This window comes from Paenibacillus agaridevorans (assembly GCF_018604145.1).
Taxonomy (GTDB): Bacteria; Bacillota; Bacilli; order Paenibacillales; family Paenibacillaceae; genus Pristimantibacillus; species Pristimantibacillus agaridevorans.
The window spans coordinates 7,047,844-7,105,514 of sequence record NZ_CP075889.1; the positions used below are offsets into that span (position 1 = coordinate 7,047,844).

The 57,671-nt window shown below is 47.7% G+C and carries 49 protein-coding genes, 1 pseudogene and 2 riboswitches (2 of these 52 only partly in view); all 50 genes and pseudogenes read left to right on the forward strand.

The window, feature by feature from the left end:
• Positions 1 to 155 carry the final stretch of a cysteine synthase A gene (cysK, locus tag KJW29_RS28325; protein ID WP_187103148.1) on the forward strand. It extends 784 nt beyond the left edge of the window, so the window shows 155 of its 939 coding nt (coding positions 785–939); its start codon lies off the left edge, out of view; the stop codon is at positions 153 to 155.
• 214 nt (positions 156 to 369) lie between these two features.
• On the forward strand, positions 370 to 1,941 hold the full coding sequence (locus tag KJW29_RS28330; protein ID WP_214627170.1) for an anthranilate synthase component I family protein: 1,572 nt from the start codon (positions 370 to 372) through the stop codon (positions 1,939 to 1,941).
• Between the two features lie 59 nt (positions 1,942 to 2,000).
• Positions 2,001 to 2,585, forward strand: coding sequence for an aminodeoxychorismate/anthranilate synthase component II (gene pabA / locus KJW29_RS28335; RefSeq protein WP_214631354.1), 585 nt, complete (start codon positions 2,001 to 2,003; stop codon positions 2,583 to 2,585).
• On the forward strand, positions 2,582 to 3,628 hold the full coding sequence (locus KJW29_RS36315) for an aminotransferase class IV (protein WP_246608419.1): 1,047 nt from the start codon (positions 2,582 to 2,584) through the stop codon (positions 3,626 to 3,628). Before pabA ends, KJW29_RS36315 begins: the two co-directional genes overlap by 4 nt.
• Before the next feature lie 170 nt (positions 3,629 to 3,798).
• On the forward strand, positions 3,799 to 4,746 hold the full coding sequence (gene folP, locus KJW29_RS28345) for a dihydropteroate synthase (RefSeq protein WP_214627171.1): 948 nt from the start codon (positions 3,799 to 3,801) through the stop codon (positions 4,744 to 4,746).
• A 917-nt stretch (positions 4,747 to 5,663) separates the two neighbouring features.
• On the forward strand, positions 5,664 to 6,041 hold the full coding sequence (gene folB, locus KJW29_RS28350; protein ID WP_397374649.1) for a dihydroneopterin aldolase: 378 nt from the start codon (positions 5,664 to 5,666) through the stop codon (positions 6,039 to 6,041).
• Entirely contained in the window at positions 6,019 to 6,831 is an 813-nt protein-coding gene (gene folK, locus KJW29_RS36320; protein ID WP_214627172.1) for a 2-amino-4-hydroxy-6-hydroxymethyldihydropteridine diphosphokinase, read from the forward strand. The genes folB and folK overlap by 23 nt, the downstream gene beginning before the upstream one ends.
• Positions 6,783 to 6,995: a helix-turn-helix domain-containing protein gene (locus KJW29_RS28360; RefSeq protein WP_214627173.1), complete on the forward strand. Its 213-nt coding sequence runs from the start codon at positions 6,783 to 6,785 to the stop codon at positions 6,993 to 6,995. Before folK ends, KJW29_RS28360 begins: the two co-directional genes overlap by 49 nt.
• Before the next feature lie 8 nt (positions 6,996 to 7,003).
• Entirely contained in the window at positions 7,004 to 8,044 is a 1,041-nt protein-coding gene (gene dusB / locus KJW29_RS28365) for a tRNA dihydrouridine synthase DusB (protein ID WP_214627174.1), read from the forward strand.
• A gap of 294 nt (positions 8,045 to 8,338) precedes the next feature.
• A complete protein-coding gene (gene greA / locus KJW29_RS28370; protein ID WP_087571617.1) occupies positions 8,339 to 8,815 on the forward strand; it encodes a transcription elongation factor GreA in 477 nt (158 codons plus the stop codon).
• Between the two features lie 75 nt (positions 8,816 to 8,890).
• Positions 8,891 to 10,414: a lysine--tRNA ligase gene (lysS, locus tag KJW29_RS28375; protein WP_214627175.1), complete on the forward strand. Its 1,524-nt coding sequence runs from the start codon at positions 8,891 to 8,893 to the stop codon at positions 10,412 to 10,414.
• Positions 10,415 to 10,826: 412 nt separating this feature from the next.
• Positions 10,827 to 11,615, forward strand: coding sequence for a tyrosine-protein phosphatase (locus KJW29_RS28380; protein ID WP_214627176.1), 789 nt, complete (start codon positions 10,827 to 10,829; stop codon positions 11,613 to 11,615).
• A gap of 91 nt (positions 11,616 to 11,706) precedes the next feature.
• A complete protein-coding gene (locus KJW29_RS28385) occupies positions 11,707 to 13,788 on the forward strand; it encodes an S-layer homology domain-containing protein (protein WP_214627177.1) in 2,082 nt (693 codons plus the stop codon).
• 211 nt (positions 13,789 to 13,999) lie between these two features.
• Positions 14,000 to 14,770 (forward strand): YveK family protein, encoded by a 771-nt coding sequence (locus KJW29_RS28390; protein ID WP_214627178.1) that lies wholly within the window; start codon positions 14,000 to 14,002, stop codon positions 14,768 to 14,770.
• Complete coding sequence (locus KJW29_RS28395) at positions 14,751 to 15,440, forward strand: CpsD/CapB family tyrosine-protein kinase (protein ID WP_087571621.1); 690 nt, start codon at positions 14,751 to 14,753, stop codon at positions 15,438 to 15,440. Before KJW29_RS28390 ends, KJW29_RS28395 begins: the two co-directional genes overlap by 20 nt.
• A gap of 34 nt (positions 15,441 to 15,474) precedes the next feature.
• Positions 15,475 to 17,346 (forward strand): polysaccharide biosynthesis protein, encoded by a 1,872-nt coding sequence (locus tag KJW29_RS28400; protein WP_087571622.1) that lies wholly within the window; start codon positions 15,475 to 15,477, stop codon positions 17,344 to 17,346.
• Positions 17,347 to 17,973 (forward strand): hypothetical protein, encoded by a 627-nt coding sequence (locus KJW29_RS28405; protein WP_214627179.1) that lies wholly within the window; start codon positions 17,347 to 17,349, stop codon positions 17,971 to 17,973.
• Positions 17,974 to 17,993: 20 nt separating this feature from the next.
• Positions 17,994 to 18,881 carry a UTP--glucose-1-phosphate uridylyltransferase GalU gene (gene galU / locus KJW29_RS28410; protein ID WP_087571624.1) on the forward strand — a complete coding sequence of 296 codons (888 nt, stop codon included), beginning with the start codon at positions 17,994 to 17,996 and terminating at the stop codon, positions 18,879 to 18,881.
• A 108-nt stretch (positions 18,882 to 18,989) separates the two neighbouring features.
• Positions 18,990 to 20,219 (forward strand): DegT/DnrJ/EryC1/StrS family aminotransferase, encoded by a 1,230-nt coding sequence (locus KJW29_RS28415; protein ID WP_214627180.1) that lies wholly within the window; start codon positions 18,990 to 18,992, stop codon positions 20,217 to 20,219.
• Between the two features lie 25 nt (positions 20,220 to 20,244).
• Positions 20,245 to 20,856, forward strand: a complete 612-nt coding sequence (locus KJW29_RS28420; protein ID WP_214627181.1) for a sugar transferase — start codon at positions 20,245 to 20,247, stop codon at positions 20,854 to 20,856.
• Between the two features lie 32 nt (positions 20,857 to 20,888).
• Positions 20,889 to 21,404 carry a GNAT family N-acetyltransferase gene (locus KJW29_RS28425; RefSeq protein WP_214627182.1) on the forward strand — a complete coding sequence of 172 codons (516 nt, stop codon included), beginning with the start codon at positions 20,889 to 20,891 and terminating at the stop codon, positions 21,402 to 21,404.
• A 22-nt stretch (positions 21,405 to 21,426) separates the two neighbouring features.
• Entirely contained in the window at positions 21,427 to 22,629 is a 1,203-nt protein-coding gene (locus tag KJW29_RS28430; protein WP_214627183.1) for an ATP-grasp domain-containing protein, read from the forward strand.
• 14 nt (positions 22,630 to 22,643) lie between these two features.
• On the forward strand, positions 22,644 to 23,801 hold the full coding sequence (locus KJW29_RS28435) for a glycosyltransferase family 4 protein (RefSeq protein ID WP_214627184.1): 1,158 nt from the start codon (positions 22,644 to 22,646) through the stop codon (positions 23,799 to 23,801).
• A 108-nt stretch (positions 23,802 to 23,909) separates the two neighbouring features.
• Positions 23,910 to 24,488 carry a DapH/DapD/GlmU-related protein gene (locus tag KJW29_RS28440; RefSeq protein ID WP_214627185.1) on the forward strand — a complete coding sequence of 193 codons (579 nt, stop codon included), beginning with the start codon at positions 23,910 to 23,912 and terminating at the stop codon, positions 24,486 to 24,488.
• 1 nt (position 24,489) lies between these two features.
• Positions 24,490 to 24,945 (forward strand): serine O-acetyltransferase, encoded by a 456-nt coding sequence (locus tag KJW29_RS28445; protein ID WP_087571630.1) that lies wholly within the window; start codon positions 24,490 to 24,492, stop codon positions 24,943 to 24,945.
• A gap of 247 nt (positions 24,946 to 25,192) precedes the next feature.
• Positions 25,193 to 26,383 (forward strand): O-antigen ligase family protein, encoded by a 1,191-nt coding sequence (locus KJW29_RS28450; protein WP_214627186.1) that lies wholly within the window; start codon positions 25,193 to 25,195, stop codon positions 26,381 to 26,383.
• Positions 26,355 to 27,395 carry a glycosyltransferase gene (locus tag KJW29_RS28455; protein WP_214627187.1) on the forward strand — a complete coding sequence of 347 codons (1,041 nt, stop codon included), beginning with the start codon at positions 26,355 to 26,357 and terminating at the stop codon, positions 27,393 to 27,395. The genes KJW29_RS28450 and KJW29_RS28455 overlap by 29 nt, the downstream gene beginning before the upstream one ends.
• On the forward strand, positions 27,392 to 28,600 hold the full coding sequence (locus tag KJW29_RS28460; protein WP_087571633.1) for a glycosyltransferase: 1,209 nt from the start codon (positions 27,392 to 27,394) through the stop codon (positions 28,598 to 28,600). The genes KJW29_RS28455 and KJW29_RS28460 overlap by 4 nt, the downstream gene beginning before the upstream one ends.
• A 6-nt stretch (positions 28,601 to 28,606) precedes the next feature.
• Entirely contained in the window at positions 28,607 to 30,145 is a 1,539-nt protein-coding gene (gene murJ / locus KJW29_RS28465; RefSeq protein ID WP_214627188.1) for a murein biosynthesis integral membrane protein MurJ, read from the forward strand.
• Between the two features lie 30 nt (positions 30,146 to 30,175).
• Positions 30,176 to 31,483 carry a nucleotide sugar dehydrogenase gene (locus tag KJW29_RS28470; RefSeq protein WP_214627189.1) on the forward strand — a complete coding sequence of 436 codons (1,308 nt, stop codon included), beginning with the start codon at positions 30,176 to 30,178 and terminating at the stop codon, positions 31,481 to 31,483.
• 15 nt (positions 31,484 to 31,498) lie between these two features.
• Positions 31,499 to 32,578, forward strand: a complete 1,080-nt coding sequence (locus tag KJW29_RS28475) for a Gfo/Idh/MocA family protein (protein WP_087571636.1) — start codon at positions 31,499 to 31,501, stop codon at positions 32,576 to 32,578.
• The gene (locus KJW29_RS28480; protein WP_087571637.1) at positions 32,578 to 33,144 is read left to right on the forward strand and encodes an acyltransferase; all 567 of its coding nucleotides are present in this window, start codon (positions 32,578 to 32,580) and stop codon (positions 33,142 to 33,144) included. The genes KJW29_RS28475 and KJW29_RS28480 overlap by 1 nt, the downstream gene beginning before the upstream one ends.
• Positions 33,145 to 33,169: 25 nt before the next feature.
• Positions 33,170 to 34,324, forward strand: a complete 1,155-nt coding sequence (locus KJW29_RS28485) for a DegT/DnrJ/EryC1/StrS family aminotransferase (protein ID WP_214627190.1) — start codon at positions 33,170 to 33,172, stop codon at positions 34,322 to 34,324.
• 320 nt (positions 34,325 to 34,644) lie between these two features.
• Positions 34,645 to 35,012 (forward strand): annotated as a pseudogene (locus tag KJW29_RS28490) (UDP-glucose 6-dehydrogenase); the annotation flags it as partial.
• A gap of 88 nt (positions 35,013 to 35,100) precedes the next feature.
• Positions 35,101 to 36,132 carry an SDR family NAD(P)-dependent oxidoreductase gene (locus KJW29_RS28495; RefSeq protein ID WP_246608420.1) on the forward strand — a complete coding sequence of 344 codons (1,032 nt, stop codon included), beginning with the start codon at positions 35,101 to 35,103 and terminating at the stop codon, positions 36,130 to 36,132.
• Positions 36,133 to 36,324: 192 nt separating this feature from the next.
• Positions 36,325 to 36,669: a PH domain-containing protein gene (locus KJW29_RS28500; RefSeq protein ID WP_181376932.1), complete on the forward strand. Its 345-nt coding sequence runs from the start codon at positions 36,325 to 36,327 to the stop codon at positions 36,667 to 36,669.
• A 127-nt stretch (positions 36,670 to 36,796) separates the two neighbouring features.
• Entirely contained in the window at positions 36,797 to 37,255 is a 459-nt protein-coding gene (locus tag KJW29_RS28505) for a VanZ family protein (RefSeq protein WP_214627191.1), read from the forward strand.
• A gap of 48 nt (positions 37,256 to 37,303) precedes the next feature.
• Positions 37,304 to 38,119 (forward strand): hypothetical protein, encoded by an 816-nt coding sequence (locus KJW29_RS28510; protein WP_214627192.1) that lies wholly within the window; start codon positions 37,304 to 37,306, stop codon positions 38,117 to 38,119.
• Positions 38,120 to 38,303: 184 nt separating this feature from the next.
• Positions 38,304 to 39,398 (forward strand): stalk domain-containing protein, encoded by a 1,095-nt coding sequence (locus KJW29_RS28515; protein WP_214627193.1) that lies wholly within the window; start codon positions 38,304 to 38,306, stop codon positions 39,396 to 39,398.
• A 527-nt stretch (positions 39,399 to 39,925) separates the two neighbouring features.
• Positions 39,926 to 40,012: riboswitch (cyclic di-GMP riboswitch) on the forward strand.
• A 145-nt stretch (positions 40,013 to 40,157) separates the two neighbouring features.
• Positions 40,158 to 40,238, forward strand: a riboswitch (cyclic di-GMP riboswitch).
• 14 nt (positions 40,239 to 40,252) lie between these two features.
• A complete protein-coding gene (locus KJW29_RS28520; protein WP_214627194.1) occupies positions 40,253 to 41,056 on the forward strand; it encodes a transglutaminase-like domain-containing protein in 804 nt (267 codons plus the stop codon).
• Between the two features lie 319 nt (positions 41,057 to 41,375).
• On the forward strand, positions 41,376 to 44,063 hold the full coding sequence (locus KJW29_RS28525) for a BNR repeat-containing protein (RefSeq protein ID WP_214627195.1): 2,688 nt from the start codon (positions 41,376 to 41,378) through the stop codon (positions 44,061 to 44,063).
• A 113-nt stretch (positions 44,064 to 44,176) separates the two neighbouring features.
• Positions 44,177 to 45,823 (forward strand): extracellular solute-binding protein, encoded by a 1,647-nt coding sequence (locus KJW29_RS28530; protein WP_214627196.1) that lies wholly within the window; start codon positions 44,177 to 44,179, stop codon positions 45,821 to 45,823.
• Between the two features lie 239 nt (positions 45,824 to 46,062).
• The gene (locus KJW29_RS28535; RefSeq protein WP_425517583.1) at positions 46,063 to 46,920 is read left to right on the forward strand and encodes an ABC transporter permease; all 858 of its coding nucleotides are present in this window, start codon (positions 46,063 to 46,065) and stop codon (positions 46,918 to 46,920) included.
• A 16-nt stretch (positions 46,921 to 46,936) separates the two neighbouring features.
• Complete coding sequence (locus tag KJW29_RS28540) at positions 46,937 to 47,818, forward strand: carbohydrate ABC transporter permease (protein WP_214627198.1); 882 nt, start codon at positions 46,937 to 46,939, stop codon at positions 47,816 to 47,818.
• Positions 47,819 to 47,891: 73 nt separating this feature from the next.
• Positions 47,892 to 50,264, forward strand: coding sequence for a helix-turn-helix domain-containing protein (locus KJW29_RS28545; RefSeq protein WP_214627199.1), 2,373 nt, complete (start codon positions 47,892 to 47,894; stop codon positions 50,262 to 50,264).
• A 211-nt stretch (positions 50,265 to 50,475) separates the two neighbouring features.
• Positions 50,476 to 51,438, forward strand: a complete 963-nt coding sequence (locus tag KJW29_RS28550) for an ABC transporter permease (protein WP_246608421.1) — start codon at positions 50,476 to 50,478, stop codon at positions 51,436 to 51,438.
• Between the two features lie 25 nt (positions 51,439 to 51,463).
• Complete coding sequence (locus KJW29_RS28555) at positions 51,464 to 52,336, forward strand: carbohydrate ABC transporter permease (RefSeq protein WP_187103183.1); 873 nt, start codon at positions 51,464 to 51,466, stop codon at positions 52,334 to 52,336.
• Between the two features lie 85 nt (positions 52,337 to 52,421).
• Positions 52,422 to 54,044: an extracellular solute-binding protein gene (locus KJW29_RS28560; protein ID WP_214627200.1), complete on the forward strand. Its 1,623-nt coding sequence runs from the start codon at positions 52,422 to 52,424 to the stop codon at positions 54,042 to 54,044.
• A gap of 45 nt (positions 54,045 to 54,089) precedes the next feature.
• Positions 54,090 to 56,411, forward strand: a complete 2,322-nt coding sequence (locus tag KJW29_RS28565; RefSeq protein ID WP_214627201.1) for a helix-turn-helix domain-containing protein — start codon at positions 54,090 to 54,092, stop codon at positions 56,409 to 56,411.
• A gap of 259 nt (positions 56,412 to 56,670) precedes the next feature.
• A protein-coding gene (locus tag KJW29_RS28570; RefSeq protein WP_214627202.1) for a TolB family protein crosses the window boundary here: on the forward strand, positions 56,671 to 57,671 show its 5' portion. Its footprint extends 55 nt past the window's final position; the window shows 1,001 of its 1,056 coding nt (coding positions 1–1,001); its start codon is at positions 56,671 to 56,673; the stop codon falls past the right edge of the window.

A 57,671-nucleotide genomic window follows, 5' to 3' on the forward strand; every position in this document is an offset into this window, starting at 1 on the left:
AAGAAGGCATCCTTTGCGGCATCTCCTCCGGAGCGGCTATCAGCGCAGCGCTGAAAGTGGCAAAAGAGCTGGGTAAAGGCAAGCGCGTTGTCGCTATCGTTCCAAGCAACGGCGAACGTTACCTCAGCACGCCGCTGTTCAACTTCGAGAACTAAGACTACGCGATTCATGCAGCACGCATCCCATCATGAGGCATCCTGGCGGTATAGGGAGAAGGACCGATGACGGCGAGTGGCGAATTTGCATGACACAGCGCAACGAAATATACCGAAGTGCCTTTCATTCTGCGGAGTGGAAGGCGCTTTTCTTTTGCGGGCCGATTCGGTATACTAGGCGCTAACAAGAAAGAAGGACGGGGGGGCGAAGGTGATGGTCACCGCTTGGGAAGAATGGCTTAGGTGGCGTGCCGAAGGGAAGTATACGACGTTGCCCTGCGTACTGGAGCTGCCTTATCAACCGCATGGCGGAGATATAATCGCTTCCTGGGAGGAAGTGTGGCAGGACGCATCGCCGTATGCGTTCGTACTGGAGAGCGGCAAGGTCGGCAGCTTCACTTATTTGGGAGCGCATCCCGATGGCGTTATTAGAGGCAAAGGGCTGGAAGCCGAGTCGATGACCTTTCTGTCGCTCGATGAGCAGGCCGCCCAGCGCAAGCGCTGGAAGGGCAAGCCGCTGGACATCGTTCGTCAGTGGATGGGCGACAGCCGGGGGCCGCGTCTGGATCGGGGGCCGAAGTGGTTGGGCGGCTGCGCGGGCTTCTGGAGTTACGACATCGTTCGCACCATCGAGAAGCTGCCTGAGGTCGCTGCAGACGACACGAATATTCCGGACTACTTGTTCATGCGGATGAATGAGCTCTGGGTTGTCGACCATGAGCGCTCCGTTGTTTATTGCGTCGTCCATAGTCCGGTGGAGATCGATACCTCGGAGGAGGCGCTTCGCGAGGTGTATGATCGGTCCGTGTCCCGGACGGAAGGGATGGCCGATTATTGGCTGACTTGGTTCGAGGAAGAGAAGGCGACAGTTCGCGCGCAGGCTTTGCGTGAACGCCGGAAGGCGCTGCTGGAAAATGATTCGCTCCACATTAATATCGAAGAGCTGCAAGGGCTGAGCTCCCCTTTTACGAAGGATGCTTTTCAGGATGCCGTTCGCCGGATACAGGATTACATCGGGCAAGGGGATGTGTTCCAGGTAAATCTGTCCCAGCGGCAGAGCCGCAAGGTGGAGGCAGCGCCTGAGGAGCTGTACGAATGGCTGCGATTGTTTAATCCATCGCCGTATATGGGCTTTCTGCGTTGTCCCGATTTTCAGCTGGTATCCGCGTCGCCGGAGCTGCTGGTCGAGCTCGTGGACGGCCGGCTCGGTACGCGTCCCATCGCGGGCACCAGGCGACGTGGGCGTACGGAGGAAGAGGATTTGCGTTTCGAAGAGGAGCTGCGCACGAACGAGAAGGAGATTGCCGAGCACATTATGCTCGTCGATTTGGAGCGCAACGATCTTGGACGCATCTCCAGGTACGGCACGGTAAAGGTAAAGGAGCTTATGGTCATCGAACGTTACTCTCACGTGATGCATCTCGTCTCGCAGGTCGACGGGGAGCTTGCCGAGAGCAAGGATGCTTATGATGTCATTGCCGCGACATTCCCTGGCGGCACGATCACGGGAGCGCCGAAAATTCGAACGATGGAGATCATCGAGGAGCTGGAGCCCGTTCGCCGCGGTCCATACACAGGATCGATGGGATGGATTGACTATAACGGAGATATGGAATTTAATATTATTATTAGAACGATGGCGGTACAGGACGGGATTGTGCACATTCAAGCCGGAGCGGGCATCGTAATCGATTCCGATCCGGAACGCGAATATTACGAGTCTTTGAGCAAGGCCAAGGCGCTGTGGAAGGCAATCGAATACAGCGGCCGTTTCGCGGCGGAGTAGAGCAGAGCAAGCAGTCGCATTCACTGATGAGAAGAGAAGAGGACGAGGGGGAGACGAACATGATTTTGGTCATCGACAACTATGATTCGTTTACGTACAATCTGGTGCAGTATCTGGGAGAGCTGGGCGAGGAGATTGTGGTCAAACGGAATGACGAGATTGATCTGGCGGGCATCGAGGCGCTTCGTCCGGATCATATCCTGATCTCGCCGGGGCCGTGCTCTCCGAACGAGGCGGGCATTAGTCTGGCGCTGATCGAACGCTTTAAGGGGGTTATCCCTATTTTCGGCGTCTGTCTCGGGCATCAGTCCATCGGACAAGCGTTCGGCGGCGATGTGGTGCGGGCGGAGAAGCTGATGCACGGCAAGACGTCCTTGATCCATCATGATGGCCGAACGCTCTTTGAGGGCATGGAGTCTCCATTTACCGCGACGCGGTACCACTCGCTCATCGTGAAGCGGGAGACGTTGCCGGATTGTCTCGAGATTAGCGCAGAGACGGCCGAAGGCGAGATTATGGCGCTTCGTCACAAGGAGTATGCGATCGAGGGCGTGCAGTTCCATCCGGAATCCATCATTACGGATCACGGTCACGCGATGCTTCGCAACTTCCTGCGTCATACGGCCGGAACACTGCAGCGATGAAGATCTGGTTGAACGGTAGCATCGTAGATGGGGGAGAAGCCGTGATCTCGGTATATGATCACGGCTTTTTGTACGGGCTTGGGTTGTTCGAGACGTTCCGCACCTATGGCGGGGTGCCATACTTGCTGGAACGGCACTTGGACAGGCTGCGCGGCGGATGCATGGAGCTGGGTATCCCGTTCGCCATGGAGGCGGATGAACTGCGCAGGGAGATAACGTTGCTGCTCGCTGCGAACGGACTGGCCGACGGCTACATTCGGCTGACCGTCAGTGCCGGAGTTGGCGAGCTCGGCTTGCCTGCAGGCGACTACAATGCCCCAACGGTGCTGATCTTGGCCAAGTCGCTTCCGGTGGTCGGGGCGGACGCGCTGCGCCGAGGCCGGGAGCTGCGACTGCTTCGCACGCGGAGAAACAGCCCCGAAGGTAAGGTGCGCTTCAAGTCGCTGCATTATATGAACAACATCATCGCCAAGCGGGAGATGCTGGGGTTGATGCAGGAGCGGGAGCCGCAGTCATTCCATTTACAGCAACAGGTCGTGCAGCAGCCTGAAGAACCGAGTAACGATCAGAAGCAACATCGTCCGGATCAAGTGCAGGAGTCGGGCAACGAGCGGAGTTTGGTGAGTAGTCGAGACCGGACCGTTCAGGTAGCTTCGTTGCCGTCCCCTGGCGCGGAGGGGCTGATGCTGAGCCGGGACGGCTGGTTGACGGAAGGTATCGTGAGCAATCTGTTCTTCCTTCGTCAGGGCGTGATCTATACGCCTTGCATTGAGACGGGGATTTTGCCTGGCGTGACTCGAGCGCGTGTGATAGAGCTGGCGCGTGATACGGGCTATGAGGTCGAGGAAGGTTTGTACACATGGGAGCAACTGCTTGAGGCGGAGGAAGTGTGGCTGACGAACTCCATTCAGGAGCTGGTGCCGGTAACGAGGCTCAGCGACTGGGACGGTCTGGAGCGCAAGGTCGGCATCGGCGAAGCGGGAGCCCTGACGCTGGAACTGCTGGACATGTATCGATCCGACACGGAAGCGGCAACACTGTAAGAATACGTGGCGGCCGATGCGGCAAGCCGATCGTGCGAGTGCCTTCCCCCAGCGCTAGCACACCGGATCCTGGCGCTCGCCCAATGGCTAATGACATGAATGGATGACGGGTGTATTCGGCCGATAGAAAGCACGGAGAGTAACTGTAGCAGCAGGGAGGACGATAAGTGATGGACAGCAGGAATCAGACTGGTGGAGCGCGAGAGGTGCGGGGGGAAAAAGATATAAAAGATCGACGCGATGTCCAATTGACGGGCGCGAACGAAGTTACTTTTGCTCCGATCTTTCGTAAGCGGAGCTACGACCTGGGAGGCGGCATACAGTTGTCGCTGGGAGATCGGACGTTGATCATGGGCATCTTGAATGCGACGCCGGATTCCTTTTCGGACGGCGGACGTTATATGGATGTGGAGGCAGCCGTGGCCCACGCCCGCAGCATGGTAGAGCAAGGCGCCGACATTCTCGACATCGGCGGCGAATCGACCAGGCCGGGCTTCGACACCGTCAGCGCCGAAGAAGAAATTCGTCGCGTCGTGCCGGTTATTGCCGCAGTGCGCGCTGCGCTGCCGCATATCCCGTTGTCGATCGACACGTATAAGGCATCGACCGCCCGCGCCGCGCTGGAAGCCGGCGCGCATATCATCAACGACATCTGGGGTCTCAAGAGCGACCCCGCCATGGCCGCCGTAGCGGCGGAATATGGCTGCCCCGTCATCGTCAGCCATAACAGACACGCCCGGGACTACACCGACTTCGTCCCGGACGTGCTCGCCGATCTGCGCGGCAGCATCGGCCTCGCCCTGGCGGCTGGCGTCGCCGAGGATGCCATCTGGGTAGACCCAGGCATCGGCTTCGCCAAAACCTACGAGGACAACCTCGCCCTGCTCGGTCACCTGCGGGAACTGACGGCGCTCGGCTGCCCCATATTGCTGGGCACCTCGCGCAAGCGGTTTATCCGGCAGGCGCTGGATCTGCCGGTCGATCAGGTCGCCTGGGGCACGGCGGCGACCGTTGCGCTGGGCATCGCGCATGGCGCTCAGATCATGCGCGTGCACGATGTTCGCGAGATGAAGCTCACGGCGCTGATGGCGGACGCCATCCATTATTTGCGCGACTAAATACTAGGCAGCATGTCTCCCCCGGCTCGTCCAGTCAGGCGACTCAGTTAGCGGAGAAGCCTCGCTCGACAGTCGGGGGATCTTACATATCGGTGGGAACCTTGCTCTTCCGTCGAACGGCTTACTTAGCCTTGGAAACCTCGCTCGTCCGTCGGGCGACTCAGTTAGCAGGGATGCCTCGCTCGACAGTCGGGGGATTACATATCGGTGGGAACCTCGTTCGACCAGTCAGCCGACGCAGTTAGCGGTTTGAAACCTCGCTCGTCAGTCGGGCGATTTACATAACGTGGGAAACCTCGCTCGTCAATCGGGCGACTTATTTAGCCGTGAGATTCCCTTTCCCCTGCCCCGCGTCGTTTGTCGGCTCCGTTAGCGGGAAAACCTCCCACTAATCGCGAACGTATGCGCATTTCAGCACAAACAGAAGGAAAACCTCCCACTAATTGAGGCAATTTGCCCAGCGCTTGGCTGTAGAGGGCATATTAAAGGGCGAATTTCCTGTTAATGTCGATAGATAGGTGGGTATGGAGAATTTAGAGGGACAAATTCCCTTAATTCGTCAAGCGTGCGGTTGAGCGGGGGTGTGAAGTCGACATTCCTCGGTCATCCGTGCGGTTGGACGGGGACTCGAAGCCGACATTCTTCGCCAAGCGAACGGTTGAGCGAGTCGCGACACGCAGCGAAGCGGCAACTGTCCGTAGCGAAGCCAAACTGCACGCAGCGGAGCGCTAGCTGCCACGGCCGCAGCTGCCCGCCCGGCAGGCGCACTAACGTACACGTGTGACGCCCTCAGCTTGTCTATGACGCCAACCGAGGACCTTTAACCCTGGTTACTTTGTCGGAAGCGGCACGTATGGGGAGCGGCTCGCATTAGGGAAAAGCACATGCAGGAGGAAGGAGCAACTATAGTGGATTTGATGAAGGTAACCGGTATGCGCTTCTATGGCTATCATGGCGTATTCCCGGAGGAGAATAAGCTGGGGCAGCAATACTATGTGGATCTCGAGCTGAGCCTGGATCTGGATCAAGCGGCGCGAGAGGATGATTTGGAGGCAACAGTCAATTATGCCGAACTGCACGCATTGACAAAAAGTATCGTGGAGGGGCCGCCCTTCAAGCTGATCGAGGCGTTGGCGGGCTGCATTGCATCGCGTCTGCTGGAGACTTATACTAGGATCAACGAAGTCACGGTGCGTGTGACGAAGCCGCATCCGCCGTTCGACATTCATTTCGACGGCGTGACGATCGAGCTGCGGAGAAAGCGGGACGGCCATGGCGGCATCATCCGAGCATAAGGCGGCCCCACAGGCCCCCGCCAAGGAAGTCGGCAACGCGGGACATACCGACGCATCGCCAGCCGCTGAGGCAGCTGCCCGAGCCACGGCGCCGCAGCCATCCGCATCGCAATCACCTGCGGAATTTGCCGCTGTGCCAGTAACTGTCTCGCCGTTGTCTGCGGCTAATGAAGCAGCCGCCCGGACCACGGCGCCGCAGCCACCCGCATCGCAATCGCCTGCGGAATCTGCCGACAGGCCAGCACTTGTCTCGCCGTTGTCGCCGCCTGTCGCCGCCTACATCGCCCTCGGCTCCAACATGGGCGACCGCGAGGCGCATCTCATGCGAGCGATCGGTGAGCTTAACAACCAGCCCGGTATCGAAGTGACGGCCGTGTCGGGCATCTACGAGACGGATCCTGTCGGCTACACCGACCAGCCGGCCTTCCTGAACATGGCGGTTGCCGTCAAGACCGGGCTGGCGCCGCTTGAGCTGCTGCGGACGCAGCTGCGGCTGGAGAGCGCCCTCGGGCGAATTCGACAAGAACGTTGGGGACCGAGAACCATTGACCTTGATCTTCTCCTGTACGATAATGTCAGAATGGATCAAGAGGAGCTGACGCTGCCGCATCCGCGCATGATGGAACGCGCATTCGTCCTTGTTCCGCTGCATGATGTGATCTCGAGTTCGCATCCGCTGCATGAGCAGGTGTCCACGACGTCCGCTGCGGCGCTTCAGGCAGGAAAGGATGGCATTACGTTATGGAAAACAATCAATTGGCGCAGCGCGTCAGAGCCTTCAGGAAGCTGAAAGGCTACACACAGCAGGAGCTGGCCAAGGAGCTGGGCGTGTCGGTTGCGGTACTTGGATCGCTGGAGCGCGGGACGCGCAGAAACGACCCGAAGCTGCTGCATCATATTGCGGAGACGCTTGGCATCAGCTACGAAGAACTGATGACAATTAGGGGGGAGTAAGGAGCGGCATGCTGAGAATCGGGGACATCCAGATGAAGAACAGAGTGGTACTGGCGCCGATGGCAGGCGTGTGCAACCCTGCTTTTCGCTTAATTGCCAAGGAGTTCGGAACCGGGCTCGTGTGCGCCGAAATGGTGAGCGACAAGGCCATTCTGCACGGCAACAAGCGTACGATGGAGATGCTGTTCGTCGACGAGCGCGAGAAGCCGCTTAGCTTGCAGATCTTCGGAGGGGACCGCGAATCGCTCGTGGAAGCCGCCAAGGTCGTCGACAAGCAGACGAACGCGGATATTATAGATATTAACATGGGCTGTCCGGTGCCGAAGGTAACGAAGTGCGACGCGGGCGCCCGCTGGCTGCTGGATCCGAACAAGATCTACGAGATGGTATCCTCCGTCGTAGATGCAGTCGACAAGCCGGTTACCGTAAAGATGCGCATCGGCTGGGATGACGAGCATGTATATGCGGTCGAGAATGCCCAGGCGGTCGAACGCGCGGGAGGCAAGGCGGTTAGCGTGCACGGACGAACGCGAGAGCAGCAGTATACGGGCAAAGCCAACTGGGACATCATAAGAGATGTCAAAAATAACGTAAACATTCCAGTCATCGGCAACGGCGACGTCTTCTCGCCCGAGGATGCGCAGCGGATGCTGGACACGACGGGCGTCGACGGCGTCATGATCGGGCGCGGCGCGCTGGGCAATCCGTGGATGCTGTATCGCACGATCCAGTATCTGCAAAATGGCGAGCTGCTCGGCGATCCCGCGCCACGCGAGAAGATGGAGGTCGCGATACTCCACTTGGACCGCCTGATCGCGCTCAAGAACGAAGCGGTCGCCGTACGCGAGATGCGCAAGCATCTGGCTTGGTACCTCAAGGGACTGCCGGGAGGCGCTCGCGTCAAGGACGCCATCATGGAAGAGACGGGCCGCGACCGCATGGTCTCCATCCTGGAGACGTACATTTCTTCACTGGAGAATGAAGCCGAAGGAGCTCCAGCGCCTTCCGCAAGCGCAAACCACGCTACCGCAGAGGAGATTGTTCACTAAGGGAAGCGACCTCTCATTAATATGTCGTACAAGCGGTTATTCGACATCAGTCGACAGTAACCGCTTTGTGTCGTCATGGGCTGCGAGACCGGCGGGAGCAGCTTACACCGAATAGTCTGACTTCGATTGACATTCGTGGTACGTTGCAATATAATCGTCCAATATAATCAAAGTTTTCATATAGAATGCGCTTTATCAGAGCGTTGGTCTGTACCACCCAATACGTAATATATTAAGTAACAGTGAATTCATACACGGTATGAAAATTAGTCACGCGACAGGAGAATCGGGAAGATGAACGATAAGCAAATCATTCTGACTCAAGATGGGCTCAAGAAGCTTGAAGAAGAGCTTGAGAATCTGAAGTCGGTTAAGCGTCGTGAAGTTGCCGAACGGATCAAGATTGCCATCGGTTACGGTGACATTAGCGAGAACTCCGAATACGAGGACGCGAAGAATGAGCAAGCCTTTATCGAAGGCCGCATCATTACCCTTGAGAAGATGCTTCGCAACGCGCGGATCATTAATAATGACGACATCGACATCGATACCGTAAGCATCGGTTCGATCGTGACCGTAGAAGACCTGGAGTTCCGTGACACGATGGAATACGCGATCGTCGGTACGGCGGAGTCCGATCCGCTTCAGAACAAGATTTCGAATGAAAGCCCTGTCGGCAAGGCCATCCTTGGGAAGAAGAAGGGGACGGTCGTAGAAGTGAATGTGCCGGCGGGAGTTATTCAATATAAAATCATCGATATCAAGAAATAAGGCGTGAACGCCGATTTCGAAAGCTTCCTCACAGGAAGCTTTTTGAACGTTTATGCATCTTGTGGTCAAAAGGAGATGGAAGCATTGTCGGAACAAGAGTTGAACAACGAGCAGGAGCTGAGCGAGCTTTTGCAGATTCGCAGAGACAAGCTGGATGAATTGAGGGGACTCGGCGTAGATCCGTTCGGACGGAAGTTCGAGCGCACGCATCATGCCAAGGACATTCTGACCGAGTATGAGGGCCTCAGCAAAGAAGAGCTGGAGGAGAAGGCGGTTAAAGTCAGCATCGCCGGCCGCATCATGCAGAAGCGGGGCATGGGCAAAGCGGGCTTCGCCCACATCCAGGACCTCTCCGGACGGATCCAGATCTATGTGCGCAAAGATTCGGTAGCCGAGCACAAGTTCGCGGCGTTCGATCTGCTCGACATCGGCGATATTGTAGGCGTACAGGGCACCGTGTTCAAAACAAACACAGGCGAAGTATCCGTCAAAGCGCTGGACGTCGACGTACTGACCAAGTCGCTGCTGCCGCTGCCTGACAAACATCACGGTCTTAAGGACGTCGAGCTGCGCTATCGCCAACGTTACGTCGATCTGATCGTCAACCCCGACGTGCAGCAATCGTTTATCACGCGTTCCCGCATTATCCAGTCGATGCGCAGATACCTCGACTCGCTCGGCTACCTCGAGGTCGAGACGCCGACGCTGCACAGCATCGCAGGCGGGGCCGCTGCGCGTCCGTTTATCACGCATCACAATGCGCTGGACATGCAGTTGTATATGCGGATCGCCATCGAGCTGCATCTAAAACGCCTGATCGTCGGCGGCCTCGAGAAGGTCTACGAGATCGGCCGCGTCTATCGCAACGAAGGCATCTCCACGCGTCATAATCCGGAGTTTACGATGATCGAATTGTACGAGGCATATGCCGACTACAAGGACATCATGGCGCTGACAGAGAACCTGATCGCCCATATCGCGCAAGAGGTGCTGGGCACGACCAAGATCAACTATCAAGGCCAGGAAGTGGACCTGACGCCGCCTTGGCGCCGCGTAACCATGGTCGATCTCGTCAAAGAAGTGACAGGCGTCGACTTCGGAGTCGAAATGACCGACGAACAAGCGCATGCGCTGGCCAAGGAGCATAAGATTCCGGTAGAGCCGCATATGACGTTCGGCCACATTCTTAACGCGTTCTTTGAAGAACGCTGCGAGTCCACTCTGATCCAGCCGACGTTCGTCATGGGCCATCCCGTCGCGATCTCGCCGCTGGCGAAAAAGAGCGAGGCCGACCCGCGCTTCACGGACCGTTTCGAGCTGTTTATCGTGGCTCGCGAGCATGCCAACGCGTTCACCGAGCTTAACGACCCGATCGACCAGCGCGAACGCTTTGAGTCGCAGCTCGTCGAGAAGGATCAAGGCAACGACGAGGCGCATGAGATGGATGACGACTTCATCCGCGCGCTGGAGTACGGCATGCCGCCTACGGGCGGACTCGGCATCGGCATCGACCGTTTGGTCATGCTACTGACCGATGCGCCATCCATCCGCGACGTGCTGCTCTTCCCTCATATGCGGGAGCTGCGTTCGGGAGAATAATTCCGGCAGCGACAACTAACCTATTTAATCGACCGCTCAGTTTAGCTGGGCGGTTTTGTTGTGTTGGGCTGAATCCTGCTTTATTATGGAAAAGTTTATCAAAATAAACACCTGAAAATGCATCTTTTGCACTGAAAATACAACTGTCGACTCATGTCGAAAGTAGGAGTAAAGAGTCATTTTAATCATCAAAGTTGTCATAAACGCTTGTTAAGCGTTTTCATAGACAGATTCTTCCTTTACCCGCACGGAAGAGGTGCTATATACTAGTAATTAATGATAGAACCTCCAGTCGTAGTCTGTCTACTTATGCCGAATTGACTAATTTGATGATTCAAAAGTGTCGATTTCTGCATATCCTTTCAAAATAGCAGCCAGCGACCGATAAAGTAGTAGTAAGGAGGTTGCCATCATGATCGACATACATACGCATATTCTGCCCGGAATCGACGATGGAGCCGCAAACGCGGAAGATGTCGCGGAGCTGGCTCGCGCCGCATGCGAGGACGGGATTACATTATTGATTGCAACGCCTCATCATGCCAACGGCACTTATCTCAACCCAGCTGCACAAATACTTACATTAGTAGAAGAATGTAATGAGCGATGGCAAGAATCGGGTATACCTCTAAGGGTGTATCCCGGCCAGGAGATTCGCGTGCACGATGATTTGCTGGATGCGTGGCATCGCGGTGAGTTGCTTACGCTGGCGGGTTCCAGATTTATCTTGCTGGAGATGCCTTCATCCCGTATTCCCAAGGGAATGTCGGAGCTTGTGCACGAGCTGGTTCTATTGGGGCTGACACCGGTGATTGCCCATCCGGAACGCAATGCCGAGGTGGTCAAACATCCGGAGCGGCTGGAAGAGCTGATCGAGATCGGCGCTTGCGCGCAGGTCACGACTCATTCGCTGCTTGGGGGCTTCGGAAGACGAATCGAACAAACTTCCATGGAATTAATGAGAAGGGGCTGCATTCATCTGTTATCCTCGGATGCGCATCATGTGCAGCGAAGAGGATTTCGTATGGGCGAAGCCTATTCGTTCATTGAGAGAACAATGGGAGAACAGTGGGTCGTCTACCTCAAGACCAACGCAGCCGGCATCCTGCATGACAGACCTTTTGGCGAGCAACCGTATATCGATCAAACCAGGTCCGGCGGCAAGGTCAAGAAGCTGTTGTCGACCATCTTTGCGCGCTAGAGAAGAAACGCAAGACAACGTTTTACGAGGTTCCATTTGCGTCTTGCCCTAACAGGCGGGTGCATTAATTCTAATATAGAGGTGATTGAAAGTGACTTTTAAAAGAAAACTAGCGGTAACGACAATCGCGGCAAGCGTAGCGATGTCCGCATTCGCGGGAATTCCTCTCAGCAGCAAGGGGCTGTCCGAGAAGCTTGGTTTTAACAATGTAGCTTACGCTACTAATCTGTCTGACTTGATTACAAAGTCCGACAAGCTTTATACCGCATTGAGTAATATTACAAACGGTGTATCGAATGTCAACGATTTGAAAACCGCAATTAACAATGCTTTGACGGCCGACAGCACGATTATCGCAACATTGGTAGGGAAAATTTCCGTCGGAAATTCTACTATCGAGGGCCAAGTCGAAAACCTGATCACAGATCTCTTGACTAATGTACTTCCTAGCGATGCGGCCGCTACATTCGCAGACTATGCGGATGAGTATGAGGGTCTTCTGACTGCTATTCGCGGACAGCATGGTTTGACAGCCCTGTCCGTTGAGGACCTGGCTTCTGTAATCTTGCAGATGCAAGTGAATTTCTCCGCGCTGCTGGTTGACTTTGATCTGAATAATATCGCCACAATCAAGGAGCAATTGAAGACTGCGGCTACTAACGCTATCAATTCTAACACGAATGTAGAGTTATTCGCGGATGAGGTTGGTATTACAGGCGAGGATTTCGCCGATATCTATGTAGGTCTGCAAAATAGCTCGTTTGTTTCCTTCCCGACGCTGCTCGCAGCTTACAACGTGCTGAACCAGGCTTACAAGGCCGCATTCCCATCGACCCCTCCATGGAGCGGCGGCATCTACGTACCTCCTGCAACTATCGATATTCCAGCCGAAGTCAAAGAGCTGGAAAAGAAATTCGAAGAGCTCGCTGAGAAGCTGGAAAACGCTAGCGACGAGGAGAAGGCTGAGCTTATCGCAGAAGCGATTGCAGAGGCGCAAGCTTTGATCGACAAACTGTCCGACCTGGCCAACTTGGTAACCGTTAGTGGTGATGTTGCGACGCTGAAACTGGACGAGAACAAGGCGCTGGCTGCCATCGCCGGTATTGGCGCAGTTGTTGCCGCTCTTGAAGAAGCGACTGGTGCAACAATCGAAAACCTGGATGTAACGGTCGATTTCGGCAACGTTGCCCAAGATAACCTTGTTGTAGCTCTATCCGACGCTGTCATGAAGAAAGCTGTTGAGGTTGGACTCACAGGCATTATTCTGAAAGTTAGCGGCTTGGAGGTTAAACTGCCGGTTGGCGGTACGTTCTCCAATGTTGTAGACTTCAAGATCAACAAATCCGAGGCTACTGAAGAAGTAACTGGCGGTCTGCAAGCGGCATCCGATGTATTCGAGTTCAATCTCTCTGTGGGCGGCAAGCCGACGACAACCTTCAGCAAGCCGGTTCAAATTATATTCCCGCTTGGCGATACAACAGGCCTGGATACGGAGCTCCTGACATTAGCCAAGATTGTTGAGGAAGGTCTTGAATTCCACGGCGGCCGCGTCAAAGGCAAAACAATCATCGAGAACCGCGATTCCTTCTCGTCCTATGTAGTCGTAGAAAACTCGGTTTCCTTCGACGACACGGCAAGCGTAGACGCATGGGCTGGCCGCGCAATCGAGGTTATTGCAGCCAAGGGCGTTATTCATGGCAAGCTGGAAGGCCAATTCGACCCATCGGCCAAAGTAACTCGCGCACAATTCGCGAAAATGCTCGTTCGCGCGCTTGATCTGAACAACCAGGCTGCAAAGGAAAAATTCGCGGACGTAGAAGATGACGCATGGTACGCTCCTTACATCGCTGCAGCTTCCGAGAACGGCATTATCTATGGCCGCTCCGCAACGAGATTCGATCCGCATGCTGAAGTTACACGCGCAGAGATGGCTACGATGGTTGCACGCGGTCTAAAAGCAACGAGTGGTGCAACAGACATTGAAGATGTCGAAAAAGCGCTGCAAGCTTTCGCCGACGCGGAGCAAATTAACGAAACGCTGAAGCAAGGCGTGGCGTTTGCTGCCGAACATAGCATTGTAGTTGGCAACGGAGGCAAGTTCGCTCCTAACGCAAGCGCAACACGCGCTCAAGCTGCAGTTATCATCTACCGTGCATTCAACTTTGAGGTTTAATTAAAAGTTGATCGTACATTGCGCTGAGTCATAAGCTCAGCAAGAAGTTTTCAATGGAATAATCTTCCTCCCATGTGGATGGGAGGAAGATTTTTTCGCGATTACCGCCATTGTTGTAGTAATATATCGGATCATAGGTTAATATTAGGATATTCATAGTTCAAAAGGCATGAAAAAGAGATTTGTTTTGTGCCTAATGGAGGAGTATTAAGTGTCAAACGAACTAGATTTGCGACAGTACATGACTATTATTCGCAAGAGACTCCCATTCATACTCATACTCGTTCTTCTCAGCTCCGCGGCTGCGGCCGTATTCAGCCTGTTCTTTAAGGATCCTCTATATGAAGCCTCGACGAAGATCATCGTTAATCAGACCCAATCGCAGCTAACGACAGGACAGCTGGACTTGAACCAAATAAATACGAATATTCGCATGATTGATACATACAAGGAAATCATCAAGACGCCGGCTATCCTGGATAAGGTCGAAGAAGGTTACCCTGAGCTTGGGTTAACGGCTGAGCAGTTGGCGCAAAAGATCAGGGTCAGCTCCGTGAATAACACGCAAGTGATGACGCTGGTCGTGGAGGATACGGAATATCGTAAAGCGGCGGAGACCGTAAATGCCGTGTCGAATGTGTTCCGCGAGGAGATTCAGCATATTTTCAAGGTGGAGAACGTGTCCATTCTAAATGAGGCGGATCCGACGCGCGAGCCTGGGCCCGTATCGCCAAACGTGCCGCTTAATATCGCCATTGCATTCGTCGTTTCATTAATGGTTGGCGTCGGTATTGTCTTTCTGCTGGAATACCTCGATGACACGATTAAGACGGAGGCGGATGTGTTGGAATATCTGGATCAACCAACACTTGCCATGATATCCAAGATGAGTGCGGAGGATTCGGGACAGGATCAATCGCGCAAGAAAGCCAATAAACCTTACGTCAGGGGGGAATTAGAGCGTGTCACGGTCGAAAAATAAACGTCAGTTGATTACCCTTACGAATTCCCGTTCTCCGATATCGGAGTCCTACCGGGCCCTGCGTACGAACATAGATTTTTCCTCTATCGACGAGAAGCTTCAGGTCATTATGGTTTCTTCTGCGGGACCAGGCGAAGGTAAGTCGACGACGATTGCGAATCTTGCAGTCGCTTACGCACAGTCAGAGCGCAATACGCTGTTGATTGACGCCGATCTGCGGAAGCCTACTGCCCATCATACCTTCTCCGTTTCCAACAGATGGGGACTATCGTCCGTTATCTCGAAGCAATGCACCATCGAAGAGGTTGTCCAGATGACGGATATCCCGAATCTGAATGTCATGACGTCGGGGACAATCCCGCCGAATCCGGCGGAGATGTTAGGCTCTAACCGAATGTCTGCGATTATTGAACATCTCAAGTCGCAATACGACGTCATCCTGATCGATACCCCGCCATTGCTAGCCGTTACGGATGCTCAGATCGTAGCAAGCAAGTGCGACGGAGCTATCTTGGTCGTCGACCAGGGCAAGGTAAAGCGCGACATCGCCAAAAAGGCGATCCAAAACCTGCAGGCTGTAAATGCGCGTATATTGGGTGTCGTACTGAACAACGTGAAGCGCAAGGCCAATGAAGAAGCTTACTACTATTATTACGGAACGCAGGAATAAGCGGGACTTATACGAGAGCCGGAGGTGAAAAGGGATGAGTGTACGGAGAAGGAATTTTATCATACTGGTGGTTGACTTTCTAATCATATGGGCGTCAATAGTCATTGCATATCTGTTCCGATTCAATGCAGACATCCCTCCCGGCTATGTCTCGCAATTATTTGTATTTGCAGCAGCCTCGACCTTGGCCGTCAGCTTAACGTTCGCTTACTTCGATATGTATAGGCGGATGTGGCAGTATGCCAGTATTGGCGAAATAATTGGGTTAGTGAAAGCAGTAATAACGGGTATTGTGCTAGCCTATCTATGGACTTACTTGATTACAGGCAATCGAGTGCCGTTGTCGATCACGACTAGAACGTTAGAGACGATGCTGTTGTTTATGGGAGGCTCGCGCTTTATATGGCGGCTTATCCGGGTTAACCGATCAGCCAAGAATGAGATGAAAACGAATATATTGGTCGTAGGAGCAGGCGATTGCGGGGCGCTTATTGCCAAGGAAATAATGACGAATCGCAGCTTTATCCAAAGCAAGCTTGTTGGCTTTATCGATGACGATCCTTACAAGCGCTATATGCAGGTCATGGGTTATCCCGTGTTCGGCGGTCGTAGCGACATTGTAGATGTTGTGAAGATGCATCATGTTCATGACATCGTTATTGCCATGCCGTCTTCCAAGCGAGCGGAGATTAGCGACCTTATTAATATATGTATGACGACAGGCGCCAAGGTCAAGATCATACCGGCAATCGATGATATTATTACCGGCAAGCTGGCGATCCAGACGTTGCGTAATGTCGAGGTCGAAGACTTGCTGGGCAGAGAACCCGTCAATATTGATTTAAATGGCGTCATGGATTATGTAACGGGCAAGATTGTCCTGGTTACGGGCGCGGGCGGTTCCATCGGTTCGGAGCTTTCCCGTCAGATCGCCTCCTTCTCTCCAAGCAAGCTATTGCTTCTGGGGCATGGCGAGAACAGTATCTACACCATCGAGATGGAGCTTAGAACGAGGTTCGCCCAGGTTGCCATAGAGACCGTTATTGCAGACATACAGGATCGAGAGCGTATGGATCAAGTATTCGGACAATTCATGCCGCAAGTGGTCTTCCACGCGGCTGCGCATAAGCATGTTCCTCTTATGGAGCGCAACCCGTCCGAAGCGATCAAAAATAATGTGTTCGGCACTCGCAACGTCGCCGATGCGGCGGACAAGCACGGCGCGTCACGTTTCGTTATGATCTCCTCCGACAAGGCAGTCAACCCCACTAGCATTATGGGTGCGACGAAACGAATCGCCGAGATGTACATACAGAGTATCAATAATACTAGCCGCACCCAATTCGTAGCTGTTCGATTCGGCAACGTGCTTGGCAGCAGGGGCAGCGTCATCCCTCGCTTTAAGGAACAGATCGAAGCTGGCGGACCCGTGACGGTGACCCATCCGGAGATGGTTCGTTACTTCATGACGATTCCGGAGGCCGTTCAGCTTGTCATTCAGGCTGGCGCATTCGCACGCGGCGGCGAAATCTTTATCCTGGACATGGGCAAGCCGGTCCGTATTTTGGATCTTGCCAAGGATCTGATTCGTTTGTCCGGTCTGGAGCCGGATGTCGACATACCGATCCGCTTTAGCGGCTTGCGCGAAGGCGAGAAGCTGTACGAGGAGCTGCTGACCGAAGCCGAAGCGACCACGGCAACCCAGCATGAGCGCATCTTCGTAGGCAAGGCTCAATCTCTCGATCGCCAAGAGCTGGAGCTCAAGCTTTTGCATCTTAAGAACATTATCGGCTCCGAACCGCAAGTTGTGAAGGCTGCCATTGAACAATTAGTACCATTCTTTATACAGGAACATGTTGCATTTACCCTTGAGCCTGAGTTACAACATGATCGGAGGGCGATCTAGATGAGACAACGCAAACCAAAAATGAAAACTTGGAAAAAGGTTTTGATATGGGTAGCTTCTATTATCGTGGTATTGGGCGTAGGAGGACTCTTTGCGGCTAACTATGCGATGGACAAAATGATTGCACAGCTTTCCGCAAGTCTGGAGGACGAGCTGTTGGAGGAAGTCATTACTACACCGACTGCCACTCCCAACGGTGGTGGGGACGGGACTGTGAATCAGCCCGCGACTAGCGAGCCGGATGGCGAGGGTTCAGAGGGGCAGGTTGACTCGCCTAGCAGCTCGAGTGGTCAAAGCAACGAATTTAATAATGGGGTTAATTCCGGTTCAATGAATGGTTACTCCGCAGAGATCTCAACGGACAAAGCGAAGGACGTACAAGATAAAATAACAGTTTCAGAAAAGGCGCAACTAGCCTCCGTATTCTTAAAACAACTTAGCATGGATGATATTAAAACACTTCAAGAGCTTGCCGGTGGTGGTCTTAATCAAGAAGAAAAAAAGGAAGCACGCACACTTATTCTAAATCGTCTTACTCCAGAGCAGTACGACGGGCTTATTAAAATTGCCAAGAAGTACGGTATGAGTCAAGGAAGAAGCTATGAAGAGGTATCTAAGGAACAGTAGCTTTGATAGGAGGAGATGAGATGCGAGTAAGGAAAGCTATTATTCCGGCTGCGGGACTAGGCACACGCTTTCTTCCAGCTACTAAAGCAATGCCTAAAGAAATGATGCCAATTGTCGATAAGCCAACTATTCAATACATTGTCGAAGAAGCCGTCGAGTCGGGCATTGAGGATATTATTATTGTTACGGGCAAAGGTAAAAGAGCTATAGAAGATCATTTCGACAACTCTTTTGAATTAGAGCAAAATTTGTTGGAGAAGGGCAAGATGGACCTATTAAACGAAGTTCTGAAGTCTTCCAGGATGGTAGACATTCATTACATTCGACAAAAGGAAGCGAAAGGGCTCGGTCATGCCATTTGGTGTGCCCGTAAGTTTATTGGCAATGAGCCCTTTGCTGTTCTTCTTGGTGACGACATTGTACAGGCTGAGAAGCCCTGTCTAAAGCAAATGATTGAACAATATGATCGGTACAGTTGTTCCATAATTGGGGTTCAAAGCGTTCATGAACATGAAGTGTCCAGATACGGTATCGTAGATGGCAAAATGATTCATGACCGCTTATTTAGTGTTAGTGGGCTTGTTGAAAAGCCGAGAATTGAGGATGCGCCTTCTAATATTGCAATAATGGGTCGATACATATTAAGCCCTAAGATTTTTGAGATATTAGAGAGTCAAGCACCGGGAGCCGGTGATGAGATTCAATTGACTGATGCTATTGCTGCTTTGAATCAATATGAGGCTGTATATGCCTATGATTTTGAAGGTACTCGATACGACGTTGGCGAGAAGCTAGGATTTATTAAGACCACAATAGAAATGGCGCTAAAGAACGATGGTTTGAAAGAAGAGTTAATTAATTATCTCTATACTGTACTGGACAAGCACATGGAGAAAACAAAAGTATAATTTTTCTTACAGTAACTAGTAATATGAACTTAATTGAATATAGATTGCTAATTCTATAAATCTTCTTGCAAACTTCTGAATTAATATAAAATCCATGGAGGTTATTTCATGATTGATTCCACAGTAAGACATATACCGTTTTCTCCACCGGATATATCCGAAGTCGAAATAGAAGAAGTTATCAAGACAATGAAGTCAGGGTGGATCACTACAGGTCCCCGTACTAAATTATTCGAAAAAAAAATTGCAGAATATATTGGAGTATCAAAAGCAGTATGTCTAAATTCTGCCACTGCTGCTATGGAGCTTACTTTACGGATTCTAGGAGTAGGTCCGGGCGATGAAGTTATTACATCTGCTTATACATACACTGCTACGGCGTCGGTAATTGCTCATGTTGGTGCTAAAATTGTTTTGGTTGATACATCGCCAGATACTTTTGAAATGGATTATGCAAAGGTTGAGGACGCCATAACTGAAAAGACAAAAGTAATTATACCAGTCGATATAGCGGGGAGAATGTGTGACTATGAGACATTATTTGGTGTAGTTGAGAGAAAAAAAGGTGTATATAATGCGGGAAATGATATTCAAAGCTCTTTCGGTCGTGTCATTATAATGGCAGATGCCGCACATGCATTCGGCGCTGAAAGAAATGGACTTAAGTGCGGACAAGTTGCTGACTTTACATGCTTCTCATTCCATGCGGTTAAAAATCTAACAACTGCAGAAGGTGGAGCGGTTGTTTGGCGGGAAAGAGATGCCATTGATGGGGAATGGCTATATAAACAATTCATGTTATACAGCCTGCATGGTCAATCTAAGGACGCATTGGCTAAGACTCAGGTCGGGTCTTGGGAATATGATATTGTTTACCCCGCCTATAAATGTAACATGACCGATATCATGGCGGCTATTGGGTTGGCACAATTGAAAAGATATGAGCAGATGTTGAAAAGGCGGAAGGAATTGATAGAAAAGTATGAAAGTCTACTTATCTCATCAGGCATTGAGTGTATGAAGCACTACAGTGCTGAAAGTTCTTCTTCAGGTCACTTATATTTGGTTAGGGTTCCTGGTATAAATGAAAATGAGAGAAATCAACTAGTGGCAAACATGGCTGAACGAGGGGTAGCATGCAATGTTCATTATAAACCATTACCAATGCTGACCGCATATAAAAAAATGGGGTTCAATATTGCTGATTATCCTAATGCTTTTGAAATGTATCAAAATGAAATAACACTCCCTCTACATAGCATGCTGAGTAATGAAGATATAGAATATGTGATAGAAAATCTACTAAAGTTAACTAGAAGTATTGTTAGAGTATCGTGACTAATAAATTCAGGTGGGGATCTTAATGTATAAACATTTCTTAAAACGATTCATTGATCTTGTTATCTCATTATTAGCATTACCATTTTGGTTAATTATATTATTCATAATCGGTCCTGCTATATACTTTCATGACAAAGGATCTATTTTTTATAATGCACCACGCTTAGGGAGAGATGGTAAAGTATTTAGTATGTATAAATTTCGTTCAATGAAGATGAATTCCCCTGATATTAGGAATCAAGATGGATCAACCTATAATTCAGAGCGTGACCCTAGGCTGACTAAAATTGGCCATTTTTTACGGAGGACAAGTCTAGATGAGACACCCCAACTATTGAACATAATAAAAGGTGATATGAGTATTATAGGGCCTCGACCAGATCTGCCTGATGCTGCATTAATCTATACAGATGCACAGAAAAGAAAACTCGCTGTTAGACCGGGAATTACGGGGTACAATCAAGCATACTTTAGGAATTCTATATCTCAAGATGAAAAGTTTGGTAATGATGTTTATTACGTCAGTAATTTAACTCTGAAACTCGACATAAAAATATTTTTCATTACATTAGTAACTGTACTGAAGAAAGAAAAAATTAATAATCAAGGTTTTTCAAGAGAATATAATGGATGAGTTTTTAACGTGAAAAGGACGGGCTACCAGCGATGATCAATGGAGAGCGAATTATATTAAGAGCGCTTAATCAGAGTGACTCAATCCTATTATTACATTGGGTTAATAATCCACGATTAAAAGAACTGACAGGAACAGTCTATCCAGTTTCAGAATTGGAACATAAACAATGGTTTGAAAAGAAAATCGTCGATCAATTTAGTAAGATTTTTGGAATTGAAGATACTGAATCCAAGAAATTAATTGGAATCATTGGGTTAAAGCAAATCGATTTTATCAACAGAAATGCAGAGCTTTATATTTATATTGGTGAGGAGGATTTATGGGGACAAGGGCTAGGTACAGAGTCAGTTAAGTTAATGGTTGATTTTGCATTTAAAGAGATGAATTTGCACAGGATTCAATTGTTTGCTTTTTCATATAATACTCGGGCAATTAGATCATACGAAAAAGCCGGTTTTATCGTAGAAGGTATATTAAAGGAGAGCGTTTTTAGAGCAGGAGCCTACCACGATAGAATATTAATGGGGATTATTAGTAAATACTAATTTTTTAAAAGGACACAAGCTAATGAAGAAAAAAATTATGATCCTTGGAGCCAGTAATTTACAGCTACCAGCTATTATTAAAGGAAAAGAAATGGGTCTAGAGGTTATCGCAGTGGATATGGATGTTAATGCAATAGGCTTTAATTTTGCAGATGTATGTATTAATCTTAGCACATTAGATGTACTTGGGATCATTGAAGTTGCCCAAAAGTATCAGATTAATGCAATTATGACTCTTGCAAGTGATATGCCGATGAGAACAGTAGCGGCCGTTTCCGAAACTTTAAAAATAGTAGGAATAACTAGAGAAACAGCATTAAATGTAACCAATAAATATTTAATGAGAAGTGTTTTAAAAAGTAGAGGTGTTTCAGTACCCAGCTTTTACAAGGCAGTGACTCTTGACGATTATATGAATATTATAGGTAACTTTTCCGGAAAGGTTATTGTAAAACCCGCTGATAATTCTGGCAGTAGAGGTGTTTTCTTAATTGAGAATATCCATAACAAACAAATTGTGGAGTATGCGTTTAAATACAGCAAGAAATATTCAAGAAGCGGCGAGATAATCATTGAAGAGTATATGGAGGGGGTTGAAGTTAGTGTAGAAGCTCTCACTTTTGAGGGGAAGACAACTATTATAGCGATTACGGATAAAGTAACTACAGGAGCGCCAAATTTTGTTGAAGTAGGTCATACCATTCCATCCCAATTATCAGAAGAAATAAAAGAACAAGTTCAATCCATTACTCGGAAAGCCATTCAATCCGTAGGAATAATTAATGGGCCTTCTCATACAGAAATAATTGTAACAGAAGCTGGTCCGAAAATAGTAGAAATAGGGGCTAGATTAGGTGGCGATAATATTACTACTCATTTAGTTCCTCTTGCCACAGGAATAGATATAGTAGCAGCTACAATAAAAATTGCAATGGGAGACTTCCCAATAATATCAAAGAATAAAGATATGGCTGCGGCTATTAGGTACTTTGAAACTTATACTGGGAAAATAACCAACATTGTAGGGATAGAAGAAGCAAGGATGCTACCGGGTGTTGTTGAGATACATTTGAACAAGAATAAAGGAGAAATAGTAACAGAAATTACAAGCAGCACTGATAGGGTAGGGCATGTAATTTCGTTTGCTTCGTCCGCAGTTGATGCAATAAATAGGTGTAATGATGTGATGAATTTAATTCAGTTTGAGATTGAAAAAAATAATTAGAATGGATATATAAAATGAAAAAATATCTTTTTATTTCGAATAGCACTAAACCTAATTTGGAAGAAAATAATAGCCGCGACAAAATTCACTTAACGAATGTAAGTCGTCCTTGTATTGAGGCAGCAATTAATTTAGGCTATGAGGTTAATATGGGAGTCAATAGAAGATATGCAGCTGAGTTGGAATGCGAGCTGAACGTTAAATTATACAATTCAAGTACATATAGGAGTTTAGTTGATATCAAAAGTAACTATATAGCTTTTAAAAATCTATTAAGTTTTTTGAAGAAGGAAGAGGTTCAAGTCATTCACTGTAATACTCCGATAGGAGGGCTAGTAGCACGTATTTGTGGTCGTATCAAACGTGTTCCTATAGTCATATATACAGCTCATGGTTTTCATTTTTATAAAGGAGCCCCTTTATTTAATAGGACGCTTATAAAATGGGTTGAGAAAGGGCTTGCAAGGTTTACGGATGTAATTATTACAATGAATAAAGAAGATTATAATGCAGCACAAAGTTTTAGACTTAGAAAAGGGGGAAATGTATATTATGTTCCTGGAGTAGGAATTGATACTGATGAATATAGTGTTGTTGATAGTTCAAAAGCAGATAATATTAAAAAATCTCTGGGTCTTAAAAAGGATGATTACATCCTAATAGCGATGGGGGACTTAATCGGAAGAAAAAACTACTCTAGTTCAATAAAAGCAATTTCTAAACTAAATAACTCAAAAATACATTTTTTGATTTGCGGAGTAGGACCAGAAACGGAAAAGCTGAAAAAATTAGCTGAAGTCTTAGGGATAGAAAATAATATTCACTTTTTGGGTTACAGAACTGATATAAAAGAACTACTTATGCTATCCGATATTTTTTTGTTTACAAGCAAACAAGAAGGTTTGCCTCGTTCATTGATGGAAGCCATGTCCGCTGGATTACCTTGTATTTGTTCTAATATACGTGGAAATGTTGACTTAATAGTTAATGGAGAGGGTGGACTATTATTTGATTCTGAAGATATTAATGGTATCTCACAAGGAATAGCTCGTCTGATAGAAAATCCTAAGCTAAGAGTGAGTATGGGTCAAAATAACCTCAATAGAATTAAAGAATTTGATGTTGAAAATGTTAAGAAAATTATTATGAGCATATACGAAAAGGAATTGTAAGCTTTTTGAATCGAATCACCTTAAAAAAACAATCCATAATATTTGGCTAAAATGAAATTCAGGCCGATGTGACTTTACTCTACATATTCGATGAGAGGAATATATAAAATGAAAAGTTTGTACAAAATCTCAAAAAAAATATTTATAGTTGCCTCAAAATTAATACTCTCATTGATATATAAAAAAAAATACCTTCAGGGAAAATGGTTTGATAATAGTGCTATGGGATGGAAATGGGCCTGGGAAGGACTTTTCTTGCAAAAGATATTAGGATATAACAGACATATACCATGGCCAGTATCAGCATTTAACACTTTGTATGACCCCAAAAATATAGAATTTCATCCTGATGACATTAATAATTTCCAAGGAAAAGGCAAGTATTTTCAAAACTTTAATGCAAAAATAGTTATTGGAAAGGGGACGTTCATTGGCCCTAATGTAGGGATTATAACGTCAAATCACGACTCCAAAAACTTATCTAGTCATGTTAAAGGCAACGGGGTATACATAGGGAAGAATTGCTGGATAGGAATGAATGCAATTATTTTACCAGATGTAGTTATCGGAGATAACACCATTGTTGGGGCTGGTAGCGTAGTGACCAAGAGTTTTATAGATGGAAATTGTGTCATAGGGGGGAACCCTGCAAGGATAATAAAACTCAGTGAAAGAGGAGGTAGATGAGTTGAATTCAATTAAACTATACAATATTGCTCGTTTTCTTTATAGAAAAAAAATCAAGATATTACCTAAATTATTTTACTATCTAATTTTCTTTATTTATAATTCAATTATACCTTATACCGCAATTTTAGGAAAAGGTACAAGGCTGAATTATGGTGGTATTGGGGTTGTTATTCATAAACATGCGATTATTGGGGAGTATGTATTGATTGGAACAAATGTTACGATAGGGGGAAACTTTACAAGTGGAAAACGTCCTGTCATAGGTAATAATGTATATGTATCTACAGGTGCTAAAATTCTAGGTGTTAATATAGGTAATAATGTTATTATAGGAGCTAATTGCGTGGTAACAAAAGATGTACCAGACAATTCGGTAGTAGTTGGTGTTCCAGGAAGAATAATTAGAGAAATTAATGAGGAAGAAGCAACTTTTTTAAATTCTCAAAATTCATAAGTTGGTATCGGAATTAAAAAAGCCATACAATAAAAAACGCCCCTTAATTGAGAACGTATTGAATCAACTTGATGATTATGATGCAAGGAGCAAACAAATGTCATATATACTTTCGAAGTCAACGACAAGAGAAAATAAGCATGAAAATTTATTGACAATTTTCTTGTATACAATATATTTTTTCAATTACATAAAAAACAATCCACTTGTTTTTGTTATTAGTCTATGTTTATTTGGAGTAATTTGGATGAGAAATTCAAAGGGTAATGGCGCGCTACTAACGACACTTAAATTACTAATAATTAGCCTACCAATTTCATTTTTAAACATATTCGGTGGCCAGTATGGTGAAATTCCAATATCATGGTTTAACCTTTTTTTTATTATATTATTGGTAATGACATTAAAGTATTTAATTATCTCAAAGTACAGTCGTTCGTTGTTATTTTGTGTGATTTGTTTAATTGTGCTAGGGAGTGTTCTAACTTATTTTTCACACAATTTAATAGATGCCGCTAAACAGTTTTTGAATATTTTAATATTTGTATTTTTGCCTCTAATAGGGTATCAATTATATAAAACGAAATATATTACTGAAACCGAAATCATAAAATTAAAGCAAATTTATATTAATATTACAATTGTGACTGCAGTATTTATTCTTTTTCAATATGCTTTACATAGAGTTTTAGGTTTCCAAATTGGCAACATAGACTTTATGGGAACATATAGAATAGCGTATGGTTTTGTGTTTAATGACTACAGTTTTTTGTCTTTATTTATTGTAAGTGGTATGGCTCTCCTATATAAATCAAAAAAGTTTAACACCTCTCAATTACTATTACTTAGTCTAATGTTTGCAGCCTGTGTGATTTCATCTGCCCGTACTGGAATTATTGCACTAATTCTTGCGTTAGTCCTAGAAGCTCTTTTATCTCTTTCAAAGATAAAAATTAGAAGTGTATTGAAACTGCCTTTCATTGCGATCTTATCTATCGCTACTGTATATTTTTTCTCGGCTATTAGAGGCACAGAAGAGTTTTTAAATGATTCTGGAAGGATAGATGGTTATCTCCAAGCAATGGAGTACTTTTATTCGTTTCCTATAACCGGAATAGGGTTAGGTGTAAGGAGTTATAAAGATTTAACGGGACTGGCTATTCCGCATAATATCATTATTCAGTACTTAGTTCAGACAGGAATAATCTTCACAGTAATACTAATCTTTTTTATATTAAAAATTTTTCGCGACTCTATTAAAATTAATAGTAATCTTACTCTACCGCTATTAACAATATTATTAGGTGGATTATTCATTCCTGATATTATCAATTCAAGATATCTACCTATAATAGGAATGTTAATTGGATTAGAAAGAGGACTAACAATCAGAAAACTGGGTGAAAAATATGAGAATATTACATCTACTTACAAGTAATTCGTTATCAGGGGCAGAGAGTGTTGCTATTAACATTATAAATAAAATAAGTTCTACTGAATCTGTATATATGTCACCAGAAGGTGCTATTAGCGAAACTCTAAAATCCGAAAACATTCGATTCATTGGAATGCATAAATTTTCATTTATAAATGTAATTAAAAAAATCAGAAAACATAACCCCAGTATTATACACGCTCACGATTTGCGCGCAAGTGTATATTCAGTAATTCCATCATTAATGTCTAGATCAAGAGTCATTTCCCATATACATTATAATTCCCCTAAGATGAGCAAAGTAAGTCTCACATCTTTATTTTATTTATTTTTCAGTCTCTTTTTCGAAAAAGTAATAGTAGTCTCTAATCAGGTGAAAAGTGAATTTGTATTTTCAAAAATATTAAATAAGAAAATTGTAGTAATACCAAATGTCGTCGATGCTAAAAGAATTTTGTTGTTATCTCAATTGGAAACCAATGAGCAATATGACTTGGGGTTTGTTGGGAGAATAACTCCTGTGAAGGACCCTTTTAAATTTATTGAAATTGTAAGGAATGTAAAAAACAAAATTCCGAATATTAAAGCAATTATGGTCGGAGAAGGTGACGTTTTTAATGAATGTAGTGAATTAATAAAAAAACATAATCTAGTAACAAACGTACATTTAGTGGGTTTCAAAAATAATCCATATAAATATATGAGTAGTACCAAAATAATGGTTTCAACCTCTAGATTTGAAGGTTTTGGTTTAGCTGTAGTTGAGGCCATGATATTAGGGAAGCCAGTGGTTGTTTGTAATGTTGGGGGTCTAAAAGAACTTGTCAAGGATAATTTAAATGGGTTTAAATGTAGCACAGATGAAGAATTTGTCGATAGAATCTATGAGCTGCTTTCTAATGATTCTTTACTTAATGAAATGTCGAATTACGCAAAGATAGAATCAAGAAAGTATACAGAAATGGATCGATACTTTGAGACTGTAAGTAAAATTTATGGGGGTATACTGAAGTGATCAATAGCTTATCAGTACGTAAACTTCATATTGTGATATATTCAGAACTTAAAGAATACGGAGGAGGAAGAGAGACGTGGTTAAACTATTTTTTACCGGGATTATTGAAGGAAAATATCTTTTCAGAAATTATAGTTTATGGACTTAAACCTATTTTAAATCAGGATACCCTCTACATTAAATTCAATAGCTTAGACAAACTAAAATTTATTCCAATCAATGCGGGTGATGTGAACAAGAAGAATTTATTCTTAAATATGAAAAACTATTGCATTAAAACTACTCAAAAAATAATGAAATATGCAAGTAGTGGTGACACTATTTTATTAATGAGTGCAAACATGGAAGCAGTAGTTGGTATTATAGCGAAGTTTTTGCTTCGTAAGAACATATCTGTGATTACATGGATGCGGAGTATAGGGGTAAAAGAAATTTCTTCAAGAAAAGGAAAAGGCATTCAAGCAATATCAGCATTTCTTGAAAAAAAAATTTTCAAAATATCCAACAGAATAATTATGAATGGGAAGGATACGTATAGTCATTATGTTTCCAGTTATCCCCAAGTATCAAAAAAGATGAAAACCATAGAAAATGCAGTAGATTATACAAAATTTTCAGGCATGCCATTACCTAATTTTAATGAAAGTCACATTAATATTACGTACATTGGTAGGTTTAATAGGGAAAAAGGGTTTTTCGATTTTTTGGAATCCATCGATGTTTATAATGGGCAGTCTTTTGCAAGAAATACTAATGAAGAGAAAATTAAATTTAATATATGGGGACATGGTTGTAACGTTCCTGAAAAAGAAAATATGGATTACTTTGGAGTACTTGAAAGAGAGGAATTATTTCAAGCATTAAATAAATCGCATGTGTTAGTTTTTTTGAATTTATCTAATAATCAATTGGCTGCAGGCCTGTCACATGCTTTACTGGAAGCACTAGCAGCAGGTAGATTATGTATTGCTTATAATAATGCTGCCCATAATCAAATACTTAATAAAAGCAATAGCATACTGATTGAAGAGAGTGATGTTTCTAATCTTGCCTATGCATACAATAGTATTTTGAAAGCAAATGAAGCTGAAAATAACGAGATTATAAAATTGTGCCAAAAAGGGCGGGATGCAGCGCTTCCTTTTACAATTGAGGCGCACATAAGTAAGTTTATTCAAATTATAAATGAAATAACAAGTGAGTGATTGTTTATGGCGGCTAATGCAAAAAAAGCAATAGTTTGGATTATGTTTTTCACGGTGTGTTCCAAACTCTTAGGTTTTGCAAGAGATGTTTACTTTTCCTCAAAATTTGGTGCAAGTGTACTTACAGATTCTTATTTACTCGCGCAGACTATCCCTAATTTAATTTTTGCTAGTATAGCTTATGGAGCATTTTCAACATATATACCCGTTTACTCAAAAGTTCAAAAAGATAACGGCAGAGCTGAGGCACTAGGGTTTACAAATAATTTACTCAATATAGTAATAACAATCTCAATTATTTTTTCTATATTGGGTATTATTTTCACTGAGAACATAGTTGCATTAATTGCTCAAGGATTTAATGAAGATGCAATTTCATTAACTAGTCAAATGACAAAATTATTCTTTCCGACTATTATAGTTACTGGAATAGGCTATATTATTCGAGGATATCTACAAATTAATAATTTTTTTCTAGGGCAATCGATATTAGGTTTAGTTTTAAACTTTACAATTATAACTTCGATTTTTTTAAGTGATCCGAATAATATTCAAACAGTTGCATACGGGTTTATTCTTGGAAGCATTTTAGAACTAATGCTCATACTATTACTAGCAGTAAGAAAAGGCTATAAATATCAGCCTGTATTAAAAGTAAGAGAACCAACTATTTTAAAAACATATGTTTTAATGGCACCAGTTTTACTTGGGACAGGACTCAATCAAATAAACGCATTTATTGATCGATTATTGGCTTCAACATTAAAAGAAGGAAGCATTTCCGCTCTTAATTATGCACAAACACTTACTGCATTTTTAATTAGTGTGTTTGCGATATCATTGGCAACGGTATTGTATCCTAAAATGTCCCGGCTTGCAGTATCAAATGATATATTAGGTTTAAAGAGAAGCCTAATTAATAGCCTTAGTATTATAAGTGCTATAACTATTCCTATAATAATAATTATAATAATATTAGCGTATCCGATTATTCAAATAGTATTCGAAAGAGGAATGTTTGGAACCGAAGATACTAAGCGAACGTCACTGGCACTGGTCTACTTGGCAGTAAGCATTTTAGGAATAAGTTTGAGAGAGATAATTGTTAAAGTTTTTTTTGCACTCCATGATACTAAAACACCTTTAATTAATACCTCAATTGCTGTTGTACTTAATATTATATTAAACCTTATTTTGATTAAACCTTTAGGTATTGGAGGATTAGCATTAGCTGCGAGCCTTTCATCAGTGATGTGTTCAATCTTACTGTTAATAAGTTTACAGCGAAAAATCGGAGATATTTCAATTCTATCTTTCTTTAAGGAGTTTTTTAAGGTCATAAGCTCGTCCATCTTAATGGGGATTTTTTTATACTTGATGTATAAAATGCTATTCAATTTATCGGGAACATGGCTTAATCAGATTCTTATATTAGTGACATTAATCGTATTAAGTTTAATTGTATATATTTTATTATTGGCATTGCATAAGTCGGAGGGGATAGTTTACGCAATGAGAATTATTCTACGGAGCTTAAGGATCTAATAGAAAAAAATATTTGAAGGAGCAAAAAAAATGAACAAATTAATGCAAAAATTACGTGATAAAACTGCTACACTTGGTGTAATTGGGTTGGGATATGTAGGACTTCCGCTTGCTGTAGAGAAGTCAAAGGCAGGCTATAAGACTTTAGGGTTTGATATTCAGGAATCAAGGGTTAGTATGGTAAATCGGGGAGAAAACTATATTGGTGATGTCGTAAATGAAGATCTGGATGCTATTGTTCAATCTGGCTATTTATTGGCAACGACAGACTTCGCAGAAGTAGCAAAGGCAGATTGTATTTGCATCTGTGTTCCAACACCACTTGATAAGCATCAACAACCAGATGTTAGTTATGTTAGGGCATCTGCAGAAAGTATCGTTCCATACATGCATAAAGATATGTTAATTGTACTAGAATCAACAACTTATCCAGGGACAACTGAAGAAGTACTTAAACCAATATTAGAATCATCAGGATTAAAATGCGGAAGAGACTTCTATCTTGCATTCTCTCCAGAACGAGTTGATCCAGGAAACTTACTTTACAAGACCAAAAACACTCCAAAAGTAGTAGGTGGAGTGACTGATTCATGTACAGATGTTGCTGCGACATTGTATGAAAGTATTTTAGAAGCACCTATTCATCGCGTATCATCTCCTTCAATTGCGGAAATGGAGAAAATTCTTGAAAACACGTATAGAAATATAAATATTGGATTAGTAAATGAGTTGGCAATTCTATGTAACAAAATGGGTATTAATTTCTGGGAAGTCATCGAGGCTGCCAAAACTAAGCCTTTTGGTTTTCAGGCCTTTTATCCAGGCCCAGGTTTAGGAGGACACTGTATCCCTCTAGATCCTTATTACCTATCTTGGAAAGCAAGAGAATTCGGTTTCCATACTTCAATGATTGAATCTTCAATGATGATTAATGATCGTATGCCGGAGTACTGTGTCGAGAGGGCAGGCCAGATACTAAATAGAGATAGGAAAGCTGTGAATGGCTCTAAAATATTAATTCTTGGAGTAGCGTATAAACAAGATATTAATGATTACAGAGAGAGCCCCGCCCTTAGGGTGATCGAGGAGCTAGAAAAAAGGGGCGCTAAAGTAGTTTATTTTGACCCATATGTGACGGAATATAATAATCATGGGCAAGTGAAAAAAGGTGAGCTAGAATTGACAGCTAATCTAATTCAGAACTCAGACCTTGTTATAGTTACAACAGCACATACAAATGTAGACTATATGTTTGTTCAAGAAAATGCACATAAAATTTTTGATACGAAAAATGCAATGAAAAATGTAATACATAGAAATAATATCGAATTGCTATAGAAGAGGAGCGACCACATGAAACTAAAGTTTGCTTTAATTGGTTGTGGCAGAATTTCACCTAATCATATTGCTGCAGCCCTGGAAAATAATATTGAGATTGTTGCGTTGTGTGATATCAGACCAGAAAAAATGAAAAGAATAATATCTGATTTTAATCTTACTGAATCACTACCCCAGTATACCGATTATAAAGAATTATTAAGAAATTCTGCAGTAGACTTAATTGCCATTTGTACTGAAAGTGGCTCGCACGGTCAGATTGCAATAGATTGTATTGAAGCTGGATGTCATTTAATTATTGAAAAACCTATTGCACTTTCACTCGAGGAAGCGGATGAAATAATTGAATTAGCCAAAAAGAAAAATATCAAAGTTAGTGCGTGTCATCAAAATAGATTTAATAAATCTATTAAAAAAATAAGAGAAGCAGTTCAAGAGAATAGATTCGGTAAGTTGCTCCATGGCACAGCACATGTTCGTTGGCATAGAGGTGAAGATTATTATAAACAAGCACCTTGGAGAGGAACCTGGGAGCAAGATGGTGGAGCATTAATGAATCAATGTATTCATAATATTGATTTGTTGCGATGGATGATGGGCGATGAAATTGATGAAGTTATTGGAATGATAGATAATGTGAATCATGACATTATCGAAGCAGAGGATCTAGGTTTGGCTTTAATTAAATTTAAAAATGGAAGTTATGGAGTAGTAGAAGGAACAACAAACATTTATCCTAGTAATCTTGAGGAGACCCTGTATATATTTGGTTCCAAGGGGACAGTAAAAGTGGGAGGGAAATCAGTTAATATTATTGAGGAGTGGATGTTTGCAGATATGCTAGATAGCCCAGAAAAGGTGAAGAAGGAATATCAAGAAAATCCCCCCAATGTATATGGGTTTGGCCACATCCCGTTATACCATGATGTAATTGACGCAATTAAAGGCGATAGAGATCCATATGTTTCAGCAGAAGATGGAAGAAAAGCGCTTGAGCTTGTTTTGGCGATTTATAAATCTGCTGCAGAGGGAACTCGTGTCAAATTACCACTGACCAATGCCAATACTTCGGACTTTAAAGGAATGTTCAAATAATGGATTACTTTGTGCATGAAAGTAGTTATATTGATACAGATGTAAAAATCGGAGTAGGGACTAAGGTGTGGCACTTTTGTCATATTCAAAGCGGTACTCATCTTGGAGAAAATTGCATATTGGGTCAAAATGTTAATATTTCTAACAACGTAAAAGTTGGTAACGGGGTGAAAATACAAAATAATGTTTCGATCTATGAGGGAGTAGAACTGGAAGACTATGTTTTTTGTGGACCATCTATGGTATTTACAAATGATTTAACACCGCGAAGCAAATATCCAAAGGGCAGAGAGAAGTATAGGAAAACGCTTGTAAAGTATGGAGCATCTATTGGAGCAAACGCTACTATTGTGTGCGGTAATACTATTGGGCGGTGGGCTATGGTGGCATCTGGAGCGGTTGTAACTAAGGATGTTCCCGATTTTGCCCTAGTCAGGGGAGTGCCAGCTAGACAGGTAGGGTGGGTGTGTGAATGTGGTGCTGTATTAAAAAGTGATTATTCTTGTCGAGAGTGTACAAAGGAGTACCATTTGTTTGGAATGCTATTGAGCGAAAACACTAGATAACACCTAAAGTGGGGAATGATTTCGAATGGAGTTTAGAGACCTAAAAAGTCAATACCAAAGATATAAGCAGGAAATAGATTCCTCAATACAGGAAGTTATTGATAGTGGTTCCTTTATTGGGGGCGGAGTAGTTGAGGAATTAGAGGAACTTTTAGCCGAATATGTAGGAGTAGATCATTGTATTTCTTGTGCAAATGGAACGGAAGCAATGGCTCTTGTTCTAATGGCCTGGGGAGTAGAAAAAGGGGATGCGGTTTTTGTTCCAGACTTCACATTTTTTTCTACGGGAGAAGTTGTATCTTTTAGGGGAGCCACACCTATCTTTATAGATGTAAATAGAGATACGTTTAATATTGATGTAAGCAAACTTGAGGATGCAATTAAGAAAACAATTGAGGAAGGTAAATTGAGAGCAAGAGCAATTATCCCTGTTGATTTATTTGGTTTACCGGCAAATCACTATGAAATAGATGCATTATCGAAGAAGTATAACTTATTAGTGCTTGAAGATGGTGCTCAAGGATTTGGTGGAAGTATTAATGGAAAAAAAGCATGTAGTTTTGGTAATGCTGCAACAACCTCATTTTTTCCAGCAAAGCCTTTAGGATGTTACGGTGATGGCGGCGCAATATTTACAAATGACAGTTCTCTTGCAGAAGCGTTGAAATCGCTAAGAGTTCATGGAAAAGGAAAAAGTAAGTATGATAACATACAAGTTGGAGTTAATTCTAGACTGGATACAATACAGGCTTCAATTCTAAAGGTGAAGTTAAAGGCTTTTGTTGAACATGAGTTAGAAAATGTAAATCTAATAAGTCGTTTCTATAACGAACAGTTGAGAAGCGTTGTGGATATTCCTGTTATACCGGAGGGTTACTACTCAAGCTTTGCACAATATACTATAAAACTTGGGAGTAAGGAAGAACGGGATGGATTGCAGCGCCACCTACGAGGAAATGGAATACCTAGTATGGTTTATTATCAAAAAGGGTTACATAGTCAAGCTGCCTTCTCCCACTTGAAGAATATGAATTTTGATTATTCAGTTAGTAATAAGCTAACTGAAACTGTTCTTTCGCTACCGATGCATCCATACTTGAGTAAAGAAGAGGTGGATAAGGTGTGTAGTTCGATTAAAGAATATCTCGCAAGTGTTTCTAATATAGCTCAATTCAATTGAAAGCATTGGGTTGCATATATTCTTGTTTATTTTGGAAATTCAAAAATGTTCACGAAAGTAATGCACTAAGTGGATTTCAGATTTAAACGTGTCTTCATATCGTTGTCATGTTTTGAACTTCGACTTGGCTTTCTCGTCATCTGGAGCGATCACCGGTCGTAGGGTTTTCACAACACTGTAGATTAGGATTGAAAAATTATAAAATAAAGAAGGAATTGTTCTAAGTCTGTAAAGAGAAATGTCATGATATGTCTCAGTGGAAAAGTAAGCGTCAAACAGCCCTCATCTTGAAAACAAGGTGGGGGCTGTTTGACGCTTACTTTAAGGCCGATCTGGAGCAGCTCATAAGGAAAAATTCCTGAGGCCGGTAGAGTTGACTATACCGCCGACTATGTAGCTGCATATAAAGAGGCAGATGCCAAATTTATCAGTGTCGGCACGCCGGAGCAAGCAGCCAGCTAGACGGCTGGTCTAACTTGTCCTACATCACAACGTGGCGAGACAGATCGCCGGGACGATCGAAAAGGACTGTCTGGTCGTGTTGAAGTCGACGGTACCCGTCGGGACGAATAACAAGGTGGAGCAGTTCATCCATGACTGCCTCGCCCACGGAGTGCGAGTAGAGGTCGCTTCGAATCCGAAGTTGATGCAAACGCCGCTCGTTTATGACGGTCGCAACCTGTATGCGGTCGATGGCATGAAGGATGCCGGAGTGGAATATTATTCGATAGGGCGCAAGCCAGCGATCAGAGAAGGAGTGAAGGAGTCGAGGTAGATTGGGAGAACATGCGATAGCTGCAGGGAAGGTCTATCTGGTGACAGGCGCGGCGGGGTTTATCGGTTATTACGTAGCCAAACGATTGCTTGAGCAAGGGTGTACGGTCGTCGGTCTGGATAATGTGAACGATTATTATGACGTGAATCTCAAGCGTGCTCGACTGGCGGAGCTGATGCCGCATGAGGGTTTCGTTTTCGTCGAGGCCAGCATTTCGGATCACACGGCGGTTATGTCGCTGTTCGAGCAGTATAAGCCGGCTGTTGTTGTTCATTTGGCAGCGCAAGCGGGAGTGCGTTATTCCATTGAGAATCCGGATGCTTATATCGAGAGCAACATTACCGGCTTTTTTCACATCTTAGAGGCTTGCAGGCATTTTCCCGTGGAGCATTTGGTGTACGCTTCGTCGAGCTCGGTGTATGGGGCCAATAAGAAGGTGCCGTTTGAGGAGACGGACTTCGTCGATCATCCGGTGTCGCTCTATGCGGCGACGAAGAAGTCGAATGAGCTGATGGCGCATACGTACAGCCACCTGTACCGTATACCGGCGACGGGACTGCGATTTTTTACGGTGTACGGACCGATGGGCCGGCCGGATATGGCGTACTTTGGTTTCGCGGATCGTTATTTTGCGGGCAAGCCGATTCACATCTTCAACAACGGGGACTTCGACAACGATCTGTACCGCGACTTCACGTACATCGACGATATCGTGACGGGGATCGAGCGACTTATTGCGCAGCCGCCAACGGATGGCGTTCCTCACCGCGTGTACAACATCGGCAACAACAGTCCGGAGAAGCTGATGACGTTTATCGAGACGCTGGAGAGAGCCTTGAGCAAGGCGACGGACAGGGAGATCCTCTTCGACAAAATATTCGAACCCCTCAAGCCTGGCGACGTACCCGCGACTTACGCTTCAACGGATCGGCTGCAGCAGGCGGTGGACTTCAAGCCGGAGACGCCAATCGAGGTAGGACTGCAGCGCTTCGCGGATTGGTACGTGGAGTATTATGGGGTAAACAAGGCATAATGTGTAAGACACGTAAGGCATAAATCGTTTATTGTTAAAAACTCCGTTGCTCCTGAGCCACGGAGTTTTTGTCTAGTCTTTTTGATCCATCCCGTCGACATCAGGCGGGCATCAGGGTACAATTAACGGAGGCTTTCAACTGGAGAAAGCATGTAGAACTGGAACGAATCTGTTTGTTAAGGAGCTGTTTGAATGCTGAACGAGACTGTGCTGTGGGAAGGCAAACCTTTTAATTTCGGATTTCCGACGTTTACGCATTATAAATTGACGGATCGCAGACTGATTGTCGAGAAAGGCGTCTTTACGAAGCGGCGCGAGGAGATTCAATTGTACCGCATCCGCGATGTTTCCCTGAAACGGAATCTGTTTGAGAGAATACTAAAGTTCGGGGATATAACGATTGTATCCACGGATACGAGTACTCCTTCCTATACGCTTCGAAATGTTCGTAATAGTGTCCACGTATCGGATCTGCTAGGCCACGCGACAGAGAATGCCCGGATCAAGAACAGAGCGTTCGAGCTGACGGAAGTGTAAGGTCGAATAACGGCAGACATATGGAGCAACATTTCCGTCTTTTTCCACGTCTTAGATGCGAGGCAGGATTGCTGCTCTTCGCGACTGGTACGTGGGGGATTATGGTGTAAAGTAAAGGAAATTGCCTATGCGAAAGTTTATGTACGGTGCCGCCGTGCTTGTATGGATGGCGGTTATTATCGGCTTCTCTAATCAACAGGCGTCGGATTCCAATGCGCTTAGCAGCGGACTCTCGGATGCCATTGCGACGACGATTCGCGTCATGCTGCCGGGATTGGAGCTGGATGCGGGAGAGTTGAACCGTGTCGTTCGCAAGCTGGCCCATGGTCTGATCTATCTGGTGCTCGGCATGCTTGTCTTGGGCACTTTGACCAAGCTGGGCGTAAGAGGCGGGCGCGGCGTGGCGATCACCCTGCTGGTGTGCGTGTTGTTTGCCGTGTCCGACGAGCTGCATCAGCTATTCGTATCGGGCAGATCGGGCCAAGCCAGCGATGTCATCATTGATAGTATCGGAGCCTCAATCGGCATTCTCCTATTCAAGGGGGCAGCACGGATCGGCGCTAGCCTCGGACGGGAGCGAATATAAGGCCGGAGCGGTTGGCAACTAGAATAAGCGGCAAGGAGGACTTTACATATGGGAGCCAAACAAAGAATATCGCTTATCGTCGTCGGACTGCTGCTCGTATTGGGCGCGGCGACTTATGGCGTGGTGACACTGACAGCCAAGATGAACGATGCCAAGGAGCTCAAGCAGCAGCTGGCAGAGTCGGATCAACCGGATGAGAGCGATCCGGCGCAAGGCGAGGGCAATAAGGATAGCGATGGCGGCGGGGACCAAGATGGGGATCAGGATGGAATAGCAGGCGGGGATGGCCAAAGCGTCTCGCCGGCCCCTGGCGGCAACCCTGGAGACAGCGTGACGCCGGACAAGCCTGCGGGCGGAGAAGGCCAGACGGGCAAGTCGGGCGCCGAAACGCCGGGGTCAACCGGCGGCAGCGGCGGTGGCGTGCCGGGAACGCCGGCTAATTCTGGCGGCAGCGGCTCAGATACGCCTGCCGCGAAACCGGAGCCAAGCGCGACGGCGCCAACGACTGGCGGCGGCAAGGCGAGCAAGAGCGAGATTGATGCGGCGGTTACGGCATCGATGGAGTCGCTCCGCAGCACTTGCAAGGCGACAAGCTCGAAGCTGGTGTCCTCGATCAAGGCGGAAATCGCCGAGAATAAGGAGGCAGCTCTTGAGACGCTCCAGTCGGAGTATCTGGGTCAAGTTGTTGCCGCCGAGGCTTCGTGCGACGCGCAATTTAATCAACTGGTAGGCGATGCGCAGGCGAAGTACAAGGATGCGGGCCTATCGGCAAGCGAGATGCCGGATTGGAGCTCGGAATACGAGCGGGCCAAGCAAGACGCGCGATCGGCGGCGCTGGTAGAGATTGCGGCGGCACTGGACTAGGGCGTGACTGAAAACCCGCTCTGGGGCATCTTTCACCGCCTTTCCGCCCCCTGCTTCGTCACTTTTGCTTGATGTACCCCCCGTACGCCTTCACAAAAGTTCCTTGCATGGAACGAAAATTCGGCAAAATCTGCTCCCCTCGGAGTATTCAGACACGCCCTAAGACGGAGAGGAAGATTAAAGAATGGCAAGGAAGACGAAATTATGGGGGATGACGTTAATGGCGTCCCTGTTGTTAATGGCGACACCTCTGCAAGCGGCAATGGGAGCGGCAGAAGGCACCGGACGGGCGGCGGCTGTGCCTGCGTCCGCTGTTAACGGAGCGGGAGTGTCTTATACAGCGGCAGCTGCGACAGTAAAGGCGCAGGCCGTGCAGCCTAAAAAGGAAACGACGGTGCAGGTCAAGACGCAGCCGGTCAGGCTCATCTTCGACGATAAGGAACTGACGCTGCCTAAGGGACAGCACGCTTTTATCCATCAGGGACGGACCTACGTGCCTATCCGTTATCTCTCCTATGCTTTGCTGAAGCAGGTGGGCTGGGATCCCGCAAAAAATCAAGTGACCATCTCGGAGCCCACGGCAGCGGAGCTAGCCGATCTCAAAAAGCAGCTGCTTGCGGCGAGCGGCGGCAAGCCAAGCCAGACGACGCAGACGCTGACCATGAAGGTCAAGGAAGCGACGCTGATCTTTAACGGCAAAGCTAAGGCGCTGCCGGAGGGCCAGTCCCTATTTATTCTCAATGGATCGATCTACGTGCCGTTGCGCTTCCTGGCAGAGTCGCTCGGGACCAAGATTGACTGGGATCCTGCGACAAGAACGGTCAGCGGACAGTCGAAGGCGTACCAGGCGGAGCATGGGGAATCGAACAATGGCGGGAAACCCGGAGAAGGCAATTCCGGCACGGGCGGCGGCGCTCCCGGAGCGGGCAACGGCGGCGGAGGGGGGGCGCCTGGCGGAGGAGCGCCGGCGAACCAGACGTATGCGCAGATTACCTCGGGTGCGGAAACCAAGCTGTACGCTTTGCGTTCGAGCTGCGAATCTACGTTGACGGGAATCGTGCTGAGCTATACCGATACAAGCGAAGCGGGCAAACAGAAGCTAAAAGCGGATATTCAAGCGGCGGTAGCAACTTGTACGGCCAACTTCGAGACCATCATTGCCGACACCTCGGCGGCGTTGACGGCGGGCGGCCACAGCACAGCTATCCTTGCCGAATATCGAATCAAGTTTGAAGAAGAGCTAGAGGCAGGCCGCAAGATTGCGGAATCCATGCTATAGGATACAAAAGAGAAGAGGCTCCCGGGCTTGCAGCCCGGGAGCCTCTCTTGCTGTGTCTGGACTATGTAACCGTTCGGTACTGCTGCGGAGCCGATCGATTCTGCGTCTGACAGGGCATGTATAAGAACTGGGATTGATCAGAATTTAGAAAAGATCCGCTTGCGGCTGTTCTTCCTGACTTTGTACCAGTAATGGCCGTTCTCGTCGCGAAAAATTCTAATACCGATTAGCTTGAGCGGTGTCGTTAATTCGGTGAACATTATATATCCGGACATATCCATCACCTCGCTTACATACTCTCCTAATAATATCAAACTTTTTACCTATTTACTAGGAAAATGTGCTTATTCATATGGGCTAAAACTACTATTTTCTAGTTTTGCGAGAAGCTTGTGTTCTCTCAGGCGACAATGTTGTTCAATCGGTTTGACGAGCGTTGAAGGCCAGCATCGAACCAAGTGTCCATTTGTCAGAAAAAAGGGTTGCAACTCTAGAAAATTGTGGTAACATGGAACTATAAAAGCGAGACACGATAACGGCAAACTTGGCGAAAGCCAGGGACGCAAAGCTATAGGGTCTTCCAATCCATGGATTGATGACAGCCAGCTACCGAATGATTGGGCTTTTTTGTTGTTTATAGGACTTTATCGCACGGCAATAGGTCTTTATTGAACATCATCAGCCAATCATACGCCGCGGACGTTTCGCGGAGTGTTCAAAAAGTTCGGTTTTCAGCTCCGAGACTACCTCTAAAGCTTCACACGATAATGGCAAACCTGTCGAAAGGCAGGGACGCAAAGCTATAGGGCCTTCTAAACAGATGGCAGCCTGGCCACCGAAGGGAGTTTTTTGTTATGCGTAAATTCATTATGATGGTTGTATCGGTATTCGTGCTGTTTACATCGGTACAAGCTGTATCGGCCGATGATGCAGGTGCCGCTTGGCTGGACACGTCGGCATTGGCACAAGGCATTGTCAAGGTAACCTATGACGTAAAGCCGAAGGTCAAGATGAAAGTCATGATCGCGAAGGGCAAAGAAAACTATACGTATAGTCTGGCTACAGGCCGCGTAACGGAGACTCTCCCGCTGCAACTGGGAAATGGCGATTACAAGATCATGCTTCTGGAGAACATCTCGGGCACCTCGTATAAAGCGGTTAAGCAACAAGCGGTTAAGCTGAACCTCAAGGATGAGAAGGTCGTGTACCTTAATTCCGTTCAAAATGTAAGCTGGACAAGCACCAGCCAAGCCATTGCGAAAGCGAAGGAGCTGGCCAAGGGCAAAACGACGGATGAAGAAAAAGCGAAAGCCGTATACAACTACATCATCGCAAATATCGCGTATGACAAGGTTCTGGCGGACACCGTCACTTCCGACTACCTGCCGAGCATCGACAAGACGCTTGCTTCGAAGAAGGCGATCTGCTACGGATACGCTTCGACATACGCGGCAATGCTGAGAAGCCTTGATATTCCGACCAAGCTGGTCATGGGCGATTCCGATTATGTAGACGTCTACCACGCATGGAACGAGGTTTATCTTAACGGCAAGTGGGTCATCGTGGATACGACAGTGGACGCAGGCATTAAGCAAAGCAACAAAGCGACCGTATTTGCAAAGGACGCAACCAAGTATACGAAAACCAAACAGTACTAATATATAGGTTCATAAGAAGAAGGAGACTCGCGAAGCGGGTCTCTTTTTTTGCAGTGTGCGCCTAGCCAGCTACCCGCTTGGAGAAAAGATCAATCGGATTGGATGTATTGCTCATAGGCAACCAAAGGCAGCCTCCCTGATAATGAAGGGGATTGCTGGACTCCGCCAATTGAAAGCGCTTCACTTATGGAAGCGGCTTTACGGCCTTTTTGCTGAATTTGGCGGATTGTCAACATAAGGATGAGAGGAGGGAAGAAGGGGGAGTGATTCTCAAAATGAGGGGTAACAGATTGAAAAAATCAGATCCGAGGTGAATGTCATGGTTAATTTCCAAACAACGTATTTCCCAGTTAAGCTTCTGCGTTTATTGTTCGTTCTTACGTTTCTTACTGCCTCGATCATCCCTGCAGGGATGGTGCGAATCGCTAGCGCTGCTCCAGTGGATGAATGGAACTGGACAGATCCTTTTAACCGGGCGGATAGTAACGATGTAGGCAATGGCTGGACCGAATTGCGCGGCGATTGGTCACTTAAGGGAAACGCGCTTCAGTCGGATAATGGTCCGAACGAGATGGTGATTGCCCAGACCGGTCAGGAACTGGGGAGAACGTTCACCATCGAGGCAACGTTGCGCAACACGGAATCCCGGTGGAACGGTATTGCATTCAATATCGCCGACAACGGAGACGGTACGCAGAACTACTATGCCCTGCGGATGGTGACGTACCCCAATCAACGTCCAGGAGTCTGGCAGCTGCTCCGAGTTACGCGCTCCACGGTGAACAACGAGAGCCTGATTGCGACGGGAGCAATCCCTGTCGTGACGGGCAAGGACTATAAATTTCGAGTCTCGTCGTTTGCTTACGGTGTGGTGAACCTCGCGATACTTGACGGTCAGAACGAATTCATTACCCGCTCGGTGGCGACACCTCTTAACAAGCATCTCATAGGCGGATACGCGGGTTTCTATTCGGAGTCAGGAAAATTGCAGGTTCAAGACATCCGCCTCACATCTTCGACCGAGCCCGCCGTAGCGCCCAACTGGCTGGACGGTTTCGACCGGGCTAATAGTAGCGTTGTAGGCAATGGCTGGACCGAGTTGCGCGGCGACTGGTCAATTCAAGGAAACGCGCTTCAGTCGGATAGCGGTCCGAACGAGATGGTGATTGCCCAGACCGATCTGGAGCTGGGGAAGTCGTTTGCCGTCGAGGCAACGTTGCGCAACACCGAATCCCGGTGGAACGGTATCGCATTCAATATCTCCGACAATGGCGACGGTACGCAGAACTACTATGCCCTGCGGATGGTGACGTACCCGGATCAACGTCCGGGAGTCTGGCAGCTACTGCAAGTTGCAAACTCCGCGGTTAACGGCGAAAGCCTGATCGCGATGGGAACAATTCCCGCCGTGACGGGTAAGTACTATACTTTCCGGATTTCATCGCCCTCTTATGGATTGGTGAATCTTGATATATATGACGGTGAAAACAAATTGCTTGTCCGCTCGGAGGTCACGCCCCTGGACAAGCTTCTCGTAGGCGGATATGCGGGTTTCTATTCGGAATCGGGAAAATTGCAAGTTGATGACATTCGCATCACAAATTCGGCCGAGCCCGCTGTGGCGCCTGTATCGGGGCCGCTGGTATGGACTCCGGCTGCGGGGACAGGAGAGCCGTACCAACTGCCAACCGGTCAGGAAACCATCGTGGATAAAAGCCTGGTCGATATGACATGGGCCGGGCATCCGGTCGGATATTCCTTGCTCACTCATGGCAATGACCAGTATGTCGCCTACTATAACGCCGATCGTCAAATGGTGATCGCGCATCGCAAGCTTGACGAGGACGTCTGGGTCCGGCAGCCGCTGGATACGTTCGTCGGATGGGACAGCCACAACTATGTCACCATGGCGCTCGACCGGACTGGCCAACTCCATGTGTCGGGCAATATGCACAATGTGCCGCTTATCTATTTTCGAACGACAACCCCGGGTGATGTGACGACGCTCACTCGAATCCTGAACATGGTCAATCCGGCCAAGGAATGGCAGATGACTTATCCCACCTTTTTGAGTGCCGCTGACGGCAGCTTGATTTTCCGGTACCGCTTTGGACTAAGCGGCAATGGCGTAGATCTTTACAATATCTACGATGAGGAAACGCAACAATGGCGAGGGCTTCTCGACCAGCCGCTGCATGACGGAGAGGGCCTGCGTAATGCTTACGTCGATTCTCCCAGGCTCGGCCCGGATGGCTATTACCATGTGGTATGGGTTTGGAGGGATAATGGCAATGCCGCGACCAACCAGCGACTGTCTTATGCGAGAAGCCAGGATCTCGTTCATTGGGAGAAGAGCGACGGAACTCCGCTTACACTGCCGATTACGTATTCGACCGGCGAAGCGATCGACTCGATTCCCATGAACGGAGGGATTATCAACGGCAGCAACATGGTCGGGTTTGATGCGCAGGGCCGGGTGCTAGTTAGCTATCACAAGTACGACCCGTTTGGAAATACGCAAATTTATATTGCGCGGCTCACGAATACGGGCTGGGAAATCAACCAAATCAGCGACTGGACAGGACGATGGAATATTTGGGGACATGGAACCCTTCTTCTCGAAGTGACCCTCGGTCGTGTCTCGTTGCTTCCGGACAACAACCTTCGATTGGATTTCAGCGTTCATGGCGTAAAGCGTACTTGGGTTTTGAACCCGGACAATCTGCATCCGATCGCCGAGCTCGACACGCCGCAACTGCCTAGTGAATTTACCGAGGTCCGTTCGGATTTCCCGTCCATGGAGGTTCGGTGGAGTACGGATCTTGGATCGTCAGGAAATGAGCACGAGCGTTATATGCTGCGACGGGAAAGCCTGCCGTCCAATCAGGATCAACCGCGCAATCCTCCGTTACCTGGGCCAGTACCGCTCGAAGTGTATCGCCTGAGTTCGAATCCGAATGCAATTTCTATCAATCGAAATGGCGATTTCGCTAACGAATTGGAGTAATGATCTATTGGATTGGATGTATTGCTCATAGGCAGCCAAGGGCGGCGTCCGTGATAATGAAGGGGGATCGCAGGATTCCGCCATAATGCCAATACATGTGGGAGGTTGCGTAAATGAAGTTCAGAGCAAAGAGAAAGATGGGGTTGCTGCTTACGATGGCGCTCATGCTGTCCAGTGCGGTGGCTTGCAGCAACAATGGCAAGGGGGCTAATGAGCCGAGTCCTTCTGCGCCAACAAACTCGCAGCAGTCGAGTGCGCCGTCGGAGACGAAAGGCGAAGAAGCGAGCACATATCCGCTGCAATCGGATGCCGTATTGACGTATTGGGCACCGCTTAACGCTAATCTCACGAGCTTGAAATCCAACTATGGCGAGGTGCCCTTCTATCAGGAATTGCAGAAGAGGACAGGCGTTAAGCTGGAATTCACCAATCCTCCGGTCGGACAGGAGCAGGAAACATTTAACGTGCTGCTGGCATCGGGACAATTGCCTGACATGATGGAATGGGACTGGCGCATGTTCCCGGGAGGGCCGGAGAAAGCGATCGATGACGGGTATATTCTCGCCCTTAACGAGTTGATCGACCAGTATGCTCCGAACTTGAAGAAGTACTTGGCCGAACATCCGGAAGTAGATAAGCAGATTAAATCGGATAGCGGAAAGTATTATGCCTTCCCATTTATAAGAGGTGACGATTCGCTGAAAGTGTATCAGGGACCGATCATACGCAAGGACTGGCTGGATGAGCTAGGTCTGCCCGTACCGGTTACGATTGAGGACTGGCATAAGACGCTGACGGCGTTCAAAGAAAAAAAAGGCGCGACGTCGCCGCTGTCCATGTATAGCTTCCTCTTTACGAACGGGGCGTTCGTCGGCGCCTGGGGTGTGACACAAGGCTTCTACCTGGAGAATGGACAAGTTAAATACGGCCCGATGGAACAAGGATACAAGGAATTTCTGACCACAATGCGTCAATGGTACAAAGAAGGGCTGCTTGACAAAAACTTCGCTACGCTGGATGGCAAGGCGCTTGATGCGAATATAACGACGGGAGGCTCGGGAGCAACGGTCATGAATGCCGGCAGCGGCATTGGCAAATGGCTGGAACCGCTGAAGAAGAACGCCCCCAACGCGGAACTCGTTGCCGCCCCCTATCCCGTTCTTAAGGCCGGCGACAAGCCTAAGTTCGGACAGAAGGATTTTTCGTATGCTTCGGCGAACTCGGTCGCGATCAACGCCAAATCGAAGAACGCCGTACTGGCGGTGCAGATGCTCGACTACGGCTATAGTGAAGAAGGGCATACCTTCTTCAACTTCGGCAACGAGAATGAGAGCCATACGCTTGTCAACGGAGAGCCGGCATATACGGATCTGATCATGAAAAACCCGGATCAACTGGCGACGGCCCAAGCGATTTCGATGTATACGCACGCGAATCATAACGGCCCTTTTGTTCAGGATAAGCTTTATATCCAGCAGTTCTATACGTTGCCGCAGCAGAAGGATGCCATTCACATCTGGCAGACGGACGCGGAGAAATATATGTTGCCGCCGATTTCGCCGACGCAGAGCGAAAGCGCCGAGTTCGCGGCTATTATGAACGACGTGAATACGCTCGTGTCCGAAACGTCGCTCAAGATGATGATGGGCGCGGAGTCGATCGACTCGTTCGATCGTCTAGTCGAGCAGCTAAAATCGTTGAAAATCGATCGTGCGATTGAAATTCAGAGTGAAGCCTTGACCAGATATCAGATGCGCTAACAAGAAAGACTCCGCGTCGTAAGTCGTTAAAGTCTGCGGGTTCAGGTGAGCAAGTTCATCTGGACTCGCGGAGTGACGCGCTATGGATACGGAGCAAAGCATAATCTTGCACGAGCTGGGAGTTGAACAGTGGCATGGAGAGCAAACGCGTCGTCCGCGTTAACCCAACGGCCAACAGAGGCATAAGAGCCGTATCTTTATTCGCCAAGGACTTTGCAACTAACAAAACCTTATATGTCATGATGGTTCCCGTTATCGTCTATTATTTCGTCTTTCATTATGCGCCTATGTACGGGGCGGTTATTGCTTTCAAGAATTTCTCCCCCATGAATGGAATTCTGGGGAGCGACTGGGTCGGATTCGCTCATTTCGACAATTTTTTCAATAGTTATTACTTCTGGAGGATTGTTGGCAATACGCTGATCATCAGCCTGTATTCCTTGATATTCGAGTTCCCGATGCCAATCCTGTTGGCACTCATGATCAATGAGCTGCGCAATCATCGCTTTAAGAAGTTCGTGCAGACGATCACTTATATGCCGTTTTTCATCTCCATGGTGGTCATTTGCGGGATGATAAAAGATTTTACGAATACGGACGGCGTAATTAATGTCCTCTATACGCAGTTGTTCGGCGGCGACGGCCAAGCGCTGTTGCAGAAACCGGATTTGTTTCGCCCTATTTATATTTTATCGGAAATTTGGCAGCGGATCGGCTGGGAATCCATTATTTATCTTGCAGCCCTGATGAGTATTGATCCGGAGCAGTATGAGGCAGCCAAGCTGGATGGAGCTTCGAGATTAAGACAAATTTGGCATGTGACGCTGCCGGGAATATTGCCGATTATGGTCATCATGTTCATTCTGCGCGTCGGGAATATGATGAACGTTGGCTTCGAAAAAATAATACTGCTATACAATCCGATTACTTACGAGAAGGCCGACGTCATTTCATCCTTCGTGTATCGCAAAGGTTTGCTTGAATTCAGTTGGAGCTTCAGCACAGCGGTCGGTCTATTCAATTCGGTTATCAATTTAGCATTGCTGGTATTGGCCAATCGAATCAGCCGCAAGATTAACGGAAACAGCCTATGGTAGTGCGGAGGGAGATTAGATGAAGATTAGAATGGGGCCGGGCGAGCGTCTCTTTGAAATCGGTATATATGCGTCGCTTGTACTGCTGGTCATTGTCACGCTGTATCCTCTGTTGCATGTGTTGTTCGCATCCGTTAGCGAGGCGAGTCAACTGATCAAACATCGCGGCATTTTGTTGCAACCGCTTGGCTTTAATCTAAATGCTTACCTTAGCGTGTTGAAGAACCCTTTTATTCAATCCGGGTATATGAACACGGCGTTTATCGTCGTGGCCGGCGTCTTGTTCAATATGGCTATGACCATATTGGGCGCCTTCGTGTTGTCGCGCAAAAAAGTGCTGTGGAATAAGTTTTTTATTTTTACTATTATTTTTACGATGTTCTTCCAGGGAGGGTTAATCCCGCTTTATTTGATTGTCAAGGGAGTGGGGCTGATCGACTCGCTCTGGGCCGTCATCGTGCCGTTCGCGATCAGTACCTTTAATCTTATCGTGCTGCGAACCTCGTTCGCCGCACTGCCAGATGCGTTGGAGGAGTCGGCGAAGATGGACGGAGCCGGCCACTTTCTTATTCTGACTCGCATCGTGCTGCCGTTGTCCATGCCTGTGCTCGCGGTCATTACGTTGTATTATGCGGTGGAGAAATGGAACAGTTGGTTCTACGCCTCTATCTTCCTGAAAGACAATGAGCTGTTTCCGCTGCAATTGATATTGAGACAAATTCTGATCGCTAACGCGACGGATGAGATGTCGGCAGGCGGAGCTGTCGGCGATCATTATCAGATCGGCGAGACAATCAAATACGCGACGATTATGGTTGCCACGATCCCGATCCTGTGCGTGTACCCTTTTCTTCAGAGGTATTTCGTGAAAGGTGTCATGGTCGGTGCGCTAAAGGGCTGATTCTTCTCCTGCCGTCGACTTGAATTATGCTATATTATAGGCACTGTTATTTGAACGCAGGAGTTGAAGCCCGGTGATCGGCAAATTACTCAGCAAACGCAAAAGCATCCTTATAACCTGGTTATTGTCGTATCTTGCCGTATTATTTGTTCCCATTGGCCTTAGCATCCTCATCTACTTCGAAGCGGACCGGGTGCTGAAGAGCGAGGTTCACCGGGCGAATGATACGTTGCTGAGGCAAGTGCAGGAAGTCATGGACAAGCAGATAGAGGAAATCAATCGGTTATACGTAGAAATTTTGTGGGATGCCAAGATGCAAAGCCTGATGTATTCCAATCGTCCGGAGAACGAGAAGCTGTATCTGATTTACGAGATTACGAAGAAATTCAACTGGTTCAAAACGGTGTTTGCGAACGTGAGTAAATTTTATGTGTATTGGAAAGAGGGAGACGGGGTACTGCTGCCGGGAACGATGCAGGACAGCCGCTTGGCGTACGAGGTGCTCCATAACGACGATGAATTCGGCTATGCGGCCTGGCTGTCGTTGCTTGAGCGGGAAGACCATAACGGGTTTCATACGCTCCCGACCATGGAGGACAGGAACAGCCGCAAATCGCTTGCTTATATTAGCCCAATGCCTCAAGGACAAAACAAACATATAATCGGCAGCGTCGTCATTATGCTGGATTCGGCGCGTCTGCTGCAAATGATACAGAACGTCCAAAGCTATAACGGCGGTCAAATTTTCATTCTGAACGGCGCGGACGAGGTATTGATATCCAATTCGGATATGGGGGAAGATCGGCTGTCGTTTCTGAACCGTTTGGCTGGCGATAAAGCCTTCTTCCACGATGCGTATCGCGGCGGTTCGGAAATTATGTACGTTCGTTCGGAGACGGCGGATCTGAAATACGTGTCGGTCATTCCGAGACGATTCGTATGGGAAAAGGTAGAGCATGTGCGCACCTTTACCTATGTAAGTATTGTCGTCAGCCTGCTGGGCGGCTCCGTCCTTACGCTTATCTTTTTACGCAAAAATTACATGCCCGTCAAACGTCTTGTCCGAACGTTCGCGGTTCAGCAAGAGGTCTTGGAGGAACAGCCAGTCAATGAATTTCAGTATATCCAGCGGATGGTATCCAGCGCGCTTAGCGAGAAGGAGCAGTTCAGCTTAAAGCTGCGCATGCACAATCAGTTGATGAAATCCAATACGCTAGTGCGGCTTCTCAAGGGGAAAGCAGAGGGGGCGCTCTCGCTGGAGGACGCGCTGACGAGCTTCGATATCTCGTTTCGGTCCGATCTTTATAGCGTCCTGTTATTGTATTTCGAAGACGAGGAACCATTTTTCGCGCGAATTAAGGGCGATAACTTGAATGAGAAATATCGCCTGCGCCAATTTATCGTGACCAATGTCGTACAGGAAATTACGAGTCGTCAGCATCAGGGCTTCGTGACGGATATCGATGAAGGAATGGCCTGTCTCATCAACTATGAGGAGAATGCCTTGCGGCTGCGCGATGATCGTCTGCGGATGGCCGAGGAAATCGAGCAGTTTCTGTTGCGCGAGTTTCGGATCAAGTTGATTATCGCCGTCAGCAGCATTCAGACTTCGATTAACGGAATCGCATACGCCTATCAAGAAGCAAAGGATGCGCTGGAGTATTCGATCGTTACCGGCAAAAGAGAAACTGTACTGTACGATCAGCTTCATCAGGAAATGCGGCCGGAGACGGGAGCCGGCTATTATTATCCGCTTCAGGTGGAGCAGCAGTTGATCAACTATATGAAACTGGGCGATTATGCCAAATCCAGAGAAGTGCTTGATGAAATCAAGAACAAAAATTTTGGGGATCTGGCGGGTTCGGTCCACATCATCAAATGTCTTCTATATAATCTGGTCAGCACGATGATCAAGGCGGTTAACGAAAGCGACGGGGTAGGAGACAGCTTCTTCGTCAACAACTCCAAGCGGATCGATGCCATTATGCAAGGCGAGACGATTCAGGGGATGTATGACAAGCTATGCGAGCTGCTGCAGGAAATATGCGCCGACCTCAAGGCGAAGCGGGAGCTGCAGGCCCAACATGCCCGCAATCATTCGCTCGAGGAACGGATCAAAGAAGTCGCACGTTATGTCGAAATGAACTACGACGATATTCACTTGAATATCTCGACCATCGGCGAGCATTTTCATATGAAGGCATCCTACCTGTCCAAGCTGTTCAAGGATCAAACGTCGGAAGGACTGCTTGAATTCATTAATAAAGTACGAATTGAACGAGCGAAGGAAATCATAGCCGATGAAGGGATCGCCATTGGGGAAGTGGCTGGAAGAGTGGGCTTTAGCGAGGCGGCGACCTTCATCCGGATATTCAAAAAGTATGAAAGGATTACGCCAGGCCAATATAAGGAGCTAACGATGAACCGTCAGGGCGATCTTCCCTGACGGTTTTTCTTTGCGTTAAAACCGGATTCGGGGGCGCAATAAGGGGCAAATCGCGAAAAGAGAGTAGCATCTCAAAAAAAGCGTGTGCCCCAAAAAAGGATATGGCGTAGCGCCGTAAAAAGTGGCGATTTCAATAGCGGGCGATGCCGTGCTAGTTTAAAGGTGCAGGTTAGCCACTAACCATTTAAACCGAAAGGAGACTCGCATGAAAATGAATATACCGCAACCGACGGGACTGCCTGCCGAAGCCGGAATGCCCGCAAGGAAAAAATCGTCGTTTTGGAAGCAAGTTTCACGAAATCGCTTTCTTTATATGTTGCTTGTGCCTGTAGCCATTTATCTGCTCGTGTTTAAATACGCTCCCATGTTCGGCGAGATTATCGCGTTTAAAAATTATCGTCTGGCCGACGGCATTTGGAACAGCCCTTGGGTCGGCTTCGAACAGTTCGAGAAGCTGTTTGCGAGCCGGGAGTTCTACGTCGTGCTTAAAAACACGCTTTTGCTGAACCTGTATCACCTTCTATTCGCGTTTCCCGTGCCGATTCTGCTGGCCATCCTGTTAAACGAGGTCCGCGTGGAGTGGTACAAGAGGACGCTGCAAAATTTGCTGTACATTCCCCATTTCATTTCTTGGGTCGTGCTGGGCAGCATCGTGATCGCGTTACTGTCGCCGTCCACGGGGTTCGTCAACTATTTGCTCAAGGGCTTCGGGCTGGAGCCGATCTACTTTATGGCCGACAAGCTTTGGTGGCCCGTCAGCTTTATCGTCTCCGGCATATGGAAGGAAGCCGGCTTCGGCACGATCCTGTATTTGGCCGCCATGGCTTCTATCGATCCGACGTTATATGAAGCTGCAAAAATAGACGGGGCAAGCAAGCTGCGGCAAACCTGGCATGTGACGCTCCCCGGTATTCGCAGCACGATCGCGATTCTGCTCATTTTGCAAGTAGGCAAAATGATGGATGTCGGCTTCGAGCAGGTGTATGCGCTTCGCAATGACGCCGTGACAAGCGTGGCGGAGGTCATCAGCACCTTCGTGTATACGAGAGGCCTGGTGAATTTGCAGTACAGCTATACGACGGCTCTCGGACTGTTCCAATCGCTGATTGCCTTGATTCTGGTCGTATCGGTTAACCGGATCATCAAGGCGATGGGAGAGAGGGGCCTATGGTGAGAAGGACGACAGGAGGTAACCGGACATGAAAGAAGCAAGCTCCTCGCCAGCCTGGTTTCGATGGCTCAACTATATTTTCCTTGCGTTATGCGCTTATGCGACTTTGTTTCCCTTCATCAATATTATCGCGACGTCCTTTAGCAGCAGCAGGGCGATCAACGCGGGCGAAGTGTTTATGTGGCCGATCGAATTTAATCTCGACGCCTACAACAATTTGATTCGGGACGGTCAACTGATCGTCGCCATGAAGAATACGGTCATCATTACGGTCGTGGGCACCGCGCTTAATATGCTGTTTACGATTATGGCGGCTTATCCGCTGTCCAAGGCTAGGCTGAAAGGCAAGAATGTCATGCTGATGGCGATTCTGTTTACGATGCTGTTCAGCGGCGGGCTTATCCCGAACTTCCTGCTCGTCAATACGCTTGGCCTTGTCAACTCTTACTGGGCACTGTGGCTCCCCGCGCTTATTAGCGCCTACAACATGTTTGTTATGAAATCGTTCCTGGAGGGGTTGCCGGAGGAGCTGGAGGAATCCGCGGCTATCGACGGAGCGAGCGAGTTTACGATTCTGTGGCGAATTATTCTGCCGTTGTCGAAGCCGGTCATCGCGGCTCTAACGCTGTTCTATGCGGTCGGCTGGTGGAACTCCTATATGAACGTGCTGATCTATATCCGGAGCACGGATAAATTGTCGCTTATGGTGAAGCTGTACCAGATGATCGATTTGGTCAGCACGGAGCTGCTGCGCGGGGAAGGCGTCCTGCAAGCGGTCATAACGCCGGAGAGCATCCGGGCGGCGGCGGTCGTGTTTGCCATCGTGCCGATCCTGTGCGTCTATCCGTTCCTGCAGAAACATTTTATCAAGGGCGTTCTGCTGGGGTCGATCAAAGGTTGATAGGTTTAGCGTTTCCACAAGATATCAAATGCGCCCTCGAAGCGCGTTCTGATATAATTTAAAAACAGTTAACAGGAGGTCAAGTATGGATCAAAAAGGGAAGCAATACTTAAAGGGCAGATTGCTGCTGATTCTCGTCGTTATGGTGATGGTTGTCGTATCCGCTTGTTCGAACGGCGCAAACGGTTCGGGCAACAAAGGAAACGGCAATAAGGCCGGTCAGGAAAGCCAGGCGCCTTCAGACAATGGAGGGGCGGAGAAGGACCCGTATGAAGGTCTGCCTAAAAAGATCAGCATTTCCACCTTTGATCGGGGTCAGGTATCCAGCGACGAAGGCACGTATGAGGATAACCGTTGGGTCAAGTGGATTCGCGAGCAATCCGGCATCGACGTATCGATCGTGCCCGTGCCGCGCAATCAGGCGCAGGACGCGCTTAACGTGTTGTTTGCGTCCGGCGGCGCTCCCGATCTGGTGTGGGAGTATGACCGCGCGTATATCGGCAAGCTGGTGACACAAGGCGTCATTCAACCTATTGGAGAATATATCGAGAAGTACAGCACGTCATACAAAAAATATTTGGAAGAACATCCCGAGCTGCTCCCTTACTTGACGTTCGACGGCGAGATCTATGCCGTATCCACGGAACGTCCGTTGTTCGCGGTTGCCAATCACGGCGTCTGGATTCGGCAGGATTGGCTGGATGAGCTGAAGCTCGATCAGCCGACAACCGTCGAGGAGTTGATCGCGGTTGCCAAGGCGTTTAAGGAACGATATCCGGACAGCACGCCGATCGTAGGCCATACCACGAGCGATATCTACTCGGCCATCTATGGCGCCATGAACTTCCAATGGTACCTGGAGGACGGCAAGATGCAATACGGAGCTACGCTGGATCGGTTCGCCGATGTGATCGGGCTGGAGAAGCAGCTTTATGAGTTGGGGCTTGTAGACAAGGAGTATCTGACCGATAGCAACAATCAGCGCGCCAGCCAGCTCTGGACGACAGGCAAAGCGGGCATTTACCTCGGGCAATGGGGAAGAGGCTCGAACGATATTATGATCAAGGATATGCTGTCCAACGTGCCGACGGCGAATCCGGTGCCGCTGGAGATGGTCGCTTCCCAGTATGGCAAGTACGGCGCTTATCAGGAAGCTCCGCCTAATATTTTCGTAGCTTTCAATAAAGATATGAAAAATCCGAAAGCGGCGATCGAATATTTGGACTGGCTGATCGACGGAGGCTGGTATCCGCTTGTCAATGGCGAGGAAGGCGTCCATTATGAAAAGATCAACGACGTTCCGAAGCAGCTTGACAGCGATAAGTTTAACAAAGAAGTGCTATACGCCGGCGAATACGCGGTCGTAAGAGATCAAGTGACCAAAGCCGAGGACCTGCTTGCGCTTGCTCCCGACGACGAGCAGTCCCAGCGTATCGCCAAGCTGAACATGGCATCGCTCGAGATCGCCATGAAAAACGAGTTCCGCAGGGACATCCCGTATCAGCCAAGCTTCGACAAGATTAACGAGATCCGTTCGACGCTGGATACGTTTATCCGGGAGACGCGCGCAACCGCCGTAACCCAAGGGTCGAAATATACGGGACAGTGGGCGCTCGAGGAGATCCGCAAGGAATGGGAGCGTCTGGGCGGCAAGGAAGCGGATGAGCTTGCGCAGAAGTGGTACGAAGAGAACAAGGCAAGCTTCTAAAAGGACGGAAGTCTGAATGAGGTTGACTTATAAGGGGGAACAGGCATGAACGTGACCAAAAATCGGAGGCTTGTGAAAGCGATCGGCGTTTTGTCCATCGTCCTGTTCCTCCTTGTATCGACTTCATTCTTTTTCACCTATTCGGTATTCAATAAACAATTGAAACGGCAATTGGTCGATACGAATATGGAGCTGCTGGGCCAAGTCGACCATAAGCTCGAGCTGACGCTTAAGCATATTGACAAGTCGACGATTCAGCTGCTCAAGAACGATGAAGTCATCCGTTTCTTTGACAAGGATCTGGATGAGCAGGCAAGCCAAAATAATGCGTTTCGCATTTCCAATCTGATTGCGAACGCGATCAACAGCATGGATAATATTTTCACAATCGACTTGTATTCTTATGGGAAACAACGGCTTGTCACGGGGAATGTGCTGACGGAGGAGGAGCTGTCGAACGACTTTCGCTGGATTACCGGGTTCGAGCAATTTGACGGTTTCTATGAATGGATGTCGACGCGCAAGGTGCTCATCAACCGTTCCAGCTATCCCGTTTATCGCGACGTCGTGACGCTGGTGCGCACCTATCCGCTTATCCATTCGCCGGGGACGAGAAGAGGGGCCGTTGCGGTTAACGTCAAGGAGGATGCGTTGTACGGCCTGATTCGGAATACGGCCGATGCCGATGGCGGGCAGACCTTCGTGGTCGACCGGGAAGGCGTCGTGGTGCTTCATTCGGACCATAATAAGGTAGGCAAGGACATCAGCGAGTTTTCCTATATAAGCCGTATGCTGAAATCCGAGGGGGACACGGGTCATTTCACAGCCGATGTGGAACAGACGCTGTCCTCCGTCTTCTATGTCAAAGACGATTATACGGGCTGGTATATCGTCCGCTCCGTGCCGGAGTCGCAGTTTACCCGTCCGCTCATCCTGTTCCGCAACGTATTGTTCCTGCTCGCGGTTGTCTTGTTTGTTGTCGCTACGGTATCGGCCGCAGTGATCGGCCGCTGGACGTTCAAGCCGATGAATCGGTTCGTCCAGGCGATGCGGCAGCAATTGTCGGCTCCCGCCAAGCCGGGAGGACGCAAGTACAACGACGAATTCCATTATTTCGAATCGACGGTGCAGCATATTCTGGAGGACAGGGAGCAGTTGCACAAGCAGGTTGTGGAAAGCAAGCCGCTCGTCAAGTGGCAGTTAATGACGGAGCTGCTGTCGGGCGGACCGAAAAACTTGTCGGCGATTCAGCCTTATATGGATACGCTGAATATCCGCCTCCATGCGCAGCGCTTCGTCGTGATGAGCATCGAGTTCGACAACAAGGGGCAGATTGCTTCCGCGCGCGACTTGAAGCTGTATGCCTACGCGCTTTGCAACGTGGCCGAGGAGCTGATGAACGCGGAAGGCCAAGGCATCGCTTGCGATCTCGACAAGGGCAAATGCGTGGTCATTATGAGCTTCGGCGACGACGAGGATCGGGAACGGCATGCCATCCGGGCCGTGGCCGTGGCGGATATGTTAAAGGAATTCGTCCAGGAATATCTTGGACGGACGATCAGCATCGGTATCGGGGATGTTGTGGAGATGCTCGAGGAGATACCGACATCCTACAAGCAATCGTTGGAAGCGCTCCGGTATAAGCTGGTCATGGGCGGCAACTCCATTATAACGAGAGAAGATATATCGGCGGACCCGTCGCCCCAATTCTACAAGCTGTTCGCCATGACCGACGGAATCGTCGCTTCGGTAAAGCTGCCGGACGCCGACAAGATGCGCGGGCAGGTTCGCAAGTGGTTCGAATCGTTTGCGGAGCAGGGAGTACCGCCGGAATTGATCATGCAGCTTGTCGTGCAGTGCCTGATGAAGACCGCGACCGCCGCGGCCGAAATCGGCGTCGATACGGAAGGCATTTTCCCGGAGCAATATTTGGTCGAAATGCTGAATCAGTACGAGCGGCTGGAGCAACTAGAAAAATTTACGGTTGGCGCGCTGGACAGCTTTATCGAACGAATTCGCGAGAAACGGGGCAGCAGGGAACGCAACGATACGATCGATAAAGCCAAACAGTACATTCAGGAGCATTATATGCGCAGCGATATGTCGCTCAATTTGCTTGCCGGCGAATTTCATCTTAGTATCTCGCATTTGAGCAAGCTGTTTAAGGAACAGATGGAGTGCAATTTTATCGATTATTTAATGGAGGTTCGCATGAATCAGGCCAAAGAGCTGCTGGCCGGAACGGAAGACAAGATCCGCGACATCGCGGAGCAAGTCGGCTACTCCAACGTCAACAGCTTTGTACGGATCTTCAAGAAAATGACGGGGCTGACGCCGACGGAATTCAGGGAACGGTCCAAAGGTTGACGCGGGGGATGGAGTAGCGGGACGGACTGCGGGCGGATGCCAAAGAAGAGGCGGGAGCAGTCGGGTGACTGACGCGGATGAAACGTAGGGATGGCTTGCGGGTGGATGACGAAGAAGTAACGTGAACAGTCGGGAGGCTGAACGCGGAGGGAACAGAGGGGTACCTGCGGGCTGGCGTAGACGGGGAACCGGAAGGGACTCCAGGTTGGTGCGGCAGCCTGCGGGTGGCTAGTTGCACGGAAAGGTTGGTGATATCGACATGTTTACACTGCGCGAAACGATAGATGCCGCAACGGGCGTCAGCATAAGATCCATAGGGGCAAGCGGTGTCGACACGGGCCACCATTATTTCACTGCCATGTCCTGGATGTCGGACAGCCGGCATATCGTGGTTTGCACGGATATCGACGGGGACAAAATGGGCGTTTACGTCAAAGCGGATACCACGGATGGCTCGGGAGAAATCATCGTCGATCGGCTGGAGTGGGGCCGGGGCCTCATATCTGACGGTGATCGGTTCTATTATTACGCAGGTCCGGACATTTACGAGCTGGATCTGGTTTCCGGCCGGAGCCGCACCGTCTGCCGCCTGGATCCGGAGGCTGTCGTATACGGTCCGCTGTCGATTACGAAAGATGGCAGTACGATGGGCATTTACTGGCGGGCTGGCGGGCAATGGGTTATCGGTACGGTCGACGTGGAGACGGGACGCGTGAGGGAGGTGGCGACTCCGGGCTTCGCGGAACCCTACCCGATAGCCAATCATGCCATGATCAGTCCGGAGGATCGAAATCTGTTGTTCTTCGCTCATGAGGGTCAGACCGAATATATTCCGGACCGGATTTATATGGCGGACGTTCGGAGCGGCGAGTTCCGCTGCGGCTTCGGGCAGAAGCGGATGGGAACCGGCGAGCTCGGAGAATACGTCGGTCATGAGATGTGGGCGCCGGACGGCAGGCAGCTGTACTTTGTGAAATATCCGCACAGCCCGCTAAAGCCAACCGGCATTTACCGCGTGGACGCGCGGAACGGCGAGGCGGAATTCGTGAACGGCGACTATCGTTATTGGCATGTAGCGGTAAGTCCCGATGGCCGATGGGCGGTCGCGGATACGACGGAAGAGGAGGAAATCAGCAAGATTGTTCTAATCGATCTGGCAAGTCGTTCCTCCAGACTTCTGTGCGAAATTCCGATGTGGAGGCAACATCCGGGGCATCCTCATCCTTCCTTTAGTCCGGACAGCCGCAAAATCAGTTTTAC

Coding starts and splice junctions, on each gene's coding strand:
- lysS (WP_214627175.1), top strand. CDS start 8,891: ATGGAAGCATTGTCGGAACAAGAGTTGAACAACGAGCAGGAGCTGAGC.
- dusB (WP_214627174.1), top strand. CDS start 7,004: ATGCTGAGAATCGGGGACATCCAGATGAAGAACAGAGTGGTACTGGCG.
- KJW29_RS28360 (WP_214627173.1), top strand. CDS start 6,783: ATGGAAAACAATCAATTGGCGCAGCGCGTCAGAGCCTTCAGGAAGCTG.
- KJW29_RS28330 (WP_214627170.1), top strand. CDS start 370: ATGGTCACCGCTTGGGAAGAATGGCTTAGGTGGCGTGCCGAAGGGAAG.
- murJ (WP_214627188.1), top strand. CDS start 28,607: ATGGCGGCTAATGCAAAAAAAGCAATAGTTTGGATTATGTTTTTCACG.
- KJW29_RS28505 (WP_214627191.1), top strand. CDS start 36,797: ATGCGAAAGTTTATGTACGGTGCCGCCGTGCTTGTATGGATGGCGGTT.
- KJW29_RS28450 (WP_214627186.1), top strand. CDS start 25,193: ATGAGAAATTCAAAGGGTAATGGCGCGCTACTAACGACACTTAAATTA.
- KJW29_RS28470 (WP_214627189.1), top strand. CDS start 30,176: ATGAACAAATTAATGCAAAAATTACGTGATAAAACTGCTACACTTGGT.
- KJW29_RS28425 (WP_214627182.1), top strand. CDS start 20,889: ATGATCAATGGAGAGCGAATTATATTAAGAGCGCTTAATCAGAGTGAC.
- KJW29_RS28435 (WP_214627184.1), top strand. CDS start 22,644: ATGAAAAAATATCTTTTTATTTCGAATAGCACTAAACCTAATTTGGAA.
- folK (WP_214627172.1), top strand. CDS start 6,019: ATGGCGGCATCATCCGAGCATAAGGCGGCCCCACAGGCCCCCGCCAAG.
- KJW29_RS28555 (WP_187103183.1), top strand. CDS start 51,464: ATGAAAGAAGCAAGCTCCTCGCCAGCCTGGTTTCGATGGCTCAACTAT.
- KJW29_RS28475 (WP_087571636.1), top strand. CDS start 31,499: ATGAAACTAAAGTTTGCTTTAATTGGTTGTGGCAGAATTTCACCTAAT.
- KJW29_RS28535 (WP_425517583.1), top strand. CDS start 46,063: ATGATGGTTCCCGTTATCGTCTATTATTTCGTCTTTCATTATGCGCCT.
- KJW29_RS28525 (WP_214627195.1), top strand. CDS start 41,376: ATGGTTAATTTCCAAACAACGTATTTCCCAGTTAAGCTTCTGCGTTTA.
- greA (WP_087571617.1), top strand. CDS start 8,339: ATGAACGATAAGCAAATCATTCTGACTCAAGATGGGCTCAAGAAGCTT.
- pabA (WP_214631354.1), top strand. CDS start 2,001: ATGATTTTGGTCATCGACAACTATGATTCGTTTACGTACAATCTGGTG.
- KJW29_RS28500 (WP_181376932.1), top strand. CDS start 36,325: ATGCTGAACGAGACTGTGCTGTGGGAAGGCAAACCTTTTAATTTCGGA.
- KJW29_RS28455 (WP_214627187.1), top strand. CDS start 26,355: ATGAGAATATTACATCTACTTACAAGTAATTCGTTATCAGGGGCAGAG.
- KJW29_RS36315 (WP_246608419.1), top strand. CDS start 2,582: ATGAAGATCTGGTTGAACGGTAGCATCGTAGATGGGGGAGAAGCCGTG.
- KJW29_RS28380 (WP_214627176.1), top strand. CDS start 10,827: ATGATCGACATACATACGCATATTCTGCCCGGAATCGACGATGGAGCC.
- KJW29_RS28520 (WP_214627194.1), top strand. CDS start 40,253: ATGCGTAAATTCATTATGATGGTTGTATCGGTATTCGTGCTGTTTACA.
- KJW29_RS28415 (WP_214627180.1), top strand. CDS start 18,990: ATGATTGATTCCACAGTAAGACATATACCGTTTTCTCCACCGGATATA.
- folB (WP_397374649.1), top strand. CDS start 5,664: ATGAAGGTAACCGGTATGCGCTTCTATGGCTATCATGGCGTATTCCCG.
- KJW29_RS28530 (WP_214627196.1), top strand. CDS start 44,177: ATGAAGTTCAGAGCAAAGAGAAAGATGGGGTTGCTGCTTACGATGGCG.
- KJW29_RS28550 (WP_246608421.1), top strand. CDS start 50,476: ATGAATATACCGCAACCGACGGGACTGCCTGCCGAAGCCGGAATGCCC.
- KJW29_RS28430 (WP_214627183.1), top strand. CDS start 21,427: ATGAAGAAAAAAATTATGATCCTTGGAGCCAGTAATTTACAGCTACCA.
- galU (WP_087571624.1), top strand. CDS start 17,994: ATGCGAGTAAGGAAAGCTATTATTCCGGCTGCGGGACTAGGCACACGC.
- KJW29_RS28440 (WP_214627185.1), top strand. CDS start 23,910: ATGAAAAGTTTGTACAAAATCTCAAAAAAAATATTTATAGTTGCCTCA.
- KJW29_RS28565 (WP_214627201.1), top strand. CDS start 54,090: ATGAACGTGACCAAAAATCGGAGGCTTGTGAAAGCGATCGGCGTTTTG.
- KJW29_RS28405 (WP_214627179.1), top strand. CDS start 17,347: ATGAGACAACGCAAACCAAAAATGAAAACTTGGAAAAAGGTTTTGATA.
- KJW29_RS28510 (WP_214627192.1), top strand. CDS start 37,304: ATGGGAGCCAAACAAAGAATATCGCTTATCGTCGTCGGACTGCTGCTC.
- KJW29_RS28560 (WP_214627200.1), top strand. CDS start 52,422: ATGGATCAAAAAGGGAAGCAATACTTAAAGGGCAGATTGCTGCTGATT.
- folP (WP_214627171.1), top strand. CDS start 3,799: ATGGACAGCAGGAATCAGACTGGTGGAGCGCGAGAGGTGCGGGGGGAA.
- KJW29_RS28540 (WP_214627198.1), top strand. CDS start 46,937: ATGAAGATTAGAATGGGGCCGGGCGAGCGTCTCTTTGAAATCGGTATA.
- KJW29_RS28400 (WP_087571622.1), top strand. CDS start 15,475: ATGAGTGTACGGAGAAGGAATTTTATCATACTGGTGGTTGACTTTCTA.
- KJW29_RS28420 (WP_214627181.1), top strand. CDS start 20,245: ATGTATAAACATTTCTTAAAACGATTCATTGATCTTGTTATCTCATTA.
- KJW29_RS28515 (WP_214627193.1), top strand. CDS start 38,304: ATGGCAAGGAAGACGAAATTATGGGGGATGACGTTAATGGCGTCCCTG.
- KJW29_RS28485 (WP_214627190.1), top strand. CDS start 33,170: ATGGAGTTTAGAGACCTAAAAAGTCAATACCAAAGATATAAGCAGGAA.
- KJW29_RS28480 (WP_087571637.1), top strand. CDS start 32,578: ATGGATTACTTTGTGCATGAAAGTAGTTATATTGATACAGATGTAAAA.